The following is a 57,671-nucleotide window of genomic DNA, read 5'->3' as shown; positions in this document are numbered from 1 at the left end:
GCATGCATGGCCCGCATTCCTCCTATCAATACCGTAAGTTCAGGAGCGGTAAGTGTTAGCAGCTGTGCTTTGTCAATTAATAAAGACTCTGTAGAAACGGAAAACTTTTTCTGCAGGTAATTTCTGAAACCGTCGGCTACAGGCTCAAGATAGTTCATCGCTTCTACATCTGTCTGTTCCTGAGAGGCATCTATCCTTCCCGGAGCAAAAGAAACGATCAATTGGTGTCCTGCATCTTTAGCCGCCTTTTCAACACCGGCACTTCCGGCAAGAACAATCAGATCCGCCATCGAAACTTTTTTACCGCCTGTCTGTGTTTCATTGAAATCTTTCTGAATATTCTCTAAAATGCCTAATACTTTCTGAAGCTGTACCGGGTTATTAACTGCCCAATCCTTCTGTGGAGCCAGGCGGATTCTGGCACCGTTGGCACCGCCTCTTTTATCACTTCCCCTGAATGTGGATGCGGATGCCCAAGCCGTTGAAACCATTTCGGAGACAGTTAATCCTGAATCTGTTATTTTTAACTTCAACGCTTCAATATCCGAATTATTAACAAGCACATGATCAACCTCCGGAACAGGATCCTGCCAGATGAGTTCTTCCGAAGGCACATCAGGACCAAGATAACGGGCTTTCGGTCCCATATCTCTGTGGGTAAGCTTGAACCATGCTCTGGCAAAAGCATCGGCAAACTCATCAGGATTGTCATAAAATTTTCTTGAAATTTTTTCATAAACCGGATCAAACCTCAACGACAAATCGGTTGTCAGCATGGTCGGCCGGTGTTTTTTATTCGGATCAAAAGCATCCGGAATAATTTCTTCCGCATTCTTTGCAACCCATTGATGGGCTCCGGCCGGGCTTTTAGTAAGTTCCCATTCATGCTCAAAAAGATTTTTAAAAAAATGATTGCTCCATTCGGTAGGGGTCTCAGTCCAGGTAACTTCCAGCCCGCTGGAAATCGCATCCGGACCCTTTCCTGATTTATAGGTACTGTTCCAGCCAAAGCCCTGCGCTTCAATTCCTGCTGCTTCAGGCTCCTTACCTACATGATCGGCAGGCCCTGCGCCGTGGGTTTTCCCGAACGTGTGACCTCCTGCAATTAATGCTACCGTCTCTTCATCATTCATTGCCATCCTCCCGAAAGTATCACGGATATCTTTTGCCGCCGCAACAGGATCAGGATTTCCGTCCGGGCCTTCAGGATTTACGTATATCAAACCCATCTGTACGGCTGCCAAAGGCTTTTCAAGATCCCTTGTATGAATATCGCCATCTGCATCATCATCCATCGGCAGTACGCCCCGATCTTCCACAACACCATCCGAACCGTGTCCATAGCGAAGATCCCCGCCCAGCCATGTTTTTTCCGAGCCCCAGTACACATCCATATCCGGTTCCCAGACATCTTCCCGGCCTCCTGCAAATCCGAAAGTTTTTAAGCCCATCGATTCCAGCGCTATATTACCGGTAAGGATTAATAAATCCGCCCATGAAATTTTCCTGCCGTATTTTTGTTTTATGGGCCATAATAATCTTCTGGCTTTATCTAGGCTTACATTGTCCGGCCAGCTGTTCAACGGTGCAAAACGTTGCTGTCCTGCTCCGGCCCCGCCACGGCCATCTCCTACACGGTAAGTTCCTGCACTATGCCAGGCCATACGGATGAATAAAGGGCCATAATGCCCGAAATCTGCAGGCCACCAATCCTGGGAATCATTCATCAGATCATGAAGGTCTTTTTTCACAGCTTCAAGATCAAGATTTTTAAATGCTTCTGTATAATTAAAATCTTCACCCATAGGATTTGAAAGTGAAGAATGCTGACGCAGCATATCAACCCGCAGCTGGTCCGGCCACCAATCAAGGTTTTTAGTTCCTCCACCTGCTACTGCTATGTTTTCTTTTTTCATTGTCCCATTATGGAAAGGACACTTGCTTAGGTCATTTGAATCTTTTTCCATTGTCGTTTGATTTTTTATGTTTGATAATAATTAATTCTGTGCTGACAAACTTACAAAGTTTAAAATATAAATAAAATCTATTAAAAATACCGTAATGATAGCTTAAATAAATAATATACCATATTAATTACTATGTGGTATTACTTGATTAAGTTAATACTTTTATGGTAGAAGTTGTTTAAACTTTTAATTTTTTGATCAGTCTCAATGAAATGCTAAAAAGTGCAGGCTTTTCCAAGTAATATCCAATGTTTCAAATCTTATAAGTAAAGCTTTGAAGCCGTCTAACCAAGCATTTGCCTGCTCTATTTTAAATCTGCTTTCATACAATTTTTCATCAAAGTAGTGAGCATTATCTGTTTTTTTTCCATTTCGGGGATTGGTTTTGATGTTGCCCACTATTTCCTCCATTTCTAATTTCTGCCTTAAATTTTCACTGTCAAATCCTGAATCTGCATTTAAAAAAAGACCTTTATGAGAGATTTCTGCTTCGGACAAAATTTCAATAATCTCGCCCAGAACATCTTCTATTTCATATAAATCGTGATGATTTCCGCTTCTGGGATTTCCCATCGAAAGCATTTGACCATGATTGTCGCACAGAAAAATCATATTGCTTGTTTTCGCAGACTTCCTGCTTTGATATGCGGTTGATTCGCCGCCCATTCTGCATCGGGTTTGACTTCCATCCAATTAAACACACGACAGATCCAACAACCTTTTGTTACGATTCAAAAGATGAACCCAAATATTTCTGAAGCTGTCGTCTTTGCTCCATTTATTAAAAAAATAATATACACTTTGCCAGCTTATTTTTTCTTCCCCAAAATAGTCCTTTAACGAAATTTCACGCCACTGGCAACCGGTTTTAAGCCGTTTTACAATGGTCTGAATTATTTTTACCAGGTCAAACTTTGTAGAAAATCCTCGTTTTCCTTTGCTTAAATGGGGTAAAATCCATTTCTCTACTTTATCTTTGCTGATGAGTTCCAGATTATTAGTCTTTTTAAATTGCAATCCAAAATTGCTAATTTTCTCGGAACTTTTTTTCCCTAAATAAGTTTAAACAACTTCGTAGAATAATCAATACAGAATTTCAATTTTAATCATAAATTTTAAATTAAGGATGTCCCTAATTCATACTCTATATTTCATATCATTAAAATTAATTATATTTATATGTTAATAAACATGAATTTTTAATATGAAAAAAGTATTGGTCATCCTCCTCGTCATATTTATCATAATGCAGTTTTTTCCGATTGACAAAACCAATCCTGTCCCTACACCCGGAATGGATTTTTTAAGGATAAAGGATACTCCGTCGCAAATTTCTACCATCATTAGCAATTCATGCTATGATTGCCATTCTAATGAAACAAAGTATCCATGGTATTCTAATGTTGCACCTTTTTCATGGATACTGAAAAATCATATTGATGAAGGAAGAAAGGAGTTCAATTTTTCAACCTTTGCCGTTTATGAACCTAAAATACAGGCACATAAATTGCAGGAATGTATAGAAATGATTGAAAAGAAAGAAATGCCTTTGGAATCTTATTTTATAGGACATCAGGATGCTAAGCTGACTGATCAACAGAGGAAGCTCCTGACGGATTACTTTAAAAGGGAGAAAAAAGAAACAGAACGTAAAATGTCATTTTAAACATTATGAGTATGGAGAGGGACCTACAGAATAAATATATCGTATTTTTTGACGGAGACTGCGGAGTGTGTAATTTCTGGGTACAATGGATCCTGGAACGTGATAAAAAGGATCAGTTTATGTTTGCTTCTCTTCAGTCTGAATTCGGCCAGAAATTTTTATCTGAAAGAGGACTGAATACCAAGGTTTTCAATACGATGTATTTATGGAAACCTGATTCATATTATCTCGAAAAATCCAGAGCTGTTTTAGAAATAGCCCATCTGCTTGGAGGCATTTATAAGATCTCTGCCGTTGCAAAACTTATTCCGAAATTTTTGAGTGATAAGGTATATGATACCGTTTCAGAGAACAGAATGAAGCTGGCTAATCAGAAATGCTATCTGCCAACTCCTCACCAAAGAAAGAAATTTATTCAAGTCTGAATCCCATAAAAATAGGGATCAACAAGGATTATTACTTTTCGAATTTTTGTTTAATCGCTATCAGAGATAATTAAAGGACTGTTTCATTTGTTGAAGCAGTCCTTTAGTTTTTACGTGAGGTGCTTTAACATATTATTGGTTCAGTGACCATACAGAGTAAGAATTCGGTGCACACTGGATTTTTACCCATTTATCGTTCTGCGTGGTCGGATACCAGCCTGAGCTTCCTGTAAAGTCTTTAATCTGCTGATTCGCCCAGTTGGTCTGTATCCATCTCTCCTGCCAATTTGAAGAAGTATTGATATACACCACCAGGCCCGGATTTCCGTTATAGCCGTTTCTTCTTGCAATATATTCATCATTATCAGTGTAGAGAATTGAAGTTGTTCCCGTTGCTTTATTGTTGTGAATCCAAATCAGGTTGTTGAGGCGCTCTTTATTCAGCCATTCTTCGTAATCCCGGTAAAAAATAGTAGGATAACCTTCATGGGTAAGAATATAAGCATACGCTGGCATCTTATTATTAATAATATCGGTATCGTGATTAGCAACAAATGTGACAGCTTTAAAAGGGTTTCTTTTCCACATCATATCATCGTTTAAAACATTTAAATTTCCGTTATCAAAAGCTTCATCCATTTTGTAATATGCGGCAAAGTCAAAAACAGAACTGTTTGCATTATTTGCCCATGATTCTAATGTATTCACATTGGAATCCCATAATTCCCCGACAGAAAATCCACCAACATTAGAATTCCAGCTGTTCACCACCCACGCTCCGAAACCTTTGACATAATCAAACCGCCAGCCGTCAAATTTCATGATATTTTTATAATATTTCCCTACGGAATCATCTCTTCCCCAAAGCCAGTCCTGAACATACGGATTCGCATGACAAAGATCCGGAAAGCCCCCAAAAGCACCTTCATCGTTATTGCCATAGGCATTTTTATAAAAATCATTATAACTTCTGGGAAATTTTCCTGAAGCTACGCCTGAAAAATTTGTCCAGGTATTTGATCCTACGTACGGGTTGTATTCTGACTGTCCCCCACTGTTATGATTGATCACAATGTCTGCATACACCTGCATATTTTCGGCATGGGCTTTTGTAATTAATGCTTCAAGTTCCGTTCTTGAACCAAATCTGGTTTCCACGGTACCGTTCTGGTCATAGTTTCCGAAATCATAATAATCTGTAGGATCATATCCCATTGAGTAGGCTCCGTTCTGAGCTTTTGATGCCGGTGGTAACCAGACTGCTCCAATTCCTGCATCAGACCAACCGGCCAGTTTTTCTTTTACGGTATTCCACCAGTTCCCACCGGCCGGGACATCCCAATAAAAACCCTGCATTAAAACACTTCCTCCGGGTCCGGCAAAAAATTTCCCATATTCAGACGTTCCCGTATTGAATGGTCTGCCGTCATGATGGGTTACCAATATAGTTTTATCATGAACTTCCTGCTGTTTACGGGATTCAGCCGTTATTTCATCATTGCTTTGGCATGACGTGATAAGACCTGCTGCCAGCAGTATAAAAAGATAATGTATTTTTTTCATAACTAAAGTTTTAATTATTAAACCATTATCTAAATTACACTTTATTCAATAAAATCTTGCAATCGTGAAATATTATTTTAGCTTTTAAAATTAGATTAACAATTGCATCTTAAAATTTTCATTAAAAAATTATAAACTTTAAGATTTTCGGTACATTTTTTCCATTATTGCATATATTTGCAGACTATGGAATACAATACCCAAAAAACCCAGCTTCATTTGCCTGAATATGGCAGAATTATCCAACAGTTGGTTGAACGTTGCAAAGAGCTTTCTACAAAAGAAGAAAGAAACGAAATGGCGATGGCAATTATTGATTTTATGGGTCAGAGAAACCCGCAGTTGCGCGACGAAGAAAATTACAAACATAAACTTTGGGACCACCTTTTTATTCTGGCTGAATATGAACTGGATGTTGATTCCCCTTATCCGTTCCCTACCAGGGAACAGCTTGCTGAAAAGCCGAAAAGAATGGAATACCCTAAACTCCAGGGAGATTTTAAATTTTACGGTAAAAGTATCCTTCAGTTAATAGAAAAAGCAATAGAGCTTGAACAGGGCGACGAAAAAGAGGCCCTGATTGAGGTCATTGCCAATAATATGAAGAAATCTTACAACGTCTATAATAAAGAGCATGTAACGGATGATGTGATTTTCCGTCACCTGAAAGAACTTTCCGAAAACAGGCTGGATCTTACGGGAATCGACAGTCTGGAAAAGAGCAAGATATATTATACGAGCAACAGCAACAGAAACGGCAATAACAATAACAACAACCGAAGCAACACCAACAGAAATAACCAGTCCAATAACAAAAGAAGGCATAACAATAACAGCAACAACAATCATAAAAACAGAAAGTAGACATGAGTGGAACATTTCAGATAAGAGGAGGGAAAAGACTGCAAGGTGAAATCACTCCACAAGGAGCAAAAAATGAAGCTCTTCAGATCCTTTGTGCCGTTTTATTAACTGATGAAGAAGTCAGGATCAAAAATATTCCGGATATCCATGATGTGAACAGACTGATTGAGATTCTTGGTGACTTTGGAGTAAAAGTAACCAAAAACGGGCAGGGTGATTATACGTTTAAAGCTGATAATGTTAATTTCGATTATATCAAATCCAATGAGTTCAAAAAAGACGGAGCCAAACTGAGAGGCTCCATTATGCTGATGGGCCCGATGCTTGCCCGGTACGGTGAGGCTTATATGCCGACTCCCGGTGGTGACAAAATAGGAAGAAGAAGGTTAGATACTCACTTTCAGGGACTTGTAGAACTCGGTGCAGAATTCAATTATGACGAAGAAGAATATTTTTATTCATTAAAAGCAACGGAGCTTAATGGAAAATTTATTCTGCTGGAAGAAGCTTCTGTAACAGGAACGGCCAATATTGTCATGGCAGCAGCTTTGGCAAAAGGAAAAACCAGGATTTATAACGCAGCCTGCGAACCTTATCTTCAGCAGCTCTGCAAGATGCTGAACAGAATGGGAGCCCAGATTTCAGGGATTGGGTCCAATTTGCTGACCATCGAAGGCGTGGAATATCTTCACGGAACTGAACATACCATGCTTCCTGATATGGTTGAAATAGGATCATGGATCGGACTTGCAGCAATGACAAAATCTGAAATCACTATTAAAAATGTCAACTGGAACCAGCTGGGTGTTATTCCCAATACTTTCAGGAAATTAGGCATTGAGCTTGAACAGAGCAACGATGACATTTATATTCCGGCTCAGGAAAATTACAAAATCCAGAAATTCATCGACGGCTCTATTCTTACTATCTCTGATGCTCCATGGCCGGGATTCACACCGGATCTTTTATCCATCATTTTAGTAGTGGCAACCCAGGCAAAAGGAAGCCTTCTGATTCACCAGAAAATGTTTGAATCCAGATTGTTTTTTGTGGATAAACTCATTGATATGGGCGCACAGATCATTCTTTGCGATCCGCACAGGGCAACGGTGATCGGTCTTAACCAGGAATCTCCATTAAGGGGAACCACTATGGTTTCTCCGGACATCAGAGCAGGAAATGCCCTTCTCATCGCAGCCCTTTCCGCAGAAGGAAAATCGATCATCCACAATATCGAGCAAATAGACAGAGGATACGAAAATATTGACGGAAGATTAAAAGCAATCGGCGCTGATATAGAAAGAATTTAATGATGAAAATCCACTGCTGATTTTCTGTTTCAATGGAAAACAAGCGGCTGTCAGAACTATCTGACAGCCGCTTTATATTATTAAAACTATGAATTCAGGTTATAGGTATTTTCTGCAGACATATTCTACCGTTGTGCTCAAAAGCTTGTTTTGATAGAGATAATATTCCAGCTGTTCAAAATCGGCGGAATTAATATTAAGATACAGCTGAACAGATCCAAAGCTTCTTCCATTGATATATTCAACATTTACGGACAATACTTTATGGCAAATTCCCAATTGGCGATAAATAACATCCATCAGATATTCAAATTTCATCTTCCCGTTCAGTTCAATTTCAAGGATCAGTTCTTTCTTTGGAAGATTTAAATTGGATTGTACACCCTGAATGTTTTGAGAAGTTGCTGCCATAAAATCTTTTTTAAGAAAATATTCATATCATTCGACGATACATCATCAAATGCCTGACAAAAATATAAAATTTTATTAGTCTACAAAAATAGTAGGATAATAATTTATATTTGATCTTAAAATTTTATCAACTTACGTTTGGGCTCTATCTGATTAACTGTATTAAACAAGAAAAGTATACATCAGACTTTGCTATTTTGATGTGTTTATTTTAACTTCTTTATTCTTTCCAGCTTTTCGGAAGCTGCTAGACCATTAGGATTACAGCCAGGCTCACCTTCGGGAACTTTTAGATTTTTCTTTTGATAGAATTCTTTCCAGAAAGTATTTGTAGCACCGGTTTTCGGATCGATGAATGTCATAGGTTCCAGTTTGAAAATATGGTCTTTCCGGAATGCTCTTTCAATAAAATCTGAACAGTAATAAGAATTTTCATCTAAAATATAATTGAAATTATATGGTTTTCCCAACATTAAATTGGCATTTTCAACAGCTGAAGGGATTGCCTGCCTGTATTGAGGCAGCAAGCGGTATACTATGATATTTTGCCCTTCATAAGTATGGCTCTTCACAAAACCTCTGATTTCCTGTCTTTGTGAACCTCCTTTCGGTGCTGCATGAAGCACAAAAAAACCATGCCTGTTCTTTTCTACGATTCCGATATGATCGAACGAAGCATGCTCCTGTTTTTGGGTAACATTATTAATGGCTCCGGAAAGTCCCGTTTCTTTTGCAGTTACGAAAAGCAGGTCGCCGTTTCTCAGTTCTGAAAATTGCGCATTCTTACAGCTTAGCAGAAAGATTAAAAGAAAAATAAAAGAAAATATGTTCTTCAAAAGCCTATTTTTTAAAATTGCTTTCATAAACTTCCACCCATTCTTCCACAGTCATTTTTTCACTTAACGCAGCCAGCAGTTCCAAAGGAATATCATCCATTTTTTTGAAACGTATACAGGATTTCCCCATATCTAATTTCCTTTTGGAATATTTTGGAAATTCTTCCGTGAACCAGTTTAGCAGTTCAGGCTTTGCATACATTCCCATATGATAGAGGGCAACAAAATTTTTCTGGGAAGCCAGCGATATAAACGGCAGCGGTGAACCCGGAGTACAGTGATAGCCGGCAGGATAAATTTCCAATGGAAAGCCCCAGCCGATCATTCCTGAACTTACATTCTGGATAAACCCTTCCGGTAAATGATTATTAACGGTATCAAATATCTTTCTGAAAATATCACGTCTTTCCTCAGGAATCTTTGACAGATAATCTTCTAATGAAACAGCCTGGATCTGCATATGTAGACTTTTAATAATTGTCAAATTAACAAAATTTAATTGACAATTATTTTTTAAATATCAGAGAGACTTCTTTTTTCAGGAATTAATACCAAATGTATTCCTTGAATCATTAAAATAATAATAGTATCACTCGTAAGATTGAAAATACAGCTGTATCGGTTTCTTTACCTGCTTTATTTTAATATTGCGAAATTAAATCCTATTTTTGCCATACAAATTTTTGAACAATGCCGAATATTTCAAACAGAGCACTCCATATGCCGCCGTCGCCGGTAAGAAAACTGGTTCCTTTTGCTATTAATGCAAAACAGAAAGGAATAAAAGTATACCACCTGAATATCGGACAGCCTGATATCGAAACTCCGGAAACGGCTCTTAACGCATTAAAGAATATTGATTTAAAAGTCCTGGAATATGCACTTTCCGAAGGTAATCTGGAATACCGTCAGGCCCTTACGGAATATTACCATTCATTGGATTTTACAGACCTTACGCCAGATAATTTCATTGTTACGAACGGAGGCTCTGAAGCATTGAATTTTGCCATCTCAACATTGTGCGATGATGGTGATGAAGTAATCATCCCTGAGCCGTATTATGCCAACTATAATGGCTTTACAAGTACTTTCAATGTGAATGTGGTGGCAGTACCGTCTACTATTGATACCGGTTTTGCACTTCCTCCGATTGAAGAATTTGAGAAAAAAATTACTGCAAGAACAAGAGCTATTGTCATCTGTAACCCGGGAAATCCTACCGGTTATCTTTATACTCGTGAAGAACTGCAGAAGTTAGCAGAAATTGCTTTAAAATATGATATTGTTATTATCTCTGATGAAGTATACAGGGAATATGTATATGACGGCAAACAGCAGATTTCCATGCTTGCCTTTCCTGAACTGGCAGAAAACTGCATCATCATTGATTCAGAATCAAAGCGTTATTCCATGTGTGGCGTAAGAATAGGATGCATGATTACCCGTTCCAAGAAAATCCACGATGCTGCCATGCTTTTTGCACAAGCCAGGCTGAGTCCTGTTCTTTTGGGGCAGATTGCCGCTACTGCTGCACACCAGAATGACGGCGCTTATATCAGAGCAGTAAGAGAAGAATATACCCACAGAAGAAATGTTCTGGTTGACTTACTGAATGCGATTCCGGGAGTGATCTGTCCGAAACCGAAAGGTGCTTTCTATTGTGTTGCAGAGCTTCCTGTTGACGATACTGAAAAATTCGCACAATGGCTGCTGGAAAGCTATTCAAATCAAAATGAAACCATCATGGTCGCTCCGGCAGGAGGATTTTACAGCAATCCTGAACTGGGTAAAAAACAGGTAAGAATCGCTTACGTTTTAAAAGAGGAAGACTTAAAAAGAAGTGCAGCTATTTTGAAAGATGCGCTGGTAAAATATAATCTAGAATTCACTCATTAATTTACATAATAATACGGCAGCAGTAAAATCCCAGGCTTCACATTTGGTCTCAATTTTATTGCTGTCATATTTTTTTCGTTAGTTTCTTAAAAAACTCAAAGATCACTTCTATTCATATCAGTCCAGATACAAACAGGATGTAAACGGATTGGATCCGACATTCTTTGACTTCACATTGTTTTTAAAACACCTTAATCCAGGTTCAAACATTGCTCTGCAGAAATACAAAAAAATGATGCACGAAAATTTTTCACTTAAACCTTACAATACATTTGGTATAGATGCAAAAGCACACTATTTCACTGAAGTTTCTTCTGTTGAGGAATTGCTGGAAGCCTTGAATACACCTGCTACCCGAACCCTTCCCCTCCTTTTCCTGGGCGGCGGAAGCAACATCCTGCTAACCCAGGATTTTGAAGGACTGGCTATCCGGTTAAATTTAAAAGGTATTCATGAAGATTTAATCAACGACAATGAAGTTTTGCTTACGGTAAAAGCAGGGGAAAACTGGCATGAATTCGTATTGTTCTGCCTGGAAAAAGATTACGGTGGCATGGAAAACCTTTCCCTGATTCCGGGAAATGTAGGAACTTCCCCGATGCAGAATATCGGGGCATACGGAGTTGAGATCAAAGACACCTTTGTAAGCTGCACCGTTCTTAATTTAGAAAACCTTCAGCTGGAAACCTTTAATCGTGAACAATGCCGGTTCGGCTACAGGGATTCTGTTTTCAAACAGGAAGGAAAAGGAAAATATGTAATTTTAGAGGTCTCTTTTACCTTAACAAGAAAAAATCACCAGCTTAAGACGTCATACGGAGCCATACAATCCGAATTGGAAAAATTAAACATTATGCATCCTACAATTCAGGATATTTCAAAAGCAGTGATTAAGATCAGGCAAAGCAAACTCCCAGATCCTAAAAAAACAGGAAACGCAGGAAGCTTCTTTAAAAATCCTGCTATTCCACTGATCCAATTTGAAGAACTGCAGCAGAAATTTAAAAATATTCAAGGGTATCCGAACGGAGATTTTGTAAAGGTTCCCGCCGGATGGCTTATTGAACAATGCGGGTGGAAAGGAAAACAAATCGGCAATGTAGCTTCCCATCAATTACAATCTCTCGTTATTATCAACGCAACCGGAAATGCGACCGGTAAAGAAATTTTTGATTTTTCGGCCATGATTATTGATTCTGTGATGGAAAAGTTCGGAATTGAACTGGAAAGAGAAGTGAATATTATATAATGTAAATAATTAAACTATCTCCATCTTATTTTATCATGATAAAATGAAGCCTGAAGCTTTCCTTCAATGTACTGACAGAACAAAAATCCCAAGTATGCTCCAAAAGTATTGAGGATAATATCATCTATTTCAAAAATTCCCATCCTGGTAAAATACTGAAGGGCTTCAATGATGGTGATGGCCGAAATAAAAGTAAAAAGCAATGCTTTCAGATCCTTTAGGCTAAGAAAAATCCAGCCTAAAAAACCGAAAGGAATAAACATTACAATATTCCCAAGGACAATGATCACAATATCTTTCCAGGAAGAGGCTTCTTTAATAAAGCTTATGGTTGAAAATATGGGTTTTATGGTTAACATGTTATCTTTATACTGAGTCCTTCCCATTCCTGCAAACATGAGATACAGTAAAAACAAAACATAAGGAACAATAATAATTCTGTATAATTTCTTTATCATCACTTGAAGGTTTATTCGTTTCAAAAATAGTAAATTTGTGTATTAAATAAATGTAATGAAATACATCTTGCTTACGCTCATTTCGGCAATGCTGCTGGCTATATCCTGGCCGACCTACGGTGTTCCGTTTTTTATATTTTTTGCTCTCGTTCCGCTTTTAATGATGGAACACGGTGTTTCAAAGTTTTCAGATTACGATAGAAAAAGCTGGGTTGTTTTCGGGCTGTCCTATCTATGCTTTGTCATCTGGAATATCGTGACTACAGGTTGGCTGTACGGATCAAAAAACCCTGACGGAAGCCATTCTATGATGGCTGTAGTCTTTCCGGTTTTAGTCAATTCATTTCTTTACTCACTCGTTTTCCAGTGTTATCACTGGTATAAAAATGCACAGGGAACTTATTGGGGTCTGGCATTTTTAATTGCCATCTGGATGAGCTTTGAAAAATTCCACTTAGGCTGGCAACTGACCTGGCCATGGCTTAACCTTGGAAATGTATTTTCCGATTATCCGAAAATAATCCAATGGTACGATACGCTGGGAGCCACAGGCGGCAGCTTCTGGATCCTGCTGATCAATGTGTTCATCTTTTATACCGTAAGAACATGGGAAGCAGGAAGAAAAAGGAAAGACTTAATTAAAAACGCTTCACTTGTTGCTGCGTTAATCATAATCCCGATGATCATTTCGGTAATTAAATATAATAATTTCAATGAAAAGCCCATCGGCAGCGTAAATGTCCTGATGCTTCAGCCCGACCTTGATCCGTATTCTGAAAAATATGCGAAGGACAGCATGGTTATCGAAAATGATCTGCTAAGCCTTGCCGAACTTCATTCAAAAGGCAAAATAGATTATTATATTGCTCCTGAGACTGCACTTCCCGGAAGAGGCTCTATTTCTGAAACGGCTTTTGAAAAGAGCATCATCTTAAATAACCTCAAAGAATTCTTATCTAAACATCCCGGCTCCGTTTTTGCAACAGGAATTTCGTCACACCGGTTTTATACCAGTACAAAAAATTTACCGCAGGAGGCTTACCAGTTGAATCCGAAACTTTGGGTAGAAAGCTTCAATTCAGCAGTTCAGGTAATCCCAGATCAAAAAGTGGAAGTTTACCATAAAGGCAAGCTTGTTCCCGGTGTGGAAATATTTCCTTACATGAATTATTTAAAACCGATTTTAGGCGATGCCATGATCAACTTGGGAGGAACAGTCGCTTCGTTGGGAACAGACAAGGAAAGGGTTGCTTTTGCGAATCCTTTCAATAAAGGAAAAATTGCCCCTATTATCTGTTATGAAAGTATTTATGGAGAATTCACAACCGATTATGTAAAAAAAGGTGCCAATTTCCTCGCCATTATGACCAACGATTCCTGGTGGGGTGTAACCGAAGGTCATAAGCAGCTTTTATCTTATGCTAAATTAAGAGCCATCGAAACCAGAAGAGAAATCGCACGAGCCGCCAACAGCGGAATTTCCGCACATATTAATGCAAAAGGAGAAATTGCAGAAGATACTTTTTATGGAGATAAAACGGCCTTATTTGCCAAAATAAATCTCTATGATGACCTTACTTTTTATACAAGAGCCGGAGATCTTCTTTCAAGATTTTCAATATTCGCTTTAGGCTTTCTGTTGTTTTATTTTCTGATTAAATGGTTCCAGGACAAAATAAAAAAAGAACCTAAGATTTGATAAAAAAATAAAATTCTAAAAGTTTTTTTCAATACCCGGATTATTTTAAAAATGTTTATTAATCACAGAAAAAAGTGTTGAATTTTCTGAAAATATTTAAATATTTGCATGCGAAAAATCTTTATCAATACTGCTTATAGTTTTAAAAACTAATATGTTCTACAAAATTTAAAGACAATTTTTATTTAAAATTTAAAGAAGTTATCGGAGTACGTAAATGTATAATTTATTGCAAATAATTTTCTAAAATATTTGTCTATCTGAAAAATTCTTCGTTATTTTGCACTCTCAAATATTATAGTACAAATAAGAACATCGAGATATGTCAAGAATTTGCCAAATAACAGGAAAGCGTGCAATGGTTGGTAACAACGTTTCTCACGCTAATAACAAAACGAAGCGTCGTTTTGAAATTAACTTATTAGAGAAGAAATTTTACCTTCCGGAGCAAGATAAGCACGTAACACTGAAAGTATCAGCTCATGGATTGAGAGTGATTAACAAAATTGGAATCGAAGAAGCTATTGAAAGAGCGACTAGAAACGGATTGATTAAAAAGAACTAAATCATGGCAAAAAAAGGAAACAGAGTTCAAGTAATCCTTGAATGTACAGAGCATAAAGAAAGCGGTATGCCGGGAATGTCAAGATACATTTCTACAAAAAATAAAAAGAATACAACTGAAAGATTAGAATTGAAAAAATACAATTCTGTTCTTAAGAAAGTTACAGTTCATAAAGAAATCAAGTAATTTATAAAATATAATTTACCATGGCAAAGAAAGTAGTAGCAACCCTACAAAGCGGACAGTCAAAAAAAATGACTAAAGTTGTGAAAATGGTGAAGTCTTCTAAATCAGGAGCTTACGTTTTTGACGAAAAAGTAATGAATGCAGACGAAGTAGACGGTTATTTGAAGAAATAATCTCCACTTTATTTACAATATAAAAACTACTCATCTTTTGGGTAGTTTTTTTGTTATCTTTGTTTTTAGATTGATGGGTAAATTTACCATGATGGAATCCGTCATGGCAAATGGCTCACTCAAATCTGTAATTTAAATTCCGTAATTCATAAGATGAGTTGGTTTAAAAAGATTTTTAAAAAAGAAGAGAAAGAAACTTTAGATAAAGGATTGGAAAAATCCAGCCAGGGTTTCTTTGAAAAAATGACAAAAGCCGTAGTCGGCAAAAGCAAAGTAGATGATGAAGTCCTGGATAACCTGGAAGAAATCTTGATTGCCTCCGATGTAGGGGCTTCTACCACCATCAAAATCATAGAAAGAATTGAAGAGCGTGTTGCCAGGGACAAATACGTAGGCATCAATGAACTCGACAATATCCTCCGTGAAGAAATTTCAGGGCTCTTGCTTGAAAATCCACATGCAGGAACAGGTAATATTGATACGTCTAAAAAACCCTATGTTATTATGGTAGTAGGCGTAAACGGAGTCGGAAAAACAACAACGATCGGTAAGCTTGCACACCAATTTAAATCTGAAGGCAAGAAAGTGGTTCTGGGAGCAGCAGATACTTTCAGGGCGGCGGCGGTTGACCAGCTGGTGATCTGGAGCCAAAGGGTTGGAGTAACGATTATAAAGCAGGAAATGGGTTCTGATCCAGCTTCTGTAGCTTTTGACACCGTCCAGAGTGCTGTTGCCCAAAATGCCGATATTGTGATTATTGATACTGCAGGGAGGTTACATAACAAGATCAATCTGATGAATGAATTGTCAAAAATCAAAAGGGTAATGCAAAAGGTTATTCCTGATGCACCTCATGAGGTTTTGCTCGTTCTTGACGGTTCCACAGGACAGAATGCTTTTGAACAGGCCAAACAGTTCACTGCTGCCACGGAAGTAAATGCTTTAGCGGTAACAAAGCTTGACGGAACGGCAAAAGGAGGTGTGGTCATCGGCATCTCAGATCAGTTCCAGATCCCTGTTAAATATATCGGTGTCGGAGAAAAGATGCAGGATTTGCAATTATTCAATGGTACGGAATTTGTTGACTCGTTCTTCAAGAAGAGATGATGTCTGTCATCCCTGTCTTAAATTCAAATAATTAAATCACACATTAACATTAAAAAAATTTACGACTATGGGAATTCTAACGTGGATTATTTTTGGCCTGCTGGCCGGAGCACTTGCTAAAGCAATAATGCCTGGAAAACAGGGAGGCGGAATGCTTATCACTATGATTTTAGGAATTATCGGTGCTTTTATCGGAGGAGCAATCGGAGTTTATGTACTTCACTGGGGAGATGTAGATTCTTTCTGGAATTTCAGAAGCTGGATTCTGGCAATCGGAGGCGCACTAATTGTTCTCTGGATTTACGGAATGGCAACGAGGAAGGCCTAAATTTTAAGCTAATAAAAAAACGGCGGATTTGAAATTTCAAATCCGCCGTTTTTTATACAATATAATTTAGTTAGTTCATTTTAACCTGGTAAGGCATTTCCATTTTCACTTCAGATTGCAGCTTTCTTTCTTCCGTCACTTGCTGAAGGATTTCGTAATTGGATTTTCCTATTTTATTTTTAATCAGCCTTGCTGAAATTTCGTCTTCATTGAAATCTTTGAAAATCTGTTCAAACGGAGACATCCTTTTTGGATAAGAAGACACATTATACGATTTTAAACCGGCTTTCTGAGCGGCAAACTTTACAGCATCGTCCAAAGTCCCCAATTCGTCCACAAGACCGATCTGCTTGGCTCTGGTTCCGCTCCACACTCTTCCACCCCCTACACTGTCGATCTGTTCAAAAGTCTGTTTCCTGTTCTGGGTAACAAAATGGACAAATCTTTTATACGTCCCTTCTACACTTCTCGTAATCATGCTCACACCATAAGGACTCACGCCATTTAACGAAGAATAATACTGAGAATTGGCATTAGTGGCTACAATATCAGCACGTATACCATTTTTATTGGCTATATCTTTAAAGTAAGGAATAACCCCGAACACTCCGATGGACCCTGTAAGTGTGTTAGGCTCTGAATAAATTTTATCAGCTGCCATGGCAATATAATATCCGCCTGAAGCTGCGTAATCCCCGAACGAAACAATAAGCGGTTTCTTCTTTTTCAGTTGCTGAAGTTCAAACAAAATTTCATCCGAAGCATTAGCACTTCCACCCGGAGAATTAATCCTGAAGACAACTGCTTTTACTTTATCATTTTCCTGCAGATCCTTAATGTATTTGATGTATTTTTCAGACTGGATATCATTATAAGAATCTCCTCCGTTAATAGATCCTGAAGCATATAATACGGCTACTTTATCGCCGGACTTCTCATCAGCAGAATAAGAAGCTATATATTTCCCTAATGAAATCTTACTCACTTTTTCATCATCCTTTATTCCTAATTTTGACTTAATCAACTGGTCATACTGGGTCTTTTGAATCAGTTTATCGGCTAACTTGTATTTCAGTCCAAGCTCTGGAATCATTCCGTACAAACTATCAACCACTGTTCTGAACTGGGCGGTATCAATTTTCCTGGAAGATGCTATTTGTGATGAGGTATTTTTCCAGATATCATTAAGTAGCGTGCTTAACTGCTCTTTGTTTTCAGGAGAAATATCATTTCTTAGAAAAGGTTCTACTGCAGATTTGAATTTTCCGTGACGGATCACTTCAATGCCAATGCCATATTTATCTGCAAAATCTTTAAAAAAAGCAACCTCTGTAGCAAGCCCTTTAAGTTCAATTAATCCTGCAGGATTCAGATAATACTGATCTGCTACAGACCCCAGATAATATGATGACTGCGAAACTGCATTCCCATAAGCATAGACAAACTTGCCGCTTGTTTTAAAATCTTTTATGGCATTCCTGAGATCGTCGATTTGGGTAATCCCTGCATTCAGCTGATCCGCTTCAATACTGATCCCTTTAATATTATCATCTGTCTTTGCTCTTCTGATGGCTTCAACCGCATCATAAATCAAAACATTTTTATTCTGTTCACTGATTTCAAACAGCCCTCTCTGCTCTTCAGTGGGACTGTCTATTATATTGGTCTTTAAATTAATGGTAAGTACGGAATTCTTTTTCACCACTACAGACTTTTCATTTCCCATAGCGCTGAAGACCAGCATTATGATGAAAAAGAAGAAAAATACGACACCTATTATGACAATAGCCACTATATTTGCCAGTACATTTTTAAAAAAGCTTTTCATAAATCAATCATTTAACAATATGTCGCAACATAAAGCAGTTTTGTTACTGGGAAGTAACCTCGGAGATCAAAAAAAAAATGTAGAGATGGCTCTCGAAATGTTAAAAGACGGTGGAAATGAAGTTATACGGGTAAGTGAGTTCCTAATGTCCCAACCCGTAGAATTTGAAAGTTCTAATATTTTTTGTAATATTGCAACGATAATATTAACAAATCTTTCGCCAGTGCAACTGCTTGATTTTGTTAAAAATATCGAAATTAAAATGGGAAGATTACATGATTCCAGGGACGGAGGATATACCGATAGAATCATAGATATTGATATTATCACTTATAATGGTCTGATATTTGTATCAAAGAGGTTGGAAATACCACACCGGAAACACTTGTTTGAAAGAACATTTTCCGGAATACTATTAAAAGACTTTATTTAATCTAAAAACATACTGTATGAAATTAGGTTTATTATTATTGGCAGCTCTTCCTATTGCTACTTATGCGCAGGATAGTATTGCCGTCACTTCAAATGATACATATCCAAACACATTCTCTTCAGGTTCTGCGAATGTTTCCCCGTTTACCAATAAATCAAAAAGATTTAATGACTGGGCAATTTCAATAGGCGCCGGGGTACCATTGGTACAACATGCAGAATTAAGATCCATAAAACACGGCAAAGATGTTTTCGGATATTCTGCTTACATCAGTATTGACAAAGCAATTACTCATTCCTTCGGAATAAACCTTCAGTATGACAGAGGAGAAACAAGGCAAGGATGGTTCAACACCAAGGATCCTGTACCTACGAATCTTCCGGCTAATCAGCAGATAGCAGGTAGAACACAATATGACGCGATCTCCGTATTGGGAGACGTCAACTTCTCTAACCTATTGAGAAGAGTGGACAATCATTCTCCTTACAGATGGGCTTTACACGGGTATGCAGGGGTTGGTACCTTAGCGTATAGAGCCTATCAGAAAACCACTGCAGGACAGAGAATGATGACAGAAATAAAACCGTTCAGTGCTGGTTCATTGTTTGGTCAGGCAGGTGCTGGCGTTAAATATAAAGTAAGCCGTGTACTTGATCTTGAAGCCAGAGCTATGTATGTGGTTACAGGTGATGATACATTTGACGGTGAAGCAAGAAGTACTTCAGCTAATCAAACTACAGGCAAAGTTTCGGACAATTTTTTCAATGCAACTTTAGGAGTTTCGTTAAAACTTGGAAAACATGAATCTCATCTAATGTGGCATGATCCACTTCAGGAAGCCTATTACAAAATAAATGTTTTGGAAAACAAAGATGCTGAATTTGTAGTATGCGAGAAAGGAGATCTGGATAATGACGGTGTTTGCGACGACTGGGACAGACAGCTTGATACTCCTGCAGGAGCAAGAGTTGACGGAGCCGGTGTTGCATTAGATATGGACCTTGACGGGGTTATCGATTTATATGATAAATGCGTAACTGTTCCAGGGCCTGTTGAAAACAACGGATGCCCGACTAAATAATAACTAATCATTTAATTAACTAAATAAAGAATACACTATGAAATTAAGTTTAGCAATTGTTGCATTTGCACTGGCTGTACCTACAGCAAGTTTTGCACAGGACTCAACTGCGGTAGTTTCAAACGGAGAATATCCAAATACATTCTCTTCAGGTTCTGCAAATGTTTCCCCATTTACCAATAAATCAAAAAGATTTAATGATTGGGCGATTTCAATAGGTGCCGGGGTGCCGTTAGTGCAGCACGCAGACCTAACATCCATAAAACATGGAAAAGATGTTTTTGGTTATTCTGCTTATGTAAGTATTGATAAAGCAATTACCCATGCTTTCGGAATCAATATTCAATATGACAGAGGAGAAACAAGACAGGGATGGTTCAATACCAAAGATGCTGTGCCGACAAACCTTCCGGCCAGTCAGCAGATAGCGGGTAGAACACAGTATGATGCGATCTCCGTATTGGGAGACATCAACTTCTCTAACCTATTAAGAAGAGTGGACAATCATTCACCTTACAGATGGGCTTTACACGGGTATGCAGGAGTTGGTACATTAGCATATAGAGCCTATCAGAAAACCACTGCAGGACAGAGAATGATGACAGAGATCAAGCCATTTACTCTTGGTTCATTATTTGGTCAGGCAGGTGCCGGGGTTAAATATAAAGTTAACAGAAGACTTGATCTTGAAGCCAGAGCAATGTATGTGGTTACAGGAGATGATACATTTGATGGAGCAGGAAGAAATACAAACAACAAAGTATCTGATAATTTCTTCAATGCAACTTTAGGAGTTTCGTTAAAACTTGGAAAACATGAATCTCATTTAATGTGGCATGACCCACTGCAGGAAATCTATTACAAGCTTGATGTATTGGCTAATAAAAACCAGGATATCGAAGTTTGTAAAAAAGGAGATCTTGATAATGACGGTGTTTGCGACGACTGGGACAGACAGCTTGATACTCCTGCAGGAGCAAGAGTTGATGGTGCCGGTGTGGCTCTTGATACGGACCTTGACGGAGTTATCGACCTTTACGATAAATGTGTAACTGTTCCTGGCCCGGTAGAAAACCAGGGATGCCCTACAACCGCACCTGCAACAGGTGGACCGGTAGAAGAAAAAGAAACAAAATTAGACGGAATTGAATTTGATTTGAATTCTGACAGAATTTTACCTTCTAACACCCCTATCCTGAATAATGCTGTTAGTTATATCAATTCTTCAGCCGGATCTTACACGGTAGTAGGAGCTACTGATACAAGAGCTTCCGAAGCTTATAACCAAAGGTTATCTGAAAGAAGAGCGAATAATGTAAAAAATTACCTGATCAAGAACGGAGTTCAATCCGATAAACTAAATTCAGTAGGTAGAGGTAAAAAAGACCTTAAATATCCTGAATGTGATCCTGCTACTAAATGTCCTGAATGGAAAAACAGAGCAAACAGAAGGGTTTACTTCGAAGCTAAATAATAATTAATTTTATTAATAAATAGTAAAGTCACGCCGTGCGTGACTTTTTTTGTTGGTATAGTTTCATTATTTTTATGCCATGATTTCCCAGCAAGATTTTCAAGAACTAAAATTTAAAACCTTACAGTATTTCTGGAGATATGATCATTTCCGCGATTCACAGGAAGAGATCATTGACTCTGTGATTAATGAAAAGGATACACTTGTGCTGCTCCCTACAGGAGCCGGTAAATCGCTCTGCTATCAGTTACCGGCATTATTGAAAGAAGGAACCTGCTTAATCATTTCCCCACTTTTGGCATTAATGAAAGATCAGGTAAACCAGTTGAAAGCAAGAGGGATAGAAGCCGAATACCTGTCATCCGAACTGGACGAATATGACGCAGAAGGTATTTATGACCGCTGTAAAGAAGGATTGACAAAGCTGCTTTATGTTTCGCCGGAACGATTGACAAACAAACAGTTTTTACAAAATATTGAAGAAATCCAGTTATCATTTATTGCGGTAGATGAGGCACACTGTATTTCAGAATGGGGCCAGGATTTTCGTCCCAGCTATCAGAATATAAAAAATTTCAGAACAAACAATCCGAAGATTCCCTGCCTTGCACTAACGGCAACCGCTACTCCAAAGGTCCTGGAGGAAATTAAATTAAAACTGGAACTCAAAGACCCTAAAGTTTTTCAAAAAAGTTTTAAAAGAGAAAATATAAGGATTTTCACAGAAGAAGTTTCTGACAAATTCCAGAAAATTTATGACATCCTGAAATTTACGGAAGAATCAGGAATTATATATGTAAGAACAAGAAAAGAAGCTGAACAGCTTACCGAGTTTTTAATTAAAAAGCAGATGAAGAATGTAGATTTCTTTCATGCAGGCCTGACGACAAAAGAAAAAAATGCCAAACAGAACATTTGGAATAACAGTGACCGGCATGTCCTTATTTCTACCAATGCTTTTGGAATGGGAATTGACAAAGATAATGTACGCTTTGTTATTCACTATTCCCCTTCGCCTTCTATTGAAAATTACTATCAGGAAATCGGAAGGTCCGGAAGAGACGGCAAAGACAGTTTTGCTTTCCTGCTGTGGAATAAGCAGGAAATTATAAATTTTGACCAGATCTTAAAGAACCAGATTCCTAATAAAGCTGAATTTTTAAAGATCATTACTTACCTCTACTCTATTTTCCAGGTAGCAGAATTTGAGATGCCGGAGAAGGTTTTTCAACTCAACGCAGCGGGTATTCAGAATTTTACAAAATTATCAAATGCAAAAATTAAAAATGTTTTAAATTTCCTTCACAACCAAGAAATTATTTATTTCAATGATCATAAAAGCCTTTCTTCACTACAGCTGTTGATGCAAGCCCATGAAATTGACCAATTGCCTCATAAGGATGCTTATTTTATTGAATTGATGCTTCGTACGGTTTCCGGAATCACTACCCATAAAGTGATGTTCAGCGAGCAGCAGGTAAGCAATAAAATCGCGGTCAGTATCCATCTAATAAAAGAAAGATTAAAAGAACTGCAGCAAAAAGGTTATATAGAATATGTTGACGGAGCTTTATCGAGCATTAAATTTTTAAAACCGAGAGATGAAAGGGTAAATAATTCTGCATACTGGAAATTGTTTGAACACATCCAAAAAAATAAAATCCAGAAATGGGAAGAAATGAAATTTTACGTTGAGGACAGTCAGTATTGTAAAATGAAACTGATCCTGACCTATTTCGGAGAAAAAAAATCAAAGAACTGTGGCCAGTGTTCAGTGTGTGAAAAAAACAAGCAGTCTATTTTCGGTAAAAACATTTCAAACCAGATCATTAACCTGTTGGCAAAAGGCCCCTCAACCATTGAAGAGCTTTCCATCCAGCTAAGCTATCATGCTAAAGAAAACATCCTGGAAAACCTGATTTTTCTGCTTGATTCCGGAAAAGTAAAAATGCTGAATTTCAGAACATATGCATTGGCATAGTGGCAAATCATTTACACCATCTGATTGTTTTTACGGATAATTTTTATAACCTGCCAGTCGTATTTAATTTTAAACTTTTAATAAAGACCTTATCTTTGTGCCATGAAATCATTAAAAGTCGTATTCTTAGGAACTCCGGAATTTGCCAAGACATCGCTGGAAGCTATACACAATTCTCATCATGAAATTGTAGGCGTAGTCACCGTTGCCGATAAAGCCAGCGGACGCGGACAGAAGATCACCCAGTCGCCGGTAAAAATTTTTGCAGCAGAAAATAACCTTCCCATTTTCCAGCCTGAAAAATTAAGAAATCCTGAATTTTTAGAAGCACTGAGAAAATTGAATGCCGATGTTTTTGTAGTGGTTGCTTTCAGAATGATGCCCAAAGTTCTTTTCGAAATGCCTAAAATGGGAACTTTTAATCTTCACGCTTCTCTCCTTCCGGATTACAGAGGAGCAGCTCCTATTAATTATGCTGTTATCAACGGTGAAGAGAAAACAGGGGCTACCACTTTTTTTATCAATGAAAAAATAGATGAAGGAAATATCCTGCTTCAGGAAGAATTAATGATTTTACCTGATGAGAATGCCGGAAGCCTTCATGACAGGCTCATGGAAATGGGAGCCAAGCTGGTGGTAAAAACATTGGACGGATTAGCTGAAAACTCAATTATTGAGAAACCACAGCCTGATGTTGGGCAGCCTAAAAATGCTTTTAAAATATTTAAGGAAGACACCAGAATTGACTGGTCTAAAAACTCAAAAGAAATCCATCAGTTTATTTTAGGAATGTCACCTTATCCTACCGCCTTCACAACCTTAAAAATAGGAGAAGAGGAAAAGGGCCTTAAAATATTTGCCGGTACTTTTCAAACTGTAAAACATGAACAGCCCGCAGGAAGCCTCGAAATTTCTAAAAATGATTTTAAAATTTATACCAGAGACGGAATCTATTCTCCTTTTGAACTGCAGCTGGAAGGTAAGAAAAGAATGAATATCAAAGACTTCCTTAATGGGTTCAGGAATTATGACGAAATAAAAATGGCCTGAGTAGTCTACTAGGCCATTTTTATGAATTGTCAACACAATAAGGGGCTTCTTCGTCAATTTTATTGAATCTCAAAATTGAAATCGAAGCGAATTATTTATTTCTGTTCTATAGTTGTACCATCTCTGTTACCTCAACATCGTAACCTGCCACCTGAGGTTTGATGCTTGTATTCTGAGTGATCACTTTAAACTTGTTAATGCCCAGATTCTTCAAAATTTGGGTCCCGATCCCATAATCCCTGTAATTGTAGGCTAAAGTAGGATGCTGTTGCTGACCGTCCTGATAATTCAGGAACTGCTGTAATTTTCTTAATGTATTTTCAGAACTGGAAACATTATTGATAAAAATAATAGCTCCTTTCCCAGCTTCATTAACCATACGAGTTACTTTCTCCAGTAACGGTTTCTCACCGTTATTCAGTCTTGTCAATACATCAAAATAAGAATCTGAAGACTGGACTCTTACTAGAACAGGCTCATCTACTGCCCATGTTCCTTTTGTCAGTGCAAAATGGATCTGCTCATTGGAAGTCTCTCTGAAAGCAAAGAAATCATATTCTCCATAAGCGGTTTTTACTTTTCTTTCTTCAATCCTTTCAATCAGGTTTCCTTTCTTCAGTTGGTAATGAATCAGATCTTCGATCGAAACAATTTTCATGTCATGTTTCTGTGCAAATGCATATAAATCAGGTAAACGAGACATCGTACCGTCTTCATTCATGATTTCACAGATCACTCCACCTTCTTTTAAACCTGCCAGACAAGTAAGATCAATAGCTGCTTCCGTATGTCCGGCTCTTTTTAAAACACCTCCTTTTCTTGCACGAAGCGGGAAAATATGGCCCGGACGCATAAAATCGGTCGGTTTGGATTTTTCATCCATCAGAGCCAGGATTGTTTTTGCCCGGTCACCGGCAGAAATTCCGGTAGAAGTTCCGTTTCCGAGAAGGTCAACAGATACCGTAAAAGCAGTTTCTTTAGGATCACTGCTGCGGCTTACCATAACATCCAGCCCTAATTCGTCACACCTCTTTTCAGGAAGCGGCATACAGATCAGCCCTCTCCCGTGAACAGCCATAAAGTTGATCAGTTCAGGAGTGGTGAGTTCTGCTGCACAAAGAAAATCACCTTCATTCTCTCTGTCTTCATCGTCTACCACTATGATTATTTTACCATTTTTAAGGTCTTCGATAGCCTCCGGAATAGTATTTAATTTAATATCGGACATTTTTACTTAAATTTTGGCAAAGATACTTATAAAAAAACGCATCTCCCAATTTATATAAACGGTTTGTTACACGCTCAATACAGAGTCTTTGGCATTTCTGAAAATATGATAAGACTCCAGTCTTTTCTGATGATCGTAAATATGGGAATTGATCATCAGTTCATCTACATTGAACTGTTCCTGAAAACTTTTCAATTTTTCTTCAATTTCCGTCTGATCTCCTATAAAAGTATATCTCAGCTTTTGCAATACCATTGATTTCTCCATCGGCGACCAGATATTATCCATATTGTCTACCGGCGGAGCGAAAGGTTTCCTGTCGTTTCTTACGATATTAATGAAAGCCTGGAATAAAGTCGTTGATATTTTATGGGCTTCTTCCGAAGTTTCTGCGGCTACTCCATTCACGCACGCAATGATGTATGGCTGGTCTAAATATTGTGAAGGCTCGAAATTCTGTCTGTAAATATTAAATGCCATTTCCATCTGCTCCGGCGCAAAGTGTCCTGCAAAAGCGTACGGAAGCCCTAATTCTGCAGCCAGGAAAGCACTGTCTGTGCTGGATCCTAAAATGTACAGTGGAATATCCAGGCCTTCTCCCGGAATGGCACGAACTAAAGCATCCTTATTATCTTTAGAAAAGTATTTCTGTAATTCTAAAATCTGTCTTGGAAACTGCTGATTAATAATCGCAGGATTTCTCCCCAGGGCCTGAGCCGTTAATCCATCCGTACCGGGAGCCCGTCCCAAACCAAGATCGATTCTTCCGGGAAAAAGAGATTCTAAAGTCCCAAACTGTTCTGCAATAACCAGTGAACTGTGGTTCGGAAGCATGATTCCGCCCGATCCCACTCTTATTTTTTTTGTTCCGTTGGCGATAAAACCGATTAAAACCGAAGTAGCGGAACTGGCAATGCTTTCCATGTTATGATGCTCGGCAAGCCAGAATCTTTTATAATCTAAATTTTCAGTATGGTTTGCTAAAGATAAACTGTCCTGAAAAGTATCATGAACAGTTTTCCCCTGTTTTACGGGAGCAAGATCCAATACCGATATTTCAAAATTTTTCATATTATTTATTTTAGTTTCAAAAACTAAGCAAATATAAAACTAATAAAATTCATTAGTTACTTTTTGTAATTGATAGGATTGATAGTGTAGTTCAGGAAAAAACTATTAGAAAATTTAAACAGTATTAATATGTTTTACTTCTAAATTTATTAATATTTATGAATTATTCAGAATTATGAAAACCAAAATCATGTACATCGAAAACAAATCTTCCGGTCATCACGGACCTGCCTGGATTGGTTTTGTAGAATTTTCAAAATCCGGACAAACTGTGTATTTTAATGGTAAAGCTTTAAAAAAACTTAAAAATCCGGGAATCAATGCGAATCATTTTGATATCGATACCGGAGAAGAATATTGGATTTCAGGAATCAAGAAAAACGGGCACAACAGACATTGGCTTGGAGGAGGAAAAATTATGATCGATAAAAATTCTATTGATGACTATTTAAAACTGGTTGACTCTAAGAGTATTAATGAAAAAAAATTTACAATAATTGAATTTGCTGAAACAGATAAAATTAAATTTAATGAAATTGAAAATATCGAAGTTGAATTCATGGACAAAGGTCGGCATACCTGGTATTGGGATAATAACAAAAGAAAACTCAGTAGTATTTAAATAAAAGCAGATTCAAAATGATTGAATCCGCTTTTATTTTATTTCCCTTTCTCCTTCAGATAATTAAAATGATTAATCAGAATACGGATTTCATTGAATTCAAATTCATTAGGCAGTACATTTTTCCACTCCGTTAATGTTTCTTTAGGGTTTTTATAAAACTGCTCTTCAAATGCTTTGATTTTATCTGAAGTAATCACGCGTGAAATATCCAATAAGCCCTGTTCTGCAAATTTTGCCAGGTGGCCGATGACCGTTTCTTTCACCAGACCTCTTTCCAATGCAATTTCCCCAATTGTCTTTCCCTGTTCAAACAATTGGAAAGTAAGGACCTGAGACGGCACTTTTGCAATTTTCATGCTGACTTCCTTATCATTTTTCTCATCCAGCAATTTGGTTTCCAGCAAATGGATTTCCTTTAAGCTGTTCAGGTATTCTTCAATATCTTCAAGCCAGACCCGGAAATCGTCATTATATTGTTTTAAACCTTTTGCCCCTTTTATTTCGGCATAAAATTCCTTTAAGGGACTGAACACCTTATCACTGATTTCAGTAAAAAAGAAATTAACCGCACCCTTAGTTTTGCCTTCGATTTCTAACCATTCTTCTTTCTGTTCAATAAAATTAGTGACTTTCTGAAAAATTATTCTTTCCAGTTTTTCAAAGATCTTTCCGAGGTTTACAATTTCAGGTTTTAACTGATGATATAATTGTTTTGTTTTGAGATGATCGAGGTTTTTCGTAACAATTGAAAGATTATTCCAATCTTCCACTTCTTTTAAAAGCCATTGGGAATCCACTGTACGAAGCACTTTCCTGATGCTGTAATCGTATTTTTCTTTATTGAGGATCGCTTCCACATGATCATTGGCATGGGTTTCACCCTGGAATTTAAGAATTCTGTTGTCTTTAAAAATAACTTCAGGCGTTATTTTAGATTTTAAAACAATCCCTTCCAGTGTCCGGCACCGTGATAAGGCCACATACACCTGTCCAGCCGTAAAACTCTTTCCTGCGTCAATAATCACCCTGTCAAACGTCAGTCCCTGGCTTTTATGGATCGTTACCGCCCACGCCAGTTTTATCGGAAACTGCTCAAAGCTTCCAAGTACTTCTTCTTTGATATTTTTGTCTGTATCCAGGAAATATTTTTTCTGTTCCCATACTTCCCGCTTCACGGTAATTTCCCGCTCGCTTCCATCAAGAATTACTTTGATTTCATTTTCATCCAGAGCAGAAATTTCACCCAGCTTCCCGTTAAAGTATCGCTTCTCACCGGAGATATCATTCCGGATAAACATAATCTGAGCGCCGATCTTCAGATCTAAGAACTGCTCGTTCGGGAACTGATTTTCCTTAAACTCACCAAAAAGCTTAGCCTCATAAGTTTTGGGGGAAATTTTAATTTCATCCAGTTTCTGCTGGTTGATATCATCCGCCATTTTATTATGTGAACACAGATAAACGTATGGCTCATCCCCGGAATTGAATTCAGGATCATATCTTTCGTTTAAGTGATCAAAATTAATATTCGCAATATCACCGTCGCGGATGGCATTTAATATTGTTAAAAAGTTTTCATCAGACTGGCGGTAGACTTTTGTCAGCTCGATGGTGATTAAAGGAATCTCCTTGATGGCATGGCTGTCAAAAAAGAACGGGGAATTATAGTATGTTTTTAAAACGTGCTCGTCTCTTACCACCGGTGGAAGCTGATAAAGATCTCCGATAAACAGCATCTGAACCCCTCCGAACCGCTGGCTATTCCTCCTGATAAACCGTAATGAAAAATCCATCATATCCAGAACGTCTGCCCTCAGCATCGAAACCTCATCAATAATAATCACTTCCACTTCACGAAGAAGCTTAAGTTTATCCTTGCGGTACTTAAAATGCGGCATCAGGTCGGCAATATTATTAGCCACGCTGGTGTCTATCCGTTCATTTGTGGGCAAAAAAGTCCTGAGAGGAAGGCCAAACATCGAATGAATGGTAACGCCTCCCGCATTGATGGCAGCAATTCCTGTCGGAGCTACAACAATGTGTTTTTTTCTCGTCTTTTTTACGAAATCATTCAGGAACGTAGTCTTTCCCGTCCCTGCTTTTCCCGTTAAAAATACGCTTCTGCTGGTGTGTTCTATTAAGTCAAAAAAATGATTGTTCATCGTCGTCAAAAATACGAAAATGAAATGTAAATTTTTACCTTGGCATAGGTTTTGGAAATTCTTTTGCGTAATAAGAGAAAAAATAATTTATGAAAATTTCTGTATTGACAGTTTGCGTAGCTCTTTTTGTGACGTCTTGCTCTTCAACGAAGAATGTTGATGCCAATCTCCCGAAAGATGTGTCTGAACGCCCGCGTGACGAAAACAGCCAGAAATATGATCAGGCGCAGTTGGATCTCCTGAAAACATCTATTGAATCCGAAATCTCTAAAGAAAAATGTACTGACGCCAGCGAATGGACTTTTGCCCCAATGGGTGCCAAAGCCTGCGGTGGACCTCAGTTCTTTATTGCTTATCCTAAGAAAATAGAAACAACCATTCTGGCCAAGATCAATGACTATACCGAGAAAGTAAAAGCGTTCAATCAGAAATACGGAATTATGTCCGACTGTATGATGATTATGCCGCCCGCCTCTATTCAGTGTGTCAACGGAAAAGCAGAGCTTGTTACTTCATAAAATAATTCCTGTTATGTAAAGTTCTTCAATATAAAAATCAGCTTCAGCAGAATATCTGCTGAAGCTGATTTTCAATTTTCTAATGATGATATCTGATGAATATTAATTTTCAACAGGCTTTACATTGTCATTATACCAAGATGAATATTTTACATAATTATCTGCAATTCTGTTGACTTCTCCTTCCAGCAGCTGTGCATTGATATCTTTAATCTTCTTTGCAGGCACACCTCCCCAGACTTCTCCGGATTTGATATGCGTTCCCTGGGTTACCACAGAACCCGCTCCCACAATGGAATTTTCCTCCACCAGACAGGCATCCATTACAATGGCACCCATGCCGATCAGCACATTATCATGAATGGTACAACCGTGAACAATGGCATTGTGACCAATAGATACATTATTCCCGATGTTTAAAGGGTGTTTCTGATAAGTACAATGCAGCATGGCATTATCCTGAACATTTACTTTATTCCCCATCTTGATATAGTGAACGTCACCTCTTATGACGGCATTATACCAGATGCTGCAGTCTTTTCCCATCGTAACGTCTCCGATGATGGTAGCGGTTTCTGCTAAAAAAGTATTCTCCCCGATCTGAGGTGCTTTGCCTAAAAGTTCTTTTATAAGTGCCATAAGTCTTAATTTGAATATTTAAAAAGCAAGATGGATTAAAAATGAATGTCGCTTTATCATTTTAAATGATACTCATAGCAAAAATCTAACTTCCACTTCAAGCTTCTAATTTCTAATTGCGTATTTTTGTCATCTCAAATTTAAAGAAAAAATGCGTACGATACTTATAGAGCCGACTGAAAACCCGAAAGTGATGAAATTTGTCGCAGATTACAATCTGATTCCGGGATCTTTAGAGTTGGACAGAGATTCAGATATTTCAGAAATTCCTATGGCACAGGAGCTTTTCAATTATCCGTTTGTGGAAAGAATTTTCATTACGGCTAATTTTGTAGCGGTTGCCAAGCAGGACACTGTGGAATGGGAGCATGTAGCAGACAGTCTGAAGAATGTAATTGAAGATGAGCTGCTGGCTAATCCAAGGCTTTACCTCCAGAAGAAAAAGGAAATGTATCAGATTTATTCTGAGATGACTCCTAATCCGAATGTTATGAAATTCGTTTCCAATAAATTATTATTGGAAGGGTTTGTTGAAGTAAAATCAAGAGAAGGAGCGGAAGGTGTTCCTTTGGCACAGGCTCTTTATAAAGAATTTGATTTTGTAAAAGAAGTATTTATTTCTGATAATTTCGTGGCGGTAACCAAAGATGATTCGGTAGAATGGCATCAGGTAATGATGACCGTTCGTGCTTTAATTGCAGAGTATCTTCAGAACGGTGGTGAGATTTCAAACATCGAGGCCCAGAAACATGAAAATCCTGTTGAAAAAATCATTAACAGAGATTATACAGATGACGAGCAGAAAATTTCTGATATTCTAAATGAATATGTAGCACCTGCCGTGGAAAATGATGGTGGAAAAATTTCCTTAATGGAATACGACCAGGAAAGCAAAACAGCAAAAATGCTACTTCAGGGCGCATGTTCCGGATGTCCGAGCTCAACGGCTACACTTAAAAACGGAATTGAAAATATTTTAAAACAATTTGTTCCGGATTTGGTAGAAAGAGTGGAAGCTGTCAACGGATAACCATCATTCATGAAACCGGTTTCTCTTTTAATGATCTTCTTTGTTCTTTTTTCCTGTAAGAAAGAAGAGAAGCTTAATGATGGAATTCACGATGACCTCGTGGAAATGGGTGTCGCAAAAGACAGCATTCAGAAAATGGACGCAATTCTGGAAAAACTAGACAGAAAAAATGTTACTTTTCTCGACTATTATTTTCATAACTATTATGAGCTTGACAAAGAAATTCAGGATGAAATAAAGAAATCAAAGGGGGAACAATTCATCTATGATACTGACGAAGAGTATCAAAATCTATTTACACAACTAGCTATTCAAAAAGGGAATCAGTATAGAAAATCTTTAGGCATAACCGAAGAGGAAAAACAATTGGCGCTGGAACTCTATATTCTGCGCCTAAAGAAAAAATACGGTCCGGCAATTGATGAACGAGTGAGAAATCTTAATTAAATTATGAAGGGAATTTTATTAGTCAATCTGGGATCTCCCAGATCAACTGCAGTAAATGACGTAAAAGAGTATCTGGACGAATTCCTGATGGATGAAAAGGTCATTGATTACCGCTGGATTTTCCGTGCCCTGCTGGTACGTGGGATTATATTAAATACAAGACCTCCGAAATCAGCTGCTGCCTATAAAACGGTTTGGACGGACGAAGGTTCTCCGCTGATTGTCATTACAGAAAAAATTCAGAAGAAGCTACAAAAACTGGTAGATGTACCTGTAGAAATCGGGATGAGATATGCGCAGCCGAGTATAGAAGCCGGAATTCAGAAACTTGTTGACAAAGGTGTCTCAGAAATTGTGCTTTTCCCTTTATATCCTCAGTATGCCATGAGCACTACGGAAACGGTGATCGATAAAGCAGAAGAGGTGAGAAAAGAGAAATTTCCAAATATCAAAATAAACTATATCCAGCCTTTCTATAACCGGGAAATCTATATCAACTGCCTGGCGGAAAGCATCAGGGAAAAGCTTCCTGAAAACTTTGATGCCCTGCAATTTTCGTATCACGGGGTTCCGGAACGGCATATTTATAAAACCGATCCCACTAAAACCTGTAACCTAAACGACTGCTGTACGCGTGACAACAATCCGAGCCACCAGTTCTGCTACCGCCATCAGTGTTTTAAAACCACTGAAACGGTGATTGAAAAACTTAATCTGCCTAAAGAAAAAGTGATCGTATCTTTCCAGTCAAGATTGGGTAAAGATAAATGGATTGAGCCTTATACCGACGAAACTTTTGAAACCATTCCTAAAAAAGGAATCAAAAACCTTGCAGTGGTTTGTCCGGCTTTCGTTTCTGACTGCCTGGAAACATTAGAAGAAATTTCCGTAGAAGGAAAGCATCAGTTTACTCATGCCGGAGGCGAAAATTTCCATTATATCCCCTGCCTGAATGATGAAGACCGATGGATTGAAGTAGTAAAAACACTTTGCGAAGAAAAACTCAACGAATTTTATTTTGTTTAGTATAAAAACCTCCATTAAGGAGGTTTTTTTGGAACTGTACTATTTATTTTAGTTTGCTTTTAAAGAATCAGCTCATCTGCATTATCTTACCGGTGTCCTGAACTCACCATATCCCATTAATCCGTCATAATTCCTTCCGAAAGGTGCATAATATAAAAATGCCTGATACAGGTTTTCCGTCTGCCAGAAATTTCCGTTTACTTCGCCAAAATTCAGGCTTCCGTCAGGATTTTTTGTAGCTAAAATATAGTTATAGAATCCTTGTTTTAAATATATTCTTGCTACATACTTTTTCGCAGCCTCATCATAATGCATCTGATTTTCTTTAGAAGGCTGAAAATTATTAAATCCTCCCAATACATAAATTTCTTTGTCTACAGGATCAGAATCCAGTGAAAAATATACCCATGAATAATCTGCTTCTCTTTCCGCATCTCTCTCCCTGCCCAGATCATTCCTTCTGTAATACCAAGCTCCGTTTACATCCGGCTGATACTGATAGTTCAATGGAAAAGCCCACACCGGGTGAAGATAGGTATTATTCACGCCTTCTTTCACCTCTGTTGCCCGGACCATATCAGCAGCCATGTTCATATTTTTATTATCAAAATAATAAAACTCATTATTACCGGGGAACACCAGCGACATTTGTTGGAACAGCAGCTGATTTCCCATTGTCGTACTCGGCTTCAGATTATTTACCCGAACATTGGGATTATTATTCTGTATTACATTCAGTGTCATAGAATTGACATTGGAAGAAAGATCTCCTCCCTTGGGAACTGCTTTTACTTCAACTCTTTGGTTGGCATCAGGATTTCGGGCATCAGCAAATCTGGAAACTCCTACCGCCAAGGTTGCTGCATCCTCTACCAGATAAAATCTTCTTTTAAAAAGTGGTTTTTCTGCAGAATCCTTATAAACGATAATTTCAAAATTTCCCGAAATTTTAGGCTGGATCTTATCATTCGGAAAGTTCAGCTTATAATGTGTATAGGCCTGGAGGGTATTGAAAGAATACTGGAATTTATCCAGCAGGCCGTTCATGCTTCCGTTGGCAAATTCTGTAAAAAAAAGATTGTCTTCTTCCCAGTTCCTGTTATAATGCTTAAGGGTATACCGATAAATTTCACTGGAATTGGTAAGGTCATCAAAGCTTAACACCAGCTGCTGATTAAAATTAATAACCGGCGTTTCATCATTCGTCTGGGGATTGAACAGCTGAATGCTCTGGATGTTCTGCCCAAAAACCAATCCGCTTAAAGAAAGTAAAAATATTTGCAAAGTTTTCATTATGACGAAGATAAAGAAAATTCAATGCTAAACCATAAAAGACGTACAGTTTATTGAACGGCATCTGTTTTTTAACATTTGCTGTATTTAAATACAATCTTATGAGGTAAAAAGAAGTATTGTAACTAAATTTGTCATCATTAAAATGAAAATATGCTTCAGATCCAGACCTTCGTATTTAATTTTGCGAGCGAAAACACCTATATCCTCTACAACGAAAACAGAAAAGCGTGGCTGATTGATCCGGGAAATATGACCGACCAGGAAACCAAAATTATCCAGGAATTCATTACGGAGCACATGCTACAGATTGAAAAAATACTGTTAACTCACGCTCATATTGATCATGTTTTGGGATTGCAGTGGGCAGTCGACACCTATAAAGTACCGGTAACCATGCACAGGGATGATAAGGAAGTCCTTGACATGTTCCAGATCAGCGGGATGAGATTCGGAATGACGCTTAACCATATTACAGCAGATATTGAATATATTAATGAAGGTGATGAGATGAGTCTTGACGGGGAAAAATTCAAAATCTATCATGTTCCCGGCCATTCTCCGGGAAGTATTGTATTTCACAATAAAAGCCAGCAATTTATGATTTCCGGCGATGTTCTGTTTGAAGGCAGTATTGGAAGAACTGATCTTTATAAAGGCAATTATGAACAGCTTATAGAAGGCATCAGAAATAAGCTTTTTATTCTGGATGATCAAACCCGGGTTTTTTCAGGCCACGGAAATCCCACGACCATCGGTTTTGAGAAACAGCATAATCCTTTTCTTAAATAAAATATGAATTATTTTGTGTAAAAAATGAAGAAGCCGTCATGAACTGACGGCTTCTGTTGTTTCTATTACTTAAAGTTTATTTCCATTTAATATTGCATCCCATACTCGGCCTTTGGATTTCTTCCTGCGGCTCACCCAATAAAAGATTCTCAAAAGCAATGATCAGGTCTTCTCCGGTCACATCTTTATTGTTTCCCGGTCTGGAATCATCCATTTGTCCTCTGTAAATAAGATCCAGCTTTTCATCAAAGAAAAAGAAGTCCGGTGTACAGGCTGCGTCATATGCTTTGGCAATTGCCTGGCTTTCGTCGTATAAATAGGGAAAATCAAATTTCCTCTCAATCTGGAATTCAATCATCTTTTCAGGGGAATCTGCAGGATATTTTTCTACATCATTGGCATTGATTGCTATAAATTCAATCCCTCTTTCATTGTAGTCTTCATACAACTCATGTAATTTATCAATAACATGCAGTACAAACGGACAATGGTTGCACATAAAGATCACCAAAGTACCTTTTTCTCCTTTCAGGTCATCCAATGACTGGATTTCGTTACTTTTCGAGGGATTCGGAAGTTCAAAAAACGGTGCTTTTGTTCCTAAATCGATCATCTTCGAGGGCGTATTCATAAATTTTTTATTTGTATACAAAGATAGAAATTTCTTTTATTAATAGCAGGTCTGAGATTTTATAAACTTCCGTTAAATGTTAAATTTAAAAATTGTTTTGGAAGTTACGGTTAAAAGTTTGTAGTTTTGCTAACACTGTTAGTTAAATAATATCATGGGCTTACACGAACGTCGCCAGAGAGAAAAAGAATCCATCCGTGCCAATATTCTGGACGCGGCCTTTTCTTTGGCCAAAACGGAAGGCTGGGCTTCTCTGTCGATCCGGAAGATTGCTGATGCTATTGAATACAGTGCACCTGTAGTCTATGACTATTTTGAAAATAAAGAAGCCATTTTATTTGAGATTTCATTAAACGGCTTCCACCAGCTGCATATAGAACTGCTGAAAGCACAGAAAAAGCACGATACTCCCGAAGATCAGCTTACAGCTATTGTAGATGCTTATTGGCAGTTCGCCTTTAAAAATAAAGAATATTATCAGCTGATGTTCGGTCTGGGAATGCAGTGCAGCGGAAAAGGCATGCTGAAAGAAGAATTTTCATCATTTCAGGATATGCTGTATGATTGTACCTATGAAATTATAAAAAAGAAAGGCTCGAATACAGACAATGCTTGTCACTCGTCCCATGCTTTATTTTCAGCAGTACACGGTTTAATTTCTATCATGATGATGAGGAACGATGATATTCCTTCAACCATGAACAAAACAACTTTAGACGAAACCGTTTCCGCGTTCATTAAATCTTTGTAAATTTTTTTTGAATTTAAGATTAACACCGTTAGGAATTATAACACCATGTCACATCTAACAATTTATAATAATACATAAGACTAAAATAAATTTTAATTTCTAATTAACACCGTTAGTAATATTAACACACCCTTATATTATCCATTCTTAATACCTTCTAAACTTTCTAACTATGAAAAAATAAAATCTGATTACCATTACATATCCTTTTTTTTAACTTTAAATTAACACTGTTAGATAAATTAACAGAATATGAATTAAAAACATCATTACTAAAATTAACACTTTATTAAACTTAAACTTACAATGAAAATATCCGGAAAAATAAAGATTATTATGCTGATTACAAGTATGATTCTTTTACAAAACTGTACCAAGGCTGCCGAAGGATCAAATGCCGCTCCTCCAGCTCCAGAACTTCCCGTTTATACCGTAATTACTTCTCCTGCGACCACATATCAGGAATTCCCAACTGCACTGGAAGGAAAAAATAATGTGGAAATCAGATCGCAGGTAGACGGTTACCTTGATAAAATTTACGTGGAAGAGGGTGCTTACGTAAGAGCCGGCCAGCCTTTATTCAAAATAGACTCAAGAGCCTATGGTGAACAGATGAATATGGCTAACGCTAATTTACAGGTTGCTAACGCCAATATTCAGAAAGCTAAAGTAGAGGTTGACAGGCTTCAGCCATTAGTAGCTGCCAAAGTAGTTTCTGATGTACAGCTGAGAACCGCAAAAGCCAATTATGCTGCTGCAGTAGCTACAGCTTCACAGGCCAGAGCTTCTGTTGGAGGAGCCCGCATCAATGTAGGATTTACCACAATCACCGCTCCCGTAAGCGGCTATATCGGAAGAATTCCTCATAAAAAAGGAAGCCTGATTTCAAAAACAGACCCGAATCCGTTGACCTTACTGTCAGATATCAGCGAAATTTATGCTTATTTTTCTTTGAGTGAGCTTGATTTTATTGCATTCCAAAATAAGTATGCTGGTGCTACTTTACAGGAAAAGCTGAAAAATATGCCGATGGTAGAGCTGGTTATTGCAGACAACAGTATCTATTCTGAAAAAGGAAAAATGAGCATCGTAGACGGACAATTTGATAAAACTACCGGTGCTATCAGTGTTCGTGCGGTTTTCCCGAATGCGAACGGAACACTGAGAACCGGAAATACCGGGCGTGTGCGTATGCCACAACTGATTTCAAATGCCTTGGTGGTTCCACAGGAATCCACGTTTGAAATTCAGGATAAAACATATGTGTACGTGGTTGGTAAAGACCAAAAAGTCACCAGTAAACCGATAAAAATATCAGGGAAAACTGACAATTACTACTTTATTTCTGAAGGCTTACAGCCCGGAGAAAAAATAGTATATGTAGGATTGGGTACCCTAAAAGACGGTGCTTCCATCAAGCCAAAAGTTATTTCTTCTGACAGCTTGCTGAAAGCAAAACCGTTGTAACGGTTTGAACTTTTTAACTATAAAAGTCACAAAAGTTTTTTAGTACTTAAGTAATGTAAAGTTAAATGCAACTGCTAATAACCTTGATCAATAGCTTCAATATAACCAAAAGCAGCTTAAGTATTTAAAATTCAGGCTAAAAAAGTTTGCGCAACATTAAAAAATAAACTTCTTATGTTAAAACAATTTATAGAAAGACCGGTCCTCTCAACGGTTATCTCCATCATACTTTTATTATTGGGAGCACTGTCTCTTTTTAATTTACCGATTGCCCTCTTTCCGGATATTGCACCGCCAAGCGTTCAGGTGACCGCCTTTTATCCGGGAGCCAATGCAGAAGTGGTTGCCCGTTCTGTAGCTACACCAATTGAAGAAGCCGTAAACGGCGTTGAAAATATGACGTACATGACTTCGAATTCCAGTAACGACGGAACGATGACTTTGAGCGTATTTTTCAAACAAGGATCCGATGCAGATAATGCTGCTGTAAACGTTCAGAACCGTGTTTCCAAAGCGATGAGCCAGCTTCCGCAGGAAGTGGTTCAGGCGGGAATTTCCACGCAGAAAGTTCAGAACAGTATGATTATGTTTATGGGATTGTCAAGTGACGATCCAAAACAATATGATGAACTTTTCTTACAGAATTATTTGAAAATCAACGTTATTCCACAGATCCAGCGTATTCCCGGCGTTGCACAGGCACAGGTTTTCGGAACAAGGGATTATTCGATGAGATTGTGGCTAAAACCGGACAGATTAGCTGCCAACGGACTATCGCCACAGGAAGTTTTGAATGCCGTGAAAGATCACAACTTAGAAGCGGCACCCGGACGTCTTGGACAGGGAAGCAAGGAAACTTACGAATATATTTTAAAATATAAAGGTAAACTAAACAAAAACGAAGATTACGAAAACATAGCTATTAAAGCCAACAGCGACGGTTCTTTCCTAAGACTGAAAGATGTGGCAAGAGTAGAGTTCGGCTCGTATACTTATACAGCAGCCAACAGAGTGGATGGTAAACCTGTTGCCGGATTTGCCATCCTTCAGACTGCAGGATCAAACGCAAACGAAATATTAACTGAAATTGAAAAGCAGGTTGACCAAATGAAAACGACCCTTCCTAAAGGAGTTGAGCCCATTATCATGTATAATTCTAAAGATTTCCTTGATGCATCCATTCATCAGGTTGTGGAAACATTAGTCATTGCATTTATTCTCGTATTTATTGTAGTGTATATTTTCCTTCAGGATTTCAGGTCCACCTTAATTCCCGCAATTGCAGTACCAGTTGCGATTATCGGTACCTTCTTTTTCCTTCAGTTGTTTGGATTCAGTATTAATATGTTAACATTATTTGCATTGGTACTTGCCATCGGTATTGTAGTGGATGATGCGATTGTTGTTGTGGAAGCCGTTCACTCCAAAATGGAGCGTACAGGGATGCCTGTAGAACAAGCCACGATGAGTTCCATGAGTGAAATCTCCGGTGCCATTATTTCTATTACGCTGGTAATGTGTGCCGTATTTATTCCGGTTGGTTTCATGCAGGGGCCTGCAGGAGTTTTCTACAGACAGTTTGCATTTACTCTGGCAATTGCCATTTTAATTTCTGCCATTAATGCATTAACGTTAAGTCCTGCCTTATGTGCTATATTCCTCAATGACCCTCAGGGAGAACACGGTGATCATGGTAAAAAAACAGGTTTTGGCGCAAGGTTTTTCAATGCTTTCAATGCGAGCTTTGACAACATGACTAGGAAATATATTTACAGCCTTAAATTTTTAATTAAAAATAAATGGGTTGCCATCGGAGGTTTGGCCGTTCTGATTGCAGGCAGTATTTTCTTAATTAATAAAGCACCATCAGGATTTATTCCTACAGAAGATCAGGGGTTTGTTTTGTATGCGGTGAATACACCTCCGGGAAGTTCATTGGAGAGAACTCATAAAGCAACAGAACAAATCGACAATATCATCAATGGTGAAAAAGCTAAAAACCACCTTTGGGTAGCAGACGGGATGAACTTTATCAGCAACTCTAATGCTTCGCCTTATGCTGCAGGTTTTATTAAATTAAAAGACTATGACCAGCGTGGTGAAGTAAAAGACCCGGATCAGATTGCCGCCGGATTAACCGGAAAAGTAGCTCAGGTAAAAGATGCAAATGCCTTCTTCTTCAACTTTCCTACTGTTCAGGGATTCGGTAACGTTTCCGGATTTGAATTTATGCTTCAGGATAAAAACAACGGTAATTTCGAGCAATTAGGAACAACAACCCAGGCATTCATCGGAGAATTGATGAAACGTCCTGAAATTGCATTTGCGTTTACCACATATGCGGCAGGAAACCCACAGTTTACGATTGACGTGGATTCAGATAAAGCCAACCAGCTGGGTGTTTCAATTACAGAACTGATGCAGACGATGCAGATCTATTACGGAAGCAGTTTCGTTTCAGATTTCAACAGATTCGGGAAATATTACAGGGTTATGGCTCAGGCAGATATTCCTTACCGTACCGATGCGAATTCCCTGGAAGGAATTTATGTTAAAAATAAATCAGGCGAAATGGTTCCTGTAAAAACATTAGTGACGTTGAAAAGAACTTTCGGTCCTGAGACAGTGACAAGAAACAACTTATTCAATGCAGTTACCATCAATGGAACCCCAAAACCAGGTTACAGTACCGGAGACGCTATTAAAGCGGTGGAAGAAACTGCTCAGAAATCACTTCCGAGAGGTTTTGGATATGAGTGGACAGGAATTACCCGTGAGGAAATCAAAACAAGCGGACAGACAACTTTCATCTTCGCCTTAAGTATTCTTTTCGTTTATTTCTTATTGGCAGCCCAGTATGAAAGTTATATTCTTCCGTTTGCCGTTATTCTTACGATTCCGACAGGTATTTTCGGGGTATTTGCTTTCACAGGACTGGCCGGGATTGACAATAACATTTATGTTCAGGTCGGGTTAATCATGCTCGTCGGACTATTGGCTAAAAATGCGATTCTGATTGTCGAATTTGCCGTCCAGAGAAGAAACGCCGGAAGAAGTTTACTCGAAGCTGCACTTCAGGCCTCAAGATTACGTTTAAGACCAATCTTAATGACCTCTTTTGCTTTCATCGTAGGGATGCTTCCTTTAGTCTGGTCTCAGGGTGCCGCAGCAAAAGGAAATCATTCTATCGGCATCAGTACGGTTGGCGGAATGTTTACAGGAGTGGTATTCGGGATTTTTATTATTCCTGTGATGTTTGTGATTTTCCAGTATCTGCATGAAAAAATGCCGAGCAGAAAAAAGAAAAGACTTCACAGGCAAAAACCGGAGGCTGAACTTTTAACAACGGCTCATTAAAAATGCTAACAAAGCTTTGAGATGTGAAACCTTAACGGTTCATGGTAAACCCGTTATTTTAATCAATGGAAAGAGTTTCTATTAAAATAACCTCAAAGTTTTGTCATCAATTAAAAGTTAAAATTATGAAATCACCAGGATTACATAAGACCTTTTAATAAAAATAAATATTTACTTATGAAAAGAATAAAAAATATCATTATCACATTTGCTGTGGCTTTAGGCTCGGTTTCCTGTGTGTCTAAAATGGCATTCAAAGAACCTGATCTGGAGCTTCCGGAAACGTTTAAATATACTGCCACGGCTGATACCGCAAGCGTCGCAAACCTGGAATGGAAAAAGTTCTTCAACGATCCGATGCTGCAGGGTTTAATCGAGAAAGGAATCAAAAACAATTACGATTTACAGATTGCTTTAAAGCAGGTTGCTTCATCACAGGAAAAACTGAAACAGGCAAAATACCTTCAGTATCCCGATGTGGGCTTCGGTGTTTCTGCACAGATTTCCAGGCCATCAAAAAACAGTATGAACGGACAGAGCTTAAATTTATTTTTAGGTCAGAGTCATGTTGAAGATTACAATGCCGCATTTAATCTTTCATGGGAAGCGGATATCTGGGGCAAAATTAAAAATCAGCAGGAAGTTTCAAGAATGCAGTACCTGCAGACGTATGAAGCGACAAAAGCTATTCAGACACAGGTAGTGGCTGCTATTGCCCAGGGATATTATAATTTGCTGATGCTGGACAAGCAGCTACAGATTGCAAAAGCAAATTTAGAGCTCAGCACCAATACCCTTTCCCTTACAGAAAAATTATGGCAAAGTGGTGATACGAGTTCATTAGGTGTTCAGCAGGCAACCGCACAAAAGCAGTCAACAGAACTCTTAATTACGCAGTTGGAACAAAATATTGCGATTCAGGAAAACGCGCTGAGTATCCTCGTGGGTGAAAATCCGACTCAGATTACAAGAACCATCGAAATGTCCGAAACATCTTTGCCCCAGGATATTTCGGCAGGACTTCCGGCAGCCATGGTAAGCCGTCGCCCGGATGTCCGTCAGCAGGAGCTTATTTTACTGGAATCCAATGCAATGGTGGGTATTGCCCAGGCCAGCATGTATCCGGCTTTAAGAATTACGGCAAACGGAGGGGTCAATTCATTTAAGATCGATAACTGGTTCCAGATTCCGGCTTCCTTATTCGGATCTGTTCTGGGAGGAATTACACAGCCTATTTTCCAGAAAAGGCACCTGAAAACAGATTTAAATATTGCTAAAATCCAGAGAGATAAAAATGTACTGGCATTCCGTCAGTCGGTTTTAAATGCAGTCGGTGAAGTTTCTGATGCTTTGGTTTCCAATGAAAGTTTAAAAGTTCAGGAACAGAAAGCCGCAGAACAGGTAACAACTTTAAAAAATGGAATCAAAAGTGCCGAAATGCTATATAAAGGCGGCATGGCCAACTATTTAGAAGTGATCACTGCCCAGGGCAATTCTCTGCAGGCTGAACTGAATCTTGCCTCTGTAAAAAGACAGCGGTTAAGCAGTATTGTAGATCTGTACCGGGCATTGGGTGGCGGCTGGAAGTAGTAAATTTAATTATATTATTAATGAAATGCAGTCTTTCGGGGCTGCATTTCTTCGTTTTTAATATCTCAGTAGCCTGTATTTTAAATCTAAAAAAGTATGATGAAGATCTATAAACCTTAACTTAGATTCTTCATTCATCAGAATGATAATTTGCAAATTTAACTGTTAAGAACATTTAGGCAATTAAGTTGAATTGATTTTATTCTTTACTTTCTAAAGATATTCAAAACTATAAATACATCTTTGCATTGAAAATCAAATTATTTTAAGTCTGCTCATTAATATGTTTAATTAACCCGTCAAGATCATTCTGGGAATATCCCAACGGCAAATAATAAATATTATCTGCTTTACGGTACCAGGTCAGCTGGCGTTTTGCGTACCTCCGGCTGTTTTTCTTAATCTCTGAAACGGCAAAATCGAGTTCCCATTCTCCTTCAAAATATTTGAACAGTTCAGTATAGCCTACTGTTTTCAAAGCCGTCAGATCTTTATACTTTTCAAGACCTATAGCTTCATCCAGCAGACCATTTTCCATCATAATATCCACCCGTCTGTTGATCCTGTCGTATAAATCTTCTCTTGGTGCTTCAATTCCGACCCTGATAACATTGAAATCCCGGGAATCCTGCGAAACAGCAATCTGCTCGGAATATTTTTTATCGGTCTGCCAGATAACGTCAATAGCACGCAAAAGCCTTCTGTGATTATGAAAATCCACCACTTCAAAATATTCGGGATCAAGTTCTTTCAATAATCCCTGAAGTTTTTCTATACCTTCATTTTCCAGAATATCCTGCAGCTTTTTCTGATTTTCTTCGTCCGCTTCTGGCAGATCGTTTAAACCTTCAATCAAAGCTTTTTCATACATCATGCTTCCACCTACCAGGATAACGGTTCCATGGGTTTTAAAAAGTTCATTGAGTTTCTGCAATGCATCTTCTTCATACTGTCCGATCGAATAATATTCCTGAACGGAAAGATGACCGATGAAGTGATGAGGCGCTTCTGCAAGCTCTTCTGCAGAAGGAGCTGCCGTGCCGATTTCCATGCCTCTGAAAAACTGGCGGGAGTCGCAGGAAATAATTTCTGTACTGAAATGTTTAGCCAGATCAATAGCCAAACGTGTTTTTCCTATGCCGGTGGGGCCAACTACAGAAATCAGGTTTTTTGCATGCAGATTATTGAATTGTTTTTTAATGGTCATATGGAACCGTAAATCTTTATTAGATATTTATATTTTCCCAATCAATGCGAGTTCACATTGCTAATTTAAATGTTTATCTTTGTAGGACAATAAAAAACTATGATTTTATCAATGACCGGATTCGGCAGGGCCGAAGATGTTTTTGAGGGCAAAAAGATTACCATCGATATCAAGTCGCTGAACTCTAAGAGCTTTGATCTGAATATTAAGATCCCTTTGCGCTATAAAGAAAAAGAATTCGAGATCAGAAAAATTCTTAACGACAGGATTATCCGGGGAAAAGTAGATTGCTATGTTAATATAGAGAACCTTGAGGAAACCAATGATGTAAAAATTAATAAAAACTTAATTGATTCCTACATCAATGAGCTTCGTAATATTGCATCAGACGGTCCTGATTTTGAATATCTCAAAATGGCAGTACGTCTTCCGGATGCCATCACATCAAGACCTGATGAATTGTCTGAAGGCGAATGGGAAGCACTTTCAAAAATTGTACATGCTGCAATCAACCGTTTTGAGGAATTCAGAAGGACAGAAGGAAAAATCCTGCATGAAGAACTGGAGAGAAACCTTCAGAATATTGACAATTCCCTTAGCGCAGTAATTCCTTTTGAAGAAGTAAGAATCCAGAGTGTAAAAGAGCGTTATCAAAAATCTTTAAAAGAATTTGAAAATGTGGATGAAACCCGTTTTTATCAGGAAATGGCATATTTCACAGAAAAACTGGATATTTCCGAGGAAAAGGTAAGGCTTTCCCAACATTTGAAGTATTATAAAGAAGTGATGGATAATGAGGATTTTAATGGAAAAAAACTCGGGTTTATTTCTCAGGAAATCGGAAGGGAGATCAATACCTTAGGCTCAAAAGCCAATCATGCGGAAATCCAGAAACTGGTGGTGATGATGAAAGATGACCTGGAAAAAATTAAAGAGCAGACGCTAAACGTACTATAGAGTGATAAGTTCTTAATGATGAGTTATAAGTTGCTTCACAGATTTAAAACTTAGACTTTAAAACTCATAATTCATAAGTAAAAATGAATAAAGTTATCATATTTTCGGCACCGTCCGGAAGCGGAAAAACGACATTGGTAAAACATTCTCTGGAAGTATTTAATGATTTGCAGTTTTCAATTTCCTGCACAACGAGGCAGCCGAGAGGAAATGAAATCCATGCGGTTGATTATCATTTTTTGAGTCCTGATGAATTCAGACAGAAAATTTCGGAAAATGCTTTTGTGGAGTTTGAAGAAGTTTATACGGACAGATATTACGGGACTTTAAAATCCGAGGTTGAAAAAATCTGGAAGCAGGGAAAAGTCGTTATTTTTGATGTGGATGTAAAAGGCGGAATCTCTTTAAAGAAATATTTTGGAGAAAAAGCCTTATCTATTTTCATTGAACCGCCTTCTATTGAAGAGCTGGAACGAAGATTGATCTTAAGAAATACGGATGATGCCGAGACCATTAAGATACGCGTAGAGAAGGCAGAGGAAGAATTATCTTATGCGAAAGAATTTGACAGAATTGTCATCAATACGGATCTGGACGAAGCCAAAAAAGAAATAGAAAGTTTAATACAAAATTTTATAGAAGAAACCAGAAGTTAAAGATTAGAATTTAGTAAAAATGCGGGAAATTCCGGACTAAAATCTAATTTCTAAATCTAGCTTCTATATCATAAAATACTGAGGTTGATATGAGTACCGAAACATTAGAGAAAGCTAAATCTGCCATTCCTGTAAGGGGATTTCTGGATATAAAAGATCTTATTATTCCTGAAGGCGAGGAATTGGTAAAAGCCATTCTTCAGCTTAAAGAAGAAAAAAACGCGGTGATTCTAGCGCATTATTACCAACCCGGAGAAATTCAGGACATTGCTGATTTCCTGGGAGATTCACTGCAGCTGGCAAGGCAGGCAAAAGACACCAATGCGGATATGATTGTGTTCTGTGGTGTCCATTTCATGGCAGAGGCTGCAAAGATTCTGAACCCGACTAAAAAAGTAGTTCTTCCGGATACGATGGCAGGATGCTCACTGGCAGACGGATGTTCAGGAGAAGGCTTAAGAAAGATGCGGGAACAGCATCCAAATGCCCTGATTGCCACCTACATCAACTGTAATGCTGAAACCAAGGCTGAAAGCGATATTATTGTGACCAGTTCCAATGCTGAAACAGTGATTGAAGCCCTTCCGAAAGACCGGCCTATTATTTTTGCTCCGGATAAAAACCTGGGAAGATATTTATCCCAGAAAACCGGCCGCGATATGATCCTTTGGGACGGAAGCTGTATTGTTCATGAAGCATTCTCCATGGAAAGAATCGCCAAACAGTTGGCAGACAATCCTGATGCTAAATTAATTGCCCACCCTGAGAGTGAAGAATCAGTGTTAAAGCTGGCTCATTTTATCGGTTCTACTTCGGCTTTGCTGAATTTTGTGGAACAGGACGATTGCCAGAAATTTATTATTGCCACTGAAGAAGGTATTCTTCATGAAATGAAAAAACGCGCTCCTCATAAAGAATTAGTTCCGGCTCTCGTATTTGATGAAAGCTGCAACTGCTCGGAATGTTTTTATATGAAGCGTAATACGATGGAAAAACTCTATCTGTGCATGAAATATGAACTTCCGGAAATTCTTATTGATGAAGAGTTACGATTAAAAGCTTTAAAGCCGATTGAAGCCATGCTGGATCTTTCTAAAAGCATAAAATAATTTTTCACAATATTTTAAAATTCATATTACATAAAAAGGCTATCCTATTAAAGATAGCCTTTATCATTTCATTTTTTAAAATAATTACCTACTTCTGAATTTTTAAAGAAGTTCATTTACTGAGGGAAACATTCGTAACTCACCAGCACTTTTGACTTGCAACAGGCAGGAAGTGCCTCATAATCCCGACATGACTTTGGATGTCCCGGCCCGTAAGGTCCCGGAGGACATACATAATTACAGGTAGCTCCTCCCTGTATTCCTTTTAAAGCTTCTCTATTGATTTTTTCAGATTTTTCATATTGTTATGCTTGTTTGAAATTCACAATAAACGCAGTCAATGCTTACAAAGACAAAGTTTTACAACAGTTGGGCAATACTACTAATCTTCACAGGAATGATCAAAACCATTGGAGGTACCTCCAGGTCCATATCCGCCGGTTGGACAGCCATTACAGCTAAGTGCCGCTCCGCTTATCTGACAAAGTTCTTGTCTCTTTAATTTTTTTAAATTTTTCATAATTAATTCATGTATGTTTGGATCTTAAATTTAATAATTTAATTACATACCACAATACTTATTATGAATTATTTCTTGACATAGTGAATTCATATATACTGAACCTCAGGAAAGCACACCGGATCATTTTTGTACATGCACATGCTTCGGTTGCTGAATATCTTGCAAAATGCACAGCCATAAGGTCCGCAATCCGAGTCCTGCTGACATACATATGCTCCACCCCCGCTGATTATTTTTAAATTTTCCCTGGATAATTTTTTTAGATTTTTCATAATAAATTAATTTTTGTTTCGCCTACTAAATATAGTACTTTTGTTGCATAAATTAAGATCATGAGTAAAATATTTCTTGATGAAGTGAAAATTTATGCATATCACGGTGTTCTTCCGGAAGAGAATAGTATTGGCACATACTATATTCTGAATGCGGAAATTCATACGGATTTATGGAACGCTTCAGCTTCAGATGACCTGCGCGACACCATAAGTTATGCCGATATCAACCATATTCTTCATGATGAGATGAAGGTCAAATCTAAATTATTGGAACATGTAGCAGGAAGGATCATTTCTAAAGTACATGAAAAATTCCCGCAGATTGACTATATTAAATTAAAGATCACTAAAACGGCTCCCCCAATGAAAGGTGAAATGAAAGGAGCCAGTATTGAATTGGAGCGAAGCTTTAAGCCTGAAAATTAATGATTACTCTAAAATTTATTCCATTGAAAATCTTCAGAATTTTTTCACTGATTTTCTGCATCAATATTTTCGGCCAGCCGCCTGTGAGTAATCAGATTACCCACTACAATTTCCCGAAGATCAAATCCAGCATTACCATGCCGGTAGAGATTCCGCTTGCGGAGATCAGTAATATGATCAATGCTTCAGTAAAAGACCTTATTTACAAGGATGATTCTTATACAGATAATAACAATGACCAGTTTAAGGTAAAAGTATGGAAGACACGTCCGATCCGGTTAGTGGGAGGAACAAATCAAAACATTCTGATTGAAGTGCCTTTAAAAATCTGGGCTGAAAAAGGGATCGGTACTCTTGGAATCTATACCTACCAGAATACCACCTTTGAAACAGTCATGTCTTTTAACGCCACCTTAAGTTTAAAAAATAACTGGACAATTACCACTGTTACAAAACCAAATGGGTTCAGGTGGGTGACCAAGCCGGCCTTAGATTTCGGAAGAATACAGATCCCCATAACACCCTTAGTTGAAAAAAGCCTGAAAGAGCAACAGGAAAAATTCTGCAAGACCATTGATCTGCAAATGGCTTCGCAGCTTAATTTCCAGCACTATGCCATAATGGCCTGGAATGTTTTTTCCAATCCCTTCCCTATTTCAGAAGAATATAATACATGGCTAAAAGTTACACCGGTCCGTGTACAGGTTACCCCACTAAAGTTTTACAGCAATCAGATTAACACCAGCCTGGGGATCGAGGTGTACTGTGAAACCTTTACAGGAAATAAACCTGAGTCTTTACCTCTGATGAAGAATGCTTCAGATTTCACTTTTGTTCCGGAATTAACCAACCATTTTCTTCTTCAGACCACTGCCAATATTCCGTTTACGGAAGCTTCGAATATTGCACGGAATATGTTTTTAAATAAAGAATACGATTTCCGGGGATCTGCTGTGAAAATTAAAGACATAAAAGTTTACGGAGTTGATGATCGAATAATGATTGAAGCAGAAACGGAAGGATATGTAAACGGGACAGCTTTTATTTCAGGAATTCCGGTTTATGATGAATCGAAAAAGAAAATTGTTCTTTCCAATACAAAATTCAACTTAAAGACGTCGAATATCCTGCAGAAAACCGCTACTCTTCTATTCAGGGGAAGGATTGTAAAAATGATAGAAGATGAATACGGAATTCCCACACAGGATATGGAAAATACATCAAAGAAAAGCATTGAAGAAGCTTTTAATAAAGAATACTATAAAGGGCTTAAAATCAACGGGAAGGTTTTCAGCCTTACGCCGGGAACCATTTTTATGAATCCCTCAGGAATAACTGCAGTTATTGATACGAGAGCTACGCTACAGCTTATACTCAACGGAATCTAAACCATAAAACTAAATTTTAATTAATAAACAACCATGAGAAAATATTTACGGATCGTCGACAATAACAGAGCTACAAAAGGAATCAGATTTGCGAATTTCGTCATAGACCGGATTATCTTTAACCTGTTCTTTTTCGCAATCGGTTTCCTGGGAGTATTGATAGACAAGATCATCGGATCCTATTATCTTACAAACTTAATTCTAAAAGCATCTGAGATCAACCGCTTTATTGATATTCTGGTAACATCACTGCTCTTTTCTGTTTATACTTTTTTAATGGAATATTTTACCAAAGGAAGAACTATTGGAAAATACATAACAGGAACAAAAGTAATTACCACAGACGGGCAAATTCCTACCCTGAATGAATTTTTCATCAGAAATATTTCAAGAGCAGTCCCTTTTGATGCGCTTTCCTTTCTTGGAGAAACCGGCTGGCACGACAGTTGGAGTGATACCCGGGTTGTCAACATTAAAAATTATGAGTCTGAAAGACAAGTAAAAAGCGAAATAGAGACTCTGGGAACAAAAGAAATTGTCTGAAAAATTTTATTGAATCATAAATTTTGCTATATTTGCACACCTGAAAATGGTAAAGACATGGTACTTTGGCCGAGCGGCTAGGCAGTGGTCTGCAACACCATCTACAGCGGTTCGAATCCGCTAGGTACCTCATCATAAATCCCTATTTTACTTATTAACAGTAGTTTAGGGATTTTTTAATTGTTAGAATTCCAACGATGTTCCAACATCTTCATTCTTTCTGTATTTTACAATGTCAATATTGTTTATGAAACCTAAAATTAAATTTTCGAAATTGCAAAGATTGAAATAAACTATATGCTGATGGTTGCCTTCTTTTAGTGTTTACATCCCTCAGTCAAGTTCAAATATTTCTGCAATAATAAGCAATGACAAAGGTTAGTAATATATATTTATAAATAATTATAAAAAATAAATTCTGAGTTATAAAATATATTTTATACTTTTGCAGACTTTTTTATTGCAATATGCAATATTTGCATATATTTGTATAGAAAACTAATACAATCACACAATATGAATATTGATCCAACTGTTATGTCAACTGAAAGTCAATCAAAGATCGAAGAATATCTACAATCTGTAAAAGATCAGATTAGTCTTGTTGAGCTAGATGGTTATCTTCCTGCTAATGCTATAATTGATGCCTTTAACAAAGGTGAAGAACATGGAGAAGCAAAGTTTTTAAGTAAGTTTAAAGACTCATTCATAAACAATATAACTCAACATTTTTTATATTCTTGGAATATTTACAATTCTCTAACTGAGAAAAAATATCCTATAGATTCATGTTATATTAGTCCTGTTTCTAGAAATACAATTTATATTACTAGTATTGAGAACACAGTCAATGATTCTTTTATAAATCTTTTCTATGAACTTGCTTTTGATTTTGAAGCTAGATTTCTAAAAGATAACAAATCACATTTACAATTTAGTTTTATAGGAAATGAGGATGTAGATTATGAGCAATTAGCTTGTGATCATTTTATAAAAGTTATATAATGGCACAAACTATTGATCATGCTAATCATAACAGAGACGCCTGTAAAGAACTTAGAAAAGGAAGTAAGTATCATGACTGGTGTGTAACCACAGCTTTCTACTCTGCTTTACATTATGTTAATTTAAAGATTTTTCCATTTAATCTTTCTCACAGCGTAACTTGCAACACTATAAGCGAGGCACAGAAAGCTTTAAAAACAAGAGATCTACATGAAACAAGGGCTAAAATGGTAGAATTGCAATGCCGTGATATAGCCATACAATATAGATGGCTTAAATCTCAAGCTCACAATGCTAGATACGTTACCTATAAGTTTACTCCAACTCAGGCAGATAAAGCTGTTCAAATGTTAGATGAAATTGAAAAATACTGCAGCTAGATATAGCTAAATCCTACAAAAACCATTAATAATCGACCAACAATAAAAAGCCCTCAATAGGGCTTTTTCTTTTTAATCAATCAGTAAGGCATATCTGGGTTCCGGCCAAGATCATTATAGTTATTAATTAAAAGTCATGGACAAAGGCAATTTATAGAAATACCTAACTCGTTCTGAATTAATTTTTGCCGGGATCCATTTAGTTTTTATAGACTTAATCACCCTGATAGCTTCCTCGTTGAAATTTCCATTAATACCAATTGCTTTTACATCTGAAATACTTCCATCCTTTTCGATAACGAAAGTAACTTCAGTTCTTACAGTGCCCTCATAACCGTTCATGGCTGAATCATCAAAGGTACTCGATATTTTATTTCTGAAAGCTTTTATTCCTCCAGGATACTCAGCGTTCTGTTCAACTTCCGAATATATTTTAGAATCATTAACAGATGAATCTTTTGAATATTTATAAGATGGTGCTACAGAATTATCTTTAGTTCCTGGAATTGTTTGTGCAAATACAAAGTTGGAGAAAAGAATTAATAATATTATTTCATGATTAATAATTTCCCTGCAATATACAAATTTAGCTTAATGATCATTTTATGGATCCGTATAAATACTTAATTATAATAATAAATCAAACAGCTTTTTAAAAAGTATGATGTTATTAATATTCTTAAAGTCTTTAAAAAAATAATCTATTATAGATACCATGAATCCACAAAGTGATACGGGATCTTTGTATATTCGGAAAAAAGAAAACGCGTTATGCTGGATTCTATTCAAATTTTTAATACACATCATCCCTTTGATCAGATGGTCATACGATGGATTAATGCTCAGATGAAGAATAAATTCAATAAAGATATTCAAATTGACGATTGCCTTTCCGGAATAAGTGTAAACAATCATTATGTTGTGATGCTGCAAAAGAAAAATAGCATAGTAAATGATGACGAATATTTTTACGCAGAAACTCTTGTTAAACTTTTAAATGATGGACTTGTGAACATTGAAGAAATCCTCTAAATTAATTAAGACGATACTGAATCCTACCAGATTTGTCACTGACAAAAAGCATGCACATTAAGCTGTTTGCACTTTCCTTAATTTTCTATTCATATAGTCCTTCCATAGAAATAATAAAATAAAACCTCATCTCATATTTCATAAAACTCGATGATTGATAATTTATACAAAACTTTAAATGTAAAGCACAAATTCTTTATATAGCTATATATAAAAAATCCCCGGCCAGGCAGAGGATTAGAATGAAAAAATTAATATGTAAGTGATGGTGTTTTATTTAAAATATTCTTAAATGTCTCTAAGAATATATAATAGTTCATATTATTAACTGTTCAAGTATTATGCCAAGAATGGTAAATTTTTACTGTTTTCAGCAGGACTAATATCTAAGTATTAAATTCAATAAAAAGCTTTAGTAGGCGATAGCAGGAAAGTTTAAATCTCAAAATTAAAAAAACCCCCGCTTGTGGCAGGGGTAAAAACTAATAACCATGAAAACTCAAATTAAACATGAGTGACTGCAAATGTATAAAATATATCAGTTATAATAGTCTATTAAAACTGTAGATTTAATTAGTTAACAAATTTTATAAGACGTTAAAAAATATTTAAGATATGTAAGAAAACACATAACTTATTAAAACATTCACATTCAATATTTTACAATAAAATCCATAAAACTTTATCCTTTAGCAATATTTTAAATTTTGTTAACAAAAAAATAAGCTCTCAACAATGAGAGCTTATTTATAATTAATAGATTAGTTGCTTCTTATTCTTTTATGAATTTCTTCTGTACAGCCCCTTGAGCATCTTCAATATCGATCACATACACTCCGTTAATCAGCGTATGTACATCAATTTTATTATTTAAAATAATGCCTGATGACACCAATTGTCCTGCAGCATTATAAATCTTATAATTAGCTCTTTTACTGATGTTTTTCACATTCAGTACTGTTTTTACAGGATTAGGATAAATCAATATTTCTGTCTGGTTAACAGGATTTTGAACCATCGGTTTGGAAATCCTTACCGTATAGTCTTCCACCTCACCATTCGGGAAGCTGGTACAGTTTACAGGGATTCCGTCTTTCTGCATTGCCACTCTCATTACTACATATTTGAAGTCGCTCATACTGATAAAGGCATCAGCAGGCACAGAGAATGTTGCGCTTACGGTTTCTGTATTATTTGATCCCGAAACCAATATTCTTTCATTAATATCAAAATACCCGTTTCTGTTAAAGTCAATCCATACAGCAACACCGGCATTTGCATTTCCTGATAGTTTTTTCTCTATCGTAATCTTGTTGTTCGAAGAACCTTGAATCAATTCAATGAATTTATTGGTAACTCCGGTATAATCGGTGTAGTTTGATCCTAAAGACTGGTTTTCCATTTCCGGCTTGCCGGTTGGGGCCACCGTTACTTTTGAAATATAGTCAGCAGCTGATGCAGTTGATGCCATCTGACAATAAACAATAGTAGGCGTAGTGAAAAAATACGGCTCTGTATAGGTTCCCGGAGTTCCGCCACACACATTTACAACCTCCATCTCGTATTGGGTCAGCTCGGTTAAACCTGACAGCATCACAGTATTTGTATCCGAATTAACCTGTGTCCAGCTTGGAATACCTACTTTTCTATATCTTAAAATATAAACAGCTCCCGGAAATGGCTCCCATGTTACTGCTGCTGTAGTCGGAGTAAGTGCTGTAATCGTTAATCCCGGAGGAGCAATATCACAGGTCCTTTGTGTTGTAAATACTTTAGGATTAGACCATGTATTTAATGTACTTTCACTATCACACATATTGGCAATCTGTACTTCATATGTAGTGTAAACATTAAGCCCATTAAGAGGATACGTGTTTGCCGGAGCTGCCGGTAAAGGAATATTTGTACTCCAGCCTGCGTCACCGCTTCCAACAATCCTGTATCTCATAAAATAATGAGAGCTTGCAGCCAATGGAGCCCAGGCAACCAAAGCTGAAGTTGTTGTAATATTACTGATGGTTACATTAGGTGGAGTTGGGTCACATCTTGTAACAAAAGTGCTGTGAGAATAGTTCCCTGCATTACCGTTGCAGACTGCAGCAACTTCAACTTCATACTGGGTTGCAGATAAAAGACCGTTTAAGGTTATTGTATTGGTTGTTGCAGGTGCAGCTGCTGCTCCTACAGTTACCGTCTGCCAGGTAACAGAACCAACAGGCCTGTAGCGGATTGTATAAGTCGCTCCTCCAATATCCTGATTCCATGTCAGTACAACTGAATTATATGTAGGGGTACCAACAGTTACAACAGGAGTTGCATTGCTGCAGATACGCAGGTTAATATTATCAATAGCCGCAGGAGGCTGGTTACCACCGCCTGAGTCATTAGTCCATTCAAATACAAGACGCATGGTCTGCCCTGCAAAGCTGCTGATATCTAAAGTAGGATTAAGGACAGTCTGCCAGGAAGCCTGCTGATTAAGGTTTCCTCCGATCTGGATTCTTCCTGTCCCGGCTGTAATCTCATTTCCTGAAGTTGGCATATATGTGGTAGGCACTAACCAAACTCTTAAGAAATCCCAATTGGATTCACCTTCAGCTTTCCAGTCATAAGAGAAAGTAGCCGTGGTGGTTGATGGAGGAACAAGAATATCCCTGTAAGCATGGACAATGCTTGATGATCCCGTATCATACGTATTTGTAGTTCCGTTAGTGTCAGAAATATAAAGAGAATTCCCTGTATTTCCTGTAGCATTTCCGTATGTCCATTTATTGGTTTGAGTACCATTGGTATATCCTAAGTCGCTTCCCGTGTTAAACTGCTGAAGATAAGGAATAGTAGCCGGTATCTGAGAGGTTGTAAAACTTGGCCCGGCAATCCAGAAACTTCTGTCAGATCCTGCGCATACTGAACGTACCCAAAAATAATAAGTCGTGTTAGGGGTTAATGGAGACAGCACAGCTGTAGTTCCTGGTGAAGTTGAAGTCGGTAAACTTGCAAAGTTAGGAGCAACATTTGTTGTTGACAGATAAATCTGATATCCTCCAACAGGTGCCGGTACTGGCGCTGTCCAGCTTATTGAAGCAGTATTTGATCCTACAGATGTCACCTGTATATTCAAAGGAACTTTACACGTAGGAATACTTAAATTAATATTATCAATAGCAATAGGAGGCTGTGTTCCGCCGCCTGAGTCATTGGTCCATTCAAATACAAGACGCATCGTACCCCCGGCAAAACTGCTTAAGTCTAATCCTGTATCGAAATAATTCTGCCATTCTGCCTGCTGATTAAAGTTTCCGCCAATCTGAATAACTCCTCCCCCGGCAGTAATTTCGGTTCCTGCCATAGGTACATAAGTAACAGGTACCATCCAGACTCTTAAAAAATCCCAGTTTGATTCACCTTCTCCTTTCCAGTCGAATGATAAGGTTGCATCACTTGTTCCTGCAGGAACTATAATATCTCTGAAGGCATGCACAATACTTGATGAACCGGTATCATAAGTATTTGTGGTTCCGTCTGTATCGGAAATATAAAGGGAGTTTCCTGTATTTCCGGTTGCTGAACCATAAAACCATTTGTTCGTCAACGTTCCATTCTCAAGCTGCATATCGTTTCCAGTCGTAAAATCCTGAGTATAAGGAATGGTAGCCGGTATCTGATCAGTATTAAAACTAGGTCCGGCAACCCATATACTTGTATCGGAAGCACTGCATATGGAACGTACCCACCAATAATAAGTAGTTCCACTCATTAAACTTCCAAGATTAACTGTCGTTCCTGCATTAGCGATTGCTGGCGTAGAAGCGCCCGGTGCCGTATTGGTTGTACTCAGATAATATTCATATCCGATTCCGGGAACAGGAGACGGAGCAGACCAGGATAAAGTAGCCGTATTAACTCCTACTCCAGACACTGCTGGTGCAGATGGCATAATACAAGAAGGAATGGCAATATTAATATTATCAACAGCCATAGAAGGCTGTGTCCCGAAACTGGTATCATTGGTCCATTCAAATACAAGACGCATGGTACTTCCTGCATATGCACTTATATCTACGGCAGGATTACTGTAGGTCTGCCAGGAGCCGTCCTGACCAAACTGTCCTATCTCGAATATATCTGTCCCTGATGTAATATTATCACCTGCAACTGGTGTAAAAGTATCCGGAACAAGCCAGACTCTGAGGAAATCATAGCCAGACTCTCCTTCTCCCTTCCAATCAAAAGAAAGGGTTGAAACAGTAGATCCTGCAGGGATTGTAAAATCTCTGTAAGCATGAACAACACTTTCAGAATCAGTGTCATAAGCATTGTCAACACCACCGTTATTCGAAATGTAAATAGAACTTCCGGGATTACCTGTTGCAGTACCGTAAAACCACTTATTTGTCAGCGTTCCGTTGACAAGCGTGAAATCATTCGCGGTGTTAAAGTCCTGTGAATAAGGTAAAGTGGCAGGTGCCTGTCCATAAGCATTCGAAACAATGCCTACATTCAACAAACACAGAAGAAGTACTAGAAAAGTAGAAATTTTCTTCATTAGTTATCATTTAATATTAATCCGTGCAAATCTAATCCGATTTTTAATAATATATGGTATAAAACACGATGTTTTTATAGAATCTTTACAAGTATCAAAATAATATTGTTTAAAACAAACGTCTATATTCCGGTTTTTATTATTCACCGGAGAAGATAAAAGGTAAAAGATGTCTAAAAGCTATACTTATGTCTTTATAACAATTCGTAAAATTACTTAAACACCTGCTATAAAATAAGGCCTCCTAATGAAAGAAGGCCTCAAAAACACAAATGATGAAAAAAAATTTGTTGAATCAATTAATTTAATTCTGTCATAAAATTAAATTTAATATCACATAGAATTTATGAGTTAAATCATATAAGCAACTCATTAAGTAGTTTCTTTGATTAAAGAATTACTACATCATAAAGATATTTATCATTACCCTAATATCTTGTTTTCTGT

53 protein-coding genes, 1 tRNA gene and 1 pseudogene (1 of these 55 only partly in view) are annotated in these 57,671 nt (G+C 37.6%); 37 read left to right on the top strand and 18 right to left on the bottom strand.

The annotated features are described in order from the left end of the window. The 3 genes from katG to MKJ01_RS00515 all read right to left on the bottom strand — a co-directional run. Positions 1 to 1,967, bottom strand: the 5' portion of a protein-coding gene (gene katG / locus MKJ01_RS00525; protein ID WP_302850467.1) for a catalase/peroxidase HPI. The gene continues 319 nt to the left of window position 1, outside the view; only the first 1,967 of its 2,286 coding nucleotides appear in the window; it begins with the start codon at positions 1,965 to 1,967; its stop codon lies beyond the left edge, outside the window. Between the two features lie 204 nt (positions 1,968 to 2,171). Further along, positions 2,172 to 2,633, bottom strand: a complete 462-nt coding sequence (locus tag MKJ01_RS00520) for a transposase (RefSeq protein WP_241610903.1) — start codon at positions 2,631 to 2,633, stop codon at positions 2,172 to 2,174. A gap of 27 nt (positions 2,634 to 2,660) precedes the next feature. Beyond that, a complete protein-coding gene (locus tag MKJ01_RS00515) occupies positions 2,661 to 2,984 on the bottom strand; it encodes a transposase (RefSeq protein WP_241610901.1) in 324 nt (107 codons plus the stop codon). A 187-nt stretch (positions 2,985 to 3,171) separates the two neighbouring features. Between MKJ01_RS00515 and MKJ01_RS00510 the strand changes: the two genes are divergently transcribed. After that, positions 3,172 to 3,633 (top strand): heme-binding domain-containing protein, encoded by a 462-nt coding sequence (locus tag MKJ01_RS00510; protein WP_241610900.1) that lies wholly within the window; start codon positions 3,172 to 3,174, stop codon positions 3,631 to 3,633. Between the two features lie 11 nt (positions 3,634 to 3,644). Then, a complete protein-coding gene (locus MKJ01_RS00505) occupies positions 3,645 to 4,058 on the top strand; it encodes a thiol-disulfide oxidoreductase DCC family protein (protein ID WP_241610899.1) in 414 nt (137 codons plus the stop codon). A 132-nt stretch (positions 4,059 to 4,190) separates the two neighbouring features. On the opposite strand, the gene MKJ01_RS00500 is transcribed toward MKJ01_RS00505, so the two are convergent. Further along, a complete protein-coding gene (locus tag MKJ01_RS00500; protein ID WP_241610898.1) occupies positions 4,191 to 5,621 on the bottom strand; it encodes an alpha-amylase in 1,431 nt (476 codons plus the stop codon). 186 nt (positions 5,622 to 5,807) lie between these two features. On the opposite strand from MKJ01_RS00500, the gene MKJ01_RS00495 reads away from it, so the two are divergent. Both MKJ01_RS00495 and murA read left to right on the top strand, forming a co-directional pair. After that, complete coding sequence (locus MKJ01_RS00495) at positions 5,808 to 6,485, top strand: DUF4290 domain-containing protein (RefSeq protein WP_241610897.1); 678 nt, start codon at positions 5,808 to 5,810, stop codon at positions 6,483 to 6,485. A gap of 2 nt (positions 6,486 to 6,487) precedes the next feature. After that, positions 6,488 to 7,795 (top strand): UDP-N-acetylglucosamine 1-carboxyvinyltransferase, encoded by a 1,308-nt coding sequence (gene murA, locus MKJ01_RS00490; RefSeq protein WP_241610896.1) that lies wholly within the window; start codon positions 6,488 to 6,490, stop codon positions 7,793 to 7,795. 99 nt (positions 7,796 to 7,894) lie between these two features. Here murA and MKJ01_RS00485 read toward each other — a convergent pair whose 3' ends face one another. The 3 genes from MKJ01_RS00485 to MKJ01_RS00475 all read right to left on the bottom strand — a co-directional run bounded on the left by MKJ01_RS00485 (position 7,895) and on the right by MKJ01_RS00475 (position 9,502). Then, positions 7,895 to 8,206, bottom strand: coding sequence for a hypothetical protein (locus MKJ01_RS00485; protein WP_241610895.1), 312 nt, complete (start codon positions 8,204 to 8,206; stop codon positions 7,895 to 7,897). 206 nt (positions 8,207 to 8,412) lie between these two features. Continuing rightward, entirely contained in the window at positions 8,413 to 9,042 is a 630-nt protein-coding gene (locus MKJ01_RS00480) for a YiiX/YebB-like N1pC/P60 family cysteine hydrolase (protein WP_241610894.1), read from the bottom strand. Between the two features lie 4 nt (positions 9,043 to 9,046). After that, positions 9,047 to 9,502, bottom strand: coding sequence for a DUF1801 domain-containing protein (locus tag MKJ01_RS00475; RefSeq protein ID WP_241610892.1), 456 nt, complete (start codon positions 9,500 to 9,502; stop codon positions 9,047 to 9,049). Positions 9,503 to 9,732: 230 nt separating this feature from the next. Between MKJ01_RS00475 and MKJ01_RS00470 the strand changes: the two genes are divergently transcribed. Continuing rightward, on the top strand, positions 9,733 to 10,938 hold the full coding sequence (locus tag MKJ01_RS00470) for a pyridoxal phosphate-dependent aminotransferase (RefSeq protein ID WP_241610890.1): 1,206 nt from the start codon (positions 9,733 to 9,735) through the stop codon (positions 10,936 to 10,938). Between the two features lie 235 nt (positions 10,939 to 11,173). Continuing rightward, on the top strand, positions 11,174 to 12,187 hold the full coding sequence (gene murB / locus MKJ01_RS00465; protein ID WP_241632420.1) for a UDP-N-acetylmuramate dehydrogenase: 1,014 nt from the start codon (positions 11,174 to 11,176) through the stop codon (positions 12,185 to 12,187). A gap of 14 nt (positions 12,188 to 12,201) precedes the next feature. On the opposite strand, the gene MKJ01_RS00460 is transcribed toward murB, so the two are convergent. Further along, positions 12,202 to 12,645 carry a VanZ family protein gene (locus MKJ01_RS00460; RefSeq protein WP_241610887.1) on the bottom strand — a complete coding sequence of 148 codons (444 nt, stop codon included), beginning with the start codon at positions 12,643 to 12,645 and terminating at the stop codon, positions 12,202 to 12,204. 55 nt (positions 12,646 to 12,700) lie between these two features. Here MKJ01_RS00460 and lnt point away from each other — a divergent pair, with 55 nt between their 5' ends. From lnt to MKJ01_RS00430, 6 genes are all read left to right on the top strand, one after another. Further along, on the top strand, positions 12,701 to 14,344 hold the full coding sequence (gene lnt, locus MKJ01_RS00455) for an apolipoprotein N-acyltransferase (protein WP_241610886.1): 1,644 nt from the start codon (positions 12,701 to 12,703) through the stop codon (positions 14,342 to 14,344). A gap of 322 nt (positions 14,345 to 14,666) precedes the next feature. Then, entirely contained in the window at positions 14,667 to 14,909 is a 243-nt protein-coding gene (gene rpmB / locus MKJ01_RS00450) for a 50S ribosomal protein L28 (protein WP_002976757.1), read from the top strand. A gap of 3 nt (positions 14,910 to 14,912) precedes the next feature. Further along, positions 14,913 to 15,095 (top strand): 50S ribosomal protein L33, encoded by a 183-nt coding sequence (gene rpmG / locus MKJ01_RS00445; protein WP_056216154.1) that lies wholly within the window; start codon positions 14,913 to 14,915, stop codon positions 15,093 to 15,095. A gap of 20 nt (positions 15,096 to 15,115) precedes the next feature. Next, complete coding sequence (locus tag MKJ01_RS00440; RefSeq protein WP_082140648.1) at positions 15,116 to 15,268, top strand: DUF4295 domain-containing protein; 153 nt, start codon at positions 15,116 to 15,118, stop codon at positions 15,266 to 15,268. Positions 15,269 to 15,421: 153 nt separating this feature from the next. After that, positions 15,422 to 16,375, top strand: coding sequence for a signal recognition particle-docking protein FtsY (ftsY, locus tag MKJ01_RS00435; protein ID WP_241610885.1), 954 nt, complete (start codon positions 15,422 to 15,424; stop codon positions 16,373 to 16,375). Between the two features lie 67 nt (positions 16,376 to 16,442). After that, complete coding sequence (locus MKJ01_RS00430) at positions 16,443 to 16,703, top strand: GlsB/YeaQ/YmgE family stress response membrane protein (protein ID WP_241610884.1); 261 nt, start codon at positions 16,443 to 16,445, stop codon at positions 16,701 to 16,703. Between the two features lie 70 nt (positions 16,704 to 16,773). On the opposite strand, the gene sppA is transcribed toward MKJ01_RS00430, so the two are convergent. After that, positions 16,774 to 18,531: a signal peptide peptidase SppA gene (gene sppA, locus MKJ01_RS00425; RefSeq protein WP_241610883.1), complete on the bottom strand. Its 1,758-nt coding sequence runs from the start codon at positions 18,529 to 18,531 to the stop codon at positions 16,774 to 16,776. Between the two features lie 19 nt (positions 18,532 to 18,550). Here sppA and folK point away from each other — a divergent pair, with 19 nt between their 5' ends. From folK to fmt, 5 genes and pseudogenes are all read left to right on the top strand, one after another. Then, positions 18,551 to 18,964 (top strand): 2-amino-4-hydroxy-6-hydroxymethyldihydropteridine diphosphokinase, encoded by a 414-nt coding sequence (gene folK / locus MKJ01_RS00420; RefSeq protein ID WP_241610882.1) that lies wholly within the window; start codon positions 18,551 to 18,553, stop codon positions 18,962 to 18,964. Positions 18,965 to 18,980: 16 nt separating this feature from the next. Further along, a pseudogene (locus MKJ01_RS00415) lies at positions 18,981 to 20,036 on the top strand (OmpA family protein); the annotation flags it as partial. Between the two features lie 46 nt (positions 20,037 to 20,082). After that, entirely contained in the window at positions 20,083 to 21,519 is a 1,437-nt protein-coding gene (locus MKJ01_RS00410) for an OmpA family protein (protein ID WP_241610878.1), read from the top strand. Positions 21,520 to 21,598: 79 nt separating this feature from the next. Beyond that, positions 21,599 to 23,500, top strand: a complete 1,902-nt coding sequence (locus MKJ01_RS00405) for an ATP-dependent DNA helicase RecQ (protein ID WP_241610876.1) — start codon at positions 21,599 to 21,601, stop codon at positions 23,498 to 23,500. A gap of 102 nt (positions 23,501 to 23,602) precedes the next feature. Then, on the top strand, positions 23,603 to 24,550 hold the full coding sequence (gene fmt, locus MKJ01_RS00400; RefSeq protein ID WP_241610874.1) for a methionyl-tRNA formyltransferase: 948 nt from the start codon (positions 23,603 to 23,605) through the stop codon (positions 24,548 to 24,550). 106 nt (positions 24,551 to 24,656) lie between these two features. Here fmt and ribB read toward each other — a convergent pair whose 3' ends face one another. Together ribB and MKJ01_RS00390 are read right to left on the bottom strand one after the other, a co-directional pair. Continuing rightward, positions 24,657 to 25,778 (bottom strand): 3,4-dihydroxy-2-butanone-4-phosphate synthase, encoded by a 1,122-nt coding sequence (ribB, locus tag MKJ01_RS00395; RefSeq protein WP_241610872.1) that lies wholly within the window; start codon positions 25,776 to 25,778, stop codon positions 24,657 to 24,659. Positions 25,779 to 25,844: 66 nt separating this feature from the next. After that, positions 25,845 to 26,849 carry an LLM class flavin-dependent oxidoreductase gene (locus tag MKJ01_RS00390; RefSeq protein WP_241610871.1) on the bottom strand — a complete coding sequence of 335 codons (1,005 nt, stop codon included), beginning with the start codon at positions 26,847 to 26,849 and terminating at the stop codon, positions 25,845 to 25,847. A gap of 175 nt (positions 26,850 to 27,024) precedes the next feature. Here MKJ01_RS00390 and MKJ01_RS00385 point away from each other — a divergent pair, with 175 nt between their 5' ends. Further along, positions 27,025 to 27,471 (top strand): hypothetical protein, encoded by a 447-nt coding sequence (locus tag MKJ01_RS00385; RefSeq protein ID WP_241610870.1) that lies wholly within the window; start codon positions 27,025 to 27,027, stop codon positions 27,469 to 27,471. 38 nt (positions 27,472 to 27,509) lie between these two features. Here MKJ01_RS00385 and MKJ01_RS00380 read toward each other — a convergent pair whose 3' ends face one another. Further along, a complete protein-coding gene (locus tag MKJ01_RS00380; protein ID WP_241610869.1) occupies positions 27,510 to 29,636 on the bottom strand; it encodes a helix-turn-helix domain-containing protein in 2,127 nt (708 codons plus the stop codon). Between the two features lie 89 nt (positions 29,637 to 29,725). Between MKJ01_RS00380 and MKJ01_RS00375 the strand changes: the two genes are divergently transcribed. Next, on the top strand, positions 29,726 to 30,154 hold the full coding sequence (locus tag MKJ01_RS00375; protein WP_241610868.1) for a hypothetical protein: 429 nt from the start codon (positions 29,726 to 29,728) through the stop codon (positions 30,152 to 30,154). A 102-nt stretch (positions 30,155 to 30,256) separates the two neighbouring features. On the opposite strand, the gene MKJ01_RS00370 is transcribed toward MKJ01_RS00375, so the two are convergent. Beyond that, positions 30,257 to 30,793, bottom strand: a complete 537-nt coding sequence (locus MKJ01_RS00370) for a gamma carbonic anhydrase family protein (protein WP_241610867.1) — start codon at positions 30,791 to 30,793, stop codon at positions 30,257 to 30,259. A 151-nt stretch (positions 30,794 to 30,944) separates the two neighbouring features. On the opposite strand from MKJ01_RS00370, the gene MKJ01_RS00365 reads away from it, so the two are divergent. From MKJ01_RS00365 to hemH, 3 genes are read left to right on the top strand one after another with little or no spacing between them, the layout of a single operon-like run. Further along, entirely contained in the window at positions 30,945 to 31,823 is an 879-nt protein-coding gene (locus MKJ01_RS00365) for a NifU family protein (protein ID WP_241610866.1), read from the top strand. A 9-nt stretch (positions 31,824 to 31,832) separates the two neighbouring features. Continuing rightward, a complete protein-coding gene (locus MKJ01_RS00360) occupies positions 31,833 to 32,270 on the top strand; it encodes a hypothetical protein (RefSeq protein ID WP_241610865.1) in 438 nt (145 codons plus the stop codon). Positions 32,271 to 32,273: 3 nt separating this feature from the next. Next, a complete protein-coding gene (gene hemH / locus MKJ01_RS00355) occupies positions 32,274 to 33,296 on the top strand; it encodes a ferrochelatase (protein WP_241610863.1) in 1,023 nt (340 codons plus the stop codon). A gap of 81 nt (positions 33,297 to 33,377) precedes the next feature. On the opposite strand, the gene MKJ01_RS00350 is transcribed toward hemH, so the two are convergent. Next, complete coding sequence (locus MKJ01_RS00350) at positions 33,378 to 34,589, bottom strand: type IX secretion system plug protein domain-containing protein (RefSeq protein ID WP_241610862.1); 1,212 nt, start codon at positions 34,587 to 34,589, stop codon at positions 33,378 to 33,380. Positions 34,590 to 34,742: 153 nt separating this feature from the next. Between MKJ01_RS00350 and MKJ01_RS00345 the strand changes: the two genes are divergently transcribed. Then, complete coding sequence (locus MKJ01_RS00345; RefSeq protein WP_241610860.1) at positions 34,743 to 35,381, top strand: MBL fold metallo-hydrolase; 639 nt, start codon at positions 34,743 to 34,745, stop codon at positions 35,379 to 35,381. A gap of 76 nt (positions 35,382 to 35,457) precedes the next feature. On the opposite strand, the gene MKJ01_RS00340 is transcribed toward MKJ01_RS00345, so the two are convergent. Beyond that, the gene (locus MKJ01_RS00340; RefSeq protein WP_241610858.1) at positions 35,458 to 36,012 is read right to left on the bottom strand and encodes a thioredoxin family protein; all 555 of its coding nucleotides are present in this window, start codon (positions 36,010 to 36,012) and stop codon (positions 35,458 to 35,460) included. Between the two features lie 154 nt (positions 36,013 to 36,166). On the opposite strand from MKJ01_RS00340, the gene MKJ01_RS00335 reads away from it, so the two are divergent. From MKJ01_RS00335 to MKJ01_RS00320, 4 genes are all read left to right on the top strand, one after another. Further along, positions 36,167 to 36,763, top strand: a complete 597-nt coding sequence (locus tag MKJ01_RS00335) for a TetR/AcrR family transcriptional regulator (protein WP_241610856.1) — start codon at positions 36,167 to 36,169, stop codon at positions 36,761 to 36,763. Positions 36,764 to 37,069: 306 nt separating this feature from the next. After that, entirely contained in the window at positions 37,070 to 38,230 is a 1,161-nt protein-coding gene (locus MKJ01_RS00330) for an efflux RND transporter periplasmic adaptor subunit (RefSeq protein WP_241610854.1), read from the top strand. A gap of 174 nt (positions 38,231 to 38,404) precedes the next feature. Next, positions 38,405 to 41,587, top strand: a complete 3,183-nt coding sequence (locus MKJ01_RS00325; protein ID WP_241610852.1) for an efflux RND transporter permease subunit — start codon at positions 38,405 to 38,407, stop codon at positions 41,585 to 41,587. Between the two features lie 177 nt (positions 41,588 to 41,764). Next, complete coding sequence (locus MKJ01_RS00320; protein ID WP_241610850.1) at positions 41,765 to 43,177, top strand: efflux transporter outer membrane subunit; 1,413 nt, start codon at positions 41,765 to 41,767, stop codon at positions 43,175 to 43,177. Between the two features lie 265 nt (positions 43,178 to 43,442). Here MKJ01_RS00320 and miaA read toward each other — a convergent pair whose 3' ends face one another. Then, a complete protein-coding gene (miaA, locus tag MKJ01_RS00315) occupies positions 43,443 to 44,384 on the bottom strand; it encodes a tRNA (adenosine(37)-N6)-dimethylallyltransferase MiaA (RefSeq protein ID WP_241610848.1) in 942 nt (313 codons plus the stop codon). A 99-nt stretch (positions 44,385 to 44,483) separates the two neighbouring features. Here miaA and MKJ01_RS00310 point away from each other — a divergent pair, with 99 nt between their 5' ends. The 9 genes from MKJ01_RS00310 to MKJ01_RS00270 all read left to right on the top strand — a co-directional run bounded on the left by MKJ01_RS00310 (position 44,484) and on the right by MKJ01_RS00270 (position 51,646). Next, positions 44,484 to 45,341 carry a YicC family protein gene (locus MKJ01_RS00310; RefSeq protein ID WP_241610847.1) on the top strand — a complete coding sequence of 286 codons (858 nt, stop codon included), beginning with the start codon at positions 44,484 to 44,486 and terminating at the stop codon, positions 45,339 to 45,341. An 83-nt stretch (positions 45,342 to 45,424) separates the two neighbouring features. After that, positions 45,425 to 45,997, top strand: coding sequence for a guanylate kinase (gmk, locus tag MKJ01_RS00305; protein WP_241610845.1), 573 nt, complete (start codon positions 45,425 to 45,427; stop codon positions 45,995 to 45,997). 89 nt (positions 45,998 to 46,086) lie between these two features. Continuing rightward, on the top strand, positions 46,087 to 47,106 hold the full coding sequence (nadA, locus tag MKJ01_RS00300; RefSeq protein ID WP_241610843.1) for a quinolinate synthase NadA: 1,020 nt from the start codon (positions 46,087 to 46,089) through the stop codon (positions 47,104 to 47,106). A gap of 852 nt (positions 47,107 to 47,958) precedes the next feature. Further along, on the top strand, positions 47,959 to 48,330 hold the full coding sequence (folB, locus tag MKJ01_RS00295; protein ID WP_241632418.1) for a dihydroneopterin aldolase: 372 nt from the start codon (positions 47,959 to 47,961) through the stop codon (positions 48,328 to 48,330). A 23-nt stretch (positions 48,331 to 48,353) separates the two neighbouring features. Further along, complete coding sequence (locus tag MKJ01_RS00290) at positions 48,354 to 49,718, top strand: DUF4403 family protein (RefSeq protein WP_241632403.1); 1,365 nt, start codon at positions 48,354 to 48,356, stop codon at positions 49,716 to 49,718. A 33-nt stretch (positions 49,719 to 49,751) separates the two neighbouring features. Then, positions 49,752 to 50,261, top strand: a complete 510-nt coding sequence (locus MKJ01_RS00285; protein WP_241610837.1) for an RDD family protein — start codon at positions 49,752 to 49,754, stop codon at positions 50,259 to 50,261. A 59-nt stretch (positions 50,262 to 50,320) separates the two neighbouring features. Continuing rightward, a tRNA-Cys gene (locus MKJ01_RS00280) sits at positions 50,321 to 50,391 on the top strand. 386 nt (positions 50,392 to 50,777) lie between these two features. Beyond that, a complete protein-coding gene (locus MKJ01_RS00275) occupies positions 50,778 to 51,266 on the top strand; it encodes a hypothetical protein (RefSeq protein WP_241610835.1) in 489 nt (162 codons plus the stop codon). Further along, complete coding sequence (locus MKJ01_RS00270; RefSeq protein WP_241610833.1) at positions 51,266 to 51,646, top strand: hypothetical protein; 381 nt, start codon at positions 51,266 to 51,268, stop codon at positions 51,644 to 51,646. Before MKJ01_RS00275 ends, MKJ01_RS00270 begins: the two co-directional genes overlap by 1 nt. 123 nt (positions 51,647 to 51,769) lie before the next feature. Here MKJ01_RS00270 and MKJ01_RS00265 read toward each other — a convergent pair whose 3' ends face one another. After that, positions 51,770 to 51,988, bottom strand: coding sequence for an energy transducer TonB (locus MKJ01_RS00265; protein WP_241610832.1), 219 nt, complete (start codon positions 51,986 to 51,988; stop codon positions 51,770 to 51,772). Positions 51,989 to 52,417: 429 nt separating this feature from the next. Between MKJ01_RS00265 and MKJ01_RS00260 the strand changes: the two genes are divergently transcribed. Then, positions 52,418 to 52,678: a hypothetical protein gene (locus MKJ01_RS00260; protein WP_241610831.1), complete on the top strand. Its 261-nt coding sequence runs from the start codon at positions 52,418 to 52,420 to the stop codon at positions 52,676 to 52,678. A 772-nt stretch (positions 52,679 to 53,450) separates the two neighbouring features. Here MKJ01_RS00260 and MKJ01_RS00255 read toward each other — a convergent pair. After that, positions 53,451 to 57,224, bottom strand: a complete 3,774-nt coding sequence (locus MKJ01_RS00255) for a fibronectin type III domain-containing protein (RefSeq protein ID WP_241610830.1) — start codon at positions 57,222 to 57,224, stop codon at positions 53,451 to 53,453. Positions 57,225 to 57,671: the final 447 nt, after the last annotated feature.

The sequence above is a fragment of the Chryseobacterium sp. SSA4.19 genome (genome assembly GCF_022601875.1).
GTDB lineage: Bacteria > Bacteroidota > Bacteroidia > Flavobacteriales > Weeksellaceae > Chryseobacterium.
Note: the sequence above shows the minus strand (reverse complement) of the source record. Positions and strands in the feature narration are given on the sequence as shown.

Excerpts from the sequence above, each read along its gene's own strand:
- ribB (WP_241610872.1), bottom strand. The coding sequence starts at position 25,778 with ATGTCCGATATTAAATTAAATACTATTCCGGAGGCTATCGAAGACCTT.
- hemH (WP_241610863.1), top strand. The coding sequence starts at position 32,274 with ATGAAGGGAATTTTATTAGTCAATCTGGGATCTCCCAGATCAACTGCA.
- murA (WP_241610896.1), top strand. The coding sequence starts at position 6,488 with ATGAGTGGAACATTTCAGATAAGAGGAGGGAAAAGACTGCAAGGTGAA.
- MKJ01_RS00320 (WP_241610850.1), top strand. The coding sequence starts at position 41,765 with ATGAAAAGAATAAAAAATATCATTATCACATTTGCTGTGGCTTTAGGC.
- MKJ01_RS00335 (WP_241610856.1), top strand. The coding sequence starts at position 36,167 with ATGGGCTTACACGAACGTCGCCAGAGAGAAAAAGAATCCATCCGTGCC.
- MKJ01_RS00265 (WP_241610832.1), bottom strand. The coding sequence starts at position 51,988 with ATGAACGGTTATGAGGGCACTGTAAGAACTGAAGTTACTTTCGTTATC.
- gmk (WP_241610845.1), top strand. The coding sequence starts at position 45,425 with ATGAATAAAGTTATCATATTTTCGGCACCGTCCGGAAGCGGAAAAACG.
- MKJ01_RS00500 (WP_241610898.1), bottom strand. The coding sequence starts at position 5,621 with ATGAAAAAAATACATTATCTTTTTATACTGCTGGCAGCAGGTCTTATC.
- MKJ01_RS00370 (WP_241610867.1), bottom strand. The coding sequence starts at position 30,793 with ATGGCACTTATAAAAGAACTTTTAGGCAAAGCACCTCAGATCGGGGAG.
- MKJ01_RS00270 (WP_241610833.1), top strand. The coding sequence starts at position 51,266 with ATGGCACAAACTATTGATCATGCTAATCATAACAGAGACGCCTGTAAA.
- MKJ01_RS00275 (WP_241610835.1), top strand. The coding sequence starts at position 50,778 with ATGAATATTGATCCAACTGTTATGTCAACTGAAAGTCAATCAAAGATC.
- murB (WP_241632420.1), top strand. The coding sequence starts at position 11,174 with ATGCACGAAAATTTTTCACTTAAACCTTACAATACATTTGGTATAGAT.
- MKJ01_RS00310 (WP_241610847.1), top strand. The coding sequence starts at position 44,484 with ATGATTTTATCAATGACCGGATTCGGCAGGGCCGAAGATGTTTTTGAG.
- MKJ01_RS00360 (WP_241610865.1), top strand. The coding sequence starts at position 31,833 with ATGAAACCGGTTTCTCTTTTAATGATCTTCTTTGTTCTTTTTTCCTGT.
- MKJ01_RS00345 (WP_241610860.1), top strand. The coding sequence starts at position 34,743 with ATGCTTCAGATCCAGACCTTCGTATTTAATTTTGCGAGCGAAAACACC.
- MKJ01_RS00410 (WP_241610878.1), top strand. The coding sequence starts at position 20,083 with ATGAAATTAAGTTTAGCAATTGTTGCATTTGCACTGGCTGTACCTACA.
- MKJ01_RS00460 (WP_241610887.1), bottom strand. The coding sequence starts at position 12,645 with ATGATAAAGAAATTATACAGAATTATTATTGTTCCTTATGTTTTGTTT.
- MKJ01_RS00350 (WP_241610862.1), bottom strand. The coding sequence starts at position 34,589 with ATGAAAACTTTGCAAATATTTTTACTTTCTTTAAGCGGATTGGTTTTT.
- MKJ01_RS00365 (WP_241610866.1), top strand. The coding sequence starts at position 30,945 with ATGCGTACGATACTTATAGAGCCGACTGAAAACCCGAAAGTGATGAAA.
- MKJ01_RS00510 (WP_241610900.1), top strand. The coding sequence starts at position 3,172 with ATGAAAAAAGTATTGGTCATCCTCCTCGTCATATTTATCATAATGCAG.
- lnt (WP_241610886.1), top strand. The coding sequence starts at position 12,701 with ATGAAATACATCTTGCTTACGCTCATTTCGGCAATGCTGCTGGCTATA.
- MKJ01_RS00330 (WP_241610854.1), top strand. The coding sequence starts at position 37,070 with ATGAAAATATCCGGAAAAATAAAGATTATTATGCTGATTACAAGTATG.
- MKJ01_RS00285 (WP_241610837.1), top strand. The coding sequence starts at position 49,752 with ATGAGAAAATATTTACGGATCGTCGACAATAACAGAGCTACAAAAGGA.
- MKJ01_RS00405 (WP_241610876.1), top strand. The coding sequence starts at position 21,599 with ATGATTTCCCAGCAAGATTTTCAAGAACTAAAATTTAAAACCTTACAG.
- MKJ01_RS00390 (WP_241610871.1), bottom strand. The coding sequence starts at position 26,849 with ATGAAAAATTTTGAAATATCGGTATTGGATCTTGCTCCCGTAAAACAG.
- MKJ01_RS00430 (WP_241610884.1), top strand. The coding sequence starts at position 16,443 with ATGGGAATTCTAACGTGGATTATTTTTGGCCTGCTGGCCGGAGCACTT.
- MKJ01_RS00520 (WP_241610903.1), bottom strand. The coding sequence starts at position 2,633 with ATGGGCGGCGAATCAACCGCATATCAAAGCAGGAAGTCTGCGAAAACA.
- rpmG (WP_056216154.1), top strand. The coding sequence starts at position 14,913 with ATGGCAAAAAAAGGAAACAGAGTTCAAGTAATCCTTGAATGTACAGAG.
- MKJ01_RS00495 (WP_241610897.1), top strand. The coding sequence starts at position 5,808 with ATGGAATACAATACCCAAAAAACCCAGCTTCATTTGCCTGAATATGGC.
- MKJ01_RS00375 (WP_241610868.1), top strand. The coding sequence starts at position 29,726 with ATGAAAATTTCTGTATTGACAGTTTGCGTAGCTCTTTTTGTGACGTCT.
- folK (WP_241610882.1), top strand. The coding sequence starts at position 18,551 with ATGTCGCAACATAAAGCAGTTTTGTTACTGGGAAGTAACCTCGGAGAT.
- fmt (WP_241610874.1), top strand. The coding sequence starts at position 23,603 with ATGAAATCATTAAAAGTCGTATTCTTAGGAACTCCGGAATTTGCCAAG.
- miaA (WP_241610848.1), bottom strand. The coding sequence starts at position 44,384 with ATGACCATTAAAAAACAATTCAATAATCTGCATGCAAAAAACCTGATT.
- MKJ01_RS00475 (WP_241610892.1), bottom strand. The coding sequence starts at position 9,502 with ATGCAGATCCAGGCTGTTTCATTAGAAGATTATCTGTCAAAGATTCCT.
- MKJ01_RS00260 (WP_241610831.1), top strand. The coding sequence starts at position 52,418 with ATGCTGGATTCTATTCAAATTTTTAATACACATCATCCCTTTGATCAG.
- ftsY (WP_241610885.1), top strand. The coding sequence starts at position 15,422 with ATGAGTTGGTTTAAAAAGATTTTTAAAAAAGAAGAGAAAGAAACTTTA.
- MKJ01_RS00485 (WP_241610895.1), bottom strand. The coding sequence starts at position 8,206 with ATGGCAGCAACTTCTCAAAACATTCAGGGTGTACAATCCAATTTAAAT.
- MKJ01_RS00325 (WP_241610852.1), top strand. The coding sequence starts at position 38,405 with ATGTTAAAACAATTTATAGAAAGACCGGTCCTCTCAACGGTTATCTCC.
- MKJ01_RS00440 (WP_082140648.1), top strand. The coding sequence starts at position 15,116 with ATGGCAAAGAAAGTAGTAGCAACCCTACAAAGCGGACAGTCAAAAAAA.
- MKJ01_RS00340 (WP_241610858.1), bottom strand. The coding sequence starts at position 36,012 with ATGAATACGCCCTCGAAGATGATCGATTTAGGAACAAAAGCACCGTTT.
- sppA (WP_241610883.1), bottom strand. The coding sequence starts at position 18,531 with ATGAAAAGCTTTTTTAAAAATGTACTGGCAAATATAGTGGCTATTGTC.
- MKJ01_RS00380 (WP_241610869.1), bottom strand. The coding sequence starts at position 29,636 with ATGAACAATCATTTTTTTGACTTAATAGAACACACCAGCAGAAGCGTA.
- MKJ01_RS00255 (WP_241610830.1), bottom strand. The coding sequence starts at position 57,224 with ATGAAGAAAATTTCTACTTTTCTAGTACTTCTTCTGTGTTTGTTGAAT.
- MKJ01_RS00505 (WP_241610899.1), top strand. The coding sequence starts at position 3,645 with ATGGAGAGGGACCTACAGAATAAATATATCGTATTTTTTGACGGAGAC.
- MKJ01_RS00470 (WP_241610890.1), top strand. The coding sequence starts at position 9,733 with ATGCCGAATATTTCAAACAGAGCACTCCATATGCCGCCGTCGCCGGTA.
- MKJ01_RS00385 (WP_241610870.1), top strand. The coding sequence starts at position 27,025 with ATGAAAACCAAAATCATGTACATCGAAAACAAATCTTCCGGTCATCAC.
- nadA (WP_241610843.1), top strand. The coding sequence starts at position 46,087 with ATGAGTACCGAAACATTAGAGAAAGCTAAATCTGCCATTCCTGTAAGG.
- rpmB (WP_002976757.1), top strand. The coding sequence starts at position 14,667 with ATGTCAAGAATTTGCCAAATAACAGGAAAGCGTGCAATGGTTGGTAAC.